Below are 57671 nucleotides of genomic sequence, written 5' to 3'. Positions count from 1 at the left end.
CCTCCCAGTCCCGACGCGGCCATGCTGTTGAGGATCTTGCGCTGGCCGATCACGAACACGATCAGCATCGGCACGGTCGCGATCGCGGAAGCCGCCATCACGAGTCCGTAGTTGATGGATCCCTGCTGGCCCTCGAAGGCGTTCAGGAGGAGCGGCACCGTGAACAGGTCGGGCGAGTTCAGCAGCACGAGCGGGAACAGGAAGGCGTTCCAGACGTCGAGTGCGACGATGATGCTGAGTGCCGCGAGACCGGGCTTGAGGTTCGGGAGCACGACGCTCCAGAAGATGCGCCAGCGGCCGGCGCCGTCGACGATGGCCGCCTCTTCCAGTTCCCGCGGCAGGGCGAGCACGAACTGCCGCATCAGGAACACCGCGAAGGGGTTCGCCATGATGCCTGGCACGATCAGCGCGAGGTGCGAGTCGACCCAGCCGAGGTTCGACATCAGCAGGTAGAACGGGATCAGCGTCACCTGCTTCGGGATCATCTGCGTCGCGAGGAAGACGATGAAGAGCACCTTGCTGCCACGGAACCGGATCCGCGCGAAGGCATATCCCGCCATCGACGCCGTGAGCAGCGTGCCGACCACCACGAGGATCGCGATGTACGCGCTGTTCAGATACGCCTGACCGAACGGGACCGCGTTCCAGGCCTGGGTGTAGTTCTCGAAGGTCCAGGGATCAGGGAGGAACTGCAGCGGGTTCTTCAGCAGCTGCGGCAGGGTCTTGAACGAGGTCAGCAGCATCCAGACGAAGGGGAACACCATGCCGATCCCGGCCACCACGAGCACCACGTGCAGCAGGGTCGACCCGAACCGGCGGCGCGCGCGATCGACGGAGGGGCCTCCCCGCCCGCGCGAGCGGTATCCGGGCGCGGTGATGGCGATGGTGGAGTCGGTCGCCGGAGCGGGGCCGGTCAGCGGAGGAGTCTGAATGCTCATGCGGGGTCATCCTCGTAGTGGACGAACTTCTTCTGCGCGCCGAACTGCACCGCGGTGATGACGAGCGTCAGCAGCAGCAGGATGATGCTCGCGGCACTCGACGGACCGAACTCGAAGCGCCCGAAGCCCAGATCGAAGATGTGATAGACGATCGTGCGGGTCGCGTTGTCGGGGCCGGCGTCCTGCACCAGCACGTAGACCGTGTCGAACGTCTGGAGGGAGGAGATGAAGGCGACCACCGACGAGAAGAACACGATCGGGGAGAGCAGCGGCAGGCGGATGCTCGTGAACAGCCTCCAGGGCCCTGCGCCGTCGATGCGGGCGGCCTCGATCACCGAGGGGGAGATGTTCTGCAGCCCGGCGAGGAAGATCACGACGTTGAGGCCCATCGACGACCAGATGGTGACGATGCAGACGGCGAGGAGGGCGAGCTTCGGGTCCTGCAGCCAATCGGGCGGGGTGACCCCGAAGACCTTCGAGATCGTCGTGGACAGCAGCCCGTCGGAGCGGAACATCTGCTGCCAGATCATCGCCACCGCGACCGTGGAGGTCACGACCGGGGCGAAGAACAGGATCAGGTAGAGCGTGCGCGTCTTGAGCTTCTCGAGCGCGACGGCGACGATCACCGAGAGTCCGAGGCCGATCGGCACCGTGACGATCGCGATGATGAGCGTGTTGAGGATCGCGCGACCGAGGAGCGGGTCGGTCAGCTGATCGGCGAAGTTGGCGAAACCCACCCAGGTGAGGTCGGTCAGACCGTCCCAGTCCGCGAACGCGAGCACCAGGCTGGCGGCGAACGGCAGCACGACGAACAGCCCCATGCCGATCATCTGAGGGCCGACGAAGACGTAGCCCCACAGGCGGTCGCGGCGACGCCAGAGCGCCTCCTTGCGCAGGGGCGGGGCGGATGCCGCAGGGGTGACCTGCGGCATCCGCCCGTTCTCGGTGAGAGTGCTCACTCGTTCTACTCCGACCGTTCCTTGACCAGGTCGGCGATGGTGTCGAGCGTCTCCTGTGCGTCGGCCTTGCCCTGGTAGAGCTTCAGGAACTCATCGGCGATGGCGGTCGGCAGGCCGGGCACGCGTGCCTCGGCGGGGTAGTCCTCGAAACCGATGTCGCGCATGTCGAGGAAGGTCTGGGCGTGTGCGGGATAGTCGCCCTCGAGCACGACCTCGTCGGCGCCCTTGATCGAGGGGACCGCGTTGCCGCCGCCCTGCAGACGGAAGGTCTGCCCCTCGGCGGAGAGGAACTCGGTCCAGAACGTGAAGGCCGCGTCCTTCACCTTGGTCTTGCCGTTGATCGCGAGGAAGCTGGTCGCCACGCCCGTGGGAGCGGCTTCGCCGTCGGGAGTCGGCCACTGCACGATGTCGTAGCTGTCCTGCTCGCCCGTCGCATCGACCGTGCCGATCGTGTAGCGGCCCTGCACGAAGAAGCCGGCCTTGTGCGTGACGAACACGCTGTCGGCGCCGGCGCCGTCAGGGAGCGTGTCGGCGACGACGAAGGTGCCGTCCTCGAACAGGTCGCCGAGCTGCTGCACCGACTCGACGGTGGCGGCATTTTTGTTCGCGACGAAGGCTCCGGAATCGTCATAGGGAGCATCGAGGCCCTGCGACGAGAGCCAGCTCCAGTGCGTCGCCCAGTAGTTCCAGTACATGGTGCCGGTGAGACCCGCGTCGTGGAGCTTCTTGTTCATCTCCAGGAACTTGTCGGTGGTCCACTCGCCGTTCTCGGCCAGGGTCGCGGGGTCCTCGGTGATCCCGGCGGTCGCCAGCGCCTGCTTGTCGTACCAGAACACGTCGGGGTTGGAGTCGTTCGGCGCAGCGTAGACCTCTCCGTCGTTCTCGGCGGCGCCGAAGAGACCCGGGAAGAAGTCATCCTTCTTGGTCTTGCTGTCCTTCGAGTCCATCAGCTCGCTGAGCGGCATCAGACGCTTCGAGTCGACGAACTGACCGATCTTGTCGTCACCGACGTAGAACACGTCGGGCGCGGTGTTGCTGGTGAGCTGCGCGAGCAGCTTGGAGTGGTAGTCGCCGTAGTCGGCGACGGGCTGCAGCTTGACAGTGATGTCGGGGTGGCGCTTCATGAAGTCCTTGTTGAACTCCTCGTAGCGGGTGAGCTCGTCGGCCGTGCCCCAGGTGGACCAGACGACCGTGGCCTTGCCGTCGGCGTCGACACCCCCTCCGCCTCCTCCGCCCCCACCGCTGCACGCGGCGAGTCCGAGTGCCAGAGCGCCGGCGGCACCCAGCGCCAGATACCGCGTCACGTTCGCACGTGCCATCTCGCTACCTCTTTCATCATTGGAAGATCTAGGTCGGGATCACCCCTTCGGGCGTACTGGTATTCTGTATACAGAACGCAATCCTGTCAAGGATCGCCGCTCCCGGATCGCCCCATCGAGACCATCCCGTGACGTGCGCGAGCGACGAGGGCGCAGACTGTCTGCATGACCGATTCCGATCCACACCTGCTCGGCCCCGGACTCCTGCCGACGCCGTTCACCGCCGCCGAGATCCGCGACGCCACCGGAACAGGCACCGTGATCCGGCTTCTGCTGGAAGGCCCCGACGGCCCGATGGCCGAGCACGTCAACCGCTTCCACGACACCGATGACGAGGGGGCGACCCTCGACCGCTGGGCCGCGGAGGACCCCAAGGCCGTCGTCTCGAACCGGGTGACCTGGGCCGAGCTGCAGGGCCATGCCGCCTTCGACGCCGGCACCACGAGCGTGTCGACCGTGAGCCTGTCGACACCGCTCGGCGCGCTCACCTGCCGCCGGTACGACACTGACGACGGCATCTTCTGGTTCTCGATCGACCACCCGGGCATGCCCGTGCAGTACGAGTCCGACGGACTGCGCACGACCGTTCTGAGCATCGAGCGCGACTGACCAGGGCGTCGACCGGAGAAGTTCCCCGGAACGCGGGCGAGACCGCTCGAACGTCGGCCCCCCGGCGTATGGTCGCAGCATGAGCAGCACAGCATCCGCACAACATCACGGAGTGGTCCCCTCCTATCTGCTCGCGCGCCTGGCCGAGTCGGGCCGCTTCCCGAAGGCCGCCGCCGCCGCACGGCAGACGCTCACGGCCGGCCGCCCGCCGTTCCGCGCGCGCATCGACCTCTCGATCGACGAGAACGGCGACCTCGTGGCGCAGCTGTCCGAGGCCCCGAACCGCACGATCAGCGATGCGGGCAACACACAGCAGCTGCCGGGCGCGATCGTGCGCGGCGAAGACGACGGCCCCGTCGAAGACCCCGCGGTCAACGAGGCCTTCGACGGACTCGGCGCCACGTTCGAGATGCTCCTGGCCGCTTTCGATCGCAACTCGCTCGATGACGCCGGGGCGCCGCTCGATGCGACCGTGCACTACGGCGTCGACTACGACAACGCGTTCTGGGACGGCGAGCGCATGGTGTTCGGCGACGGCGACGGCGAGGTGTTCCAGCACTTCACCGGCTCGCTCACCGTCATCGGACACGAACTCGCGCACGGCGTCGTGCAGCACACCGCGAACCTCGAGTATCAGGGCCAGCCCGGCGCACTGAACGAGTCGATCGCCGATGTGTTCGGCGCCCTGACCGAGCAGTACGCCCTCGGCCAGACGGCCGACCAGGCCTCGTGGCTGATCGGGGCCGAGATCTTCACCGACGCCGTCGAGGGCGCGGCTCTGCGTTCGATGATCGCGCCGGGCACCGCCTACGACGACGACGAGCTCGGCAAAGACCCGCAGCCCGACCACATGAGCGGCTTCGTGCGCACCACGGAAGACAACGGCGGAGTGCACATCAACTCCGGCATCCCCAACCGCGCGTTCGCCCTCTTCGCGATCGACCTCGGTGGCAAGGCGTGGGAGCGCGCGGGCACCGTCTGGTATCGCGCGCTCACGGGTGGCCTGTCGAGCACCGCGACCTTCACGCAGTTCGCCGATGCCACCGTCGCCGCGGCCACAGCCGTCGATGCCGCGACAGCCGCAGCGGCTCGACGCGCGTGGACGACCGTGGGAGTCTATGGAGATGAGCGAGTCCCCTCCACCGACTGACGCGCAGGTCGCGATCGCGGTGGTGCGCACCGGCGGCATCGCCGGCATCCGCCGGCAATGGCGGGTGGAGGCCGCGCCCGACGATGCGGTGCACTGGATCGACCTGATCGACCGCTGCCCGTGGGACCAGGAGACGGACGCCGGATCCGGCGCCGACCGGTTCGTGTGGAGCATCCGGGCGCGCACACCGTCGGAGCGCCGCGAACGGGAGCTGCCCGACTCGGCGCTCGACGGCCCCTGGCGCGCGCTCGTCGAAGCCGTGCGTGCGGCCTCCGTCTGAGGCCCCACCGACGTACGCTCGCAGATGAGCCGTCGACCGACGGCGCATCGAAGGGGGATCATGCTGACGACAGACGAAGCCGAACGACTGCTCGGCGCGGCACGCGAGGCACACACCCGCGGCGACCCCCTGCTGCACCTGCACGTCGAGGTCAGCCGTCTCACCGGAGCCCCGTCATCGTGGGGTTCGGCGGCGAACGAGTGCCTCCAGAACGAGAGCGTCGGCTACTTCCTCGGCGAGGTCGAGCGCGTCGGCTGGCGACTCGAGCACACCGGATACGCCTTCGTCGACTCGGGCGCGACCACATCCGATCGGGTGATGAGCACCGGAACGGGCGTGGTGAATCACGGGGCCGTCTCGGGATACTTCACCTTCCGCCGCGCGGCCACGGTCTGACGTCGTCACCCGCGCGGGCCGCATCCGATCAATCCTGTGTGAATCCGGCCTCTTCGCCGCGACGCGGGTTCACAATGGAACCCATGGGACTGTTTCAGCAGAAGCCTGAAGAGCAAGAGAACCAGTGGGTACTGCCCTCGGAGCCGCTCGAGCGCTCCGAGACGGATGTGCTCGACTCGGCACCGGTCGTCGATCCGCTGTCGATCGGCCTCGGCGCGGAGGCCAGCGGCGACCTGAGCTCGGTCCTGTTCCCTGTCGCACCTCCCGTCCCCGAGGCCGCCTCGACCGAGAACGCCGAGCCGCTGAGCGAAGATCCCGAAGACGGCTGACGCCTCGCGGCAGGCATATCGGGATCACCCCCGCGCTTCACCCAGTCGCCAGTATCCCGAGAACGTGATGCGGTCCTTCGACACGCCGCGCTCGACGAGGTGTCGGCGGATCTCCTGCACAGCCAGGCGCTCCCCGCACACCCAGGCGTAGTCGATCACCTCGGGAAGCGTGGCGGCCCGCACCGCCCGCTGCAGCCGCACGCCGGGCAGCTCACCCCGGCGCTCGACCCAGGTGACAGCACCTGCGAGTTCCTGCTTCTCGGCGGGTCCCGAGATCTCGATGAAAACCTGGGTGTCGGCAGCCTCGGTGGTCTCGAGGATGCGGGCGATCGCCGGGATCGCCGACTCGTCGCCGACGATCACCCGCGCGCGCGTCTCGGGAAGCGGCGCGTACAGCGCCGTGCACTCCCGGATGCCGAGGGGGGAGCCCACCCGAGCGCGTCCGGCGAACCTCGTGCCGGGCCCCTCGTCGCCGTGCACGACGAAGTCGACGTCGATCTCCCGAGCATCGGGGCGGTGGCCGCGCAACGTGTACCAACGCAGGTCGGGCCGATCTTCTCCGGGTATCGCTGCCACGGCGGCCCGGATATTCTCGGTGCCGTCGTTCACAGGAAGAACGAGCGGAGCGCTCTCATCCCGAGGCAGCAGCAGCCCGAGGTACTCGTCGGGCCCCGCGGGCGCGTAGTCGGCGAATTCCGCAGCCGAGATCGTGAGCCGACGCATGTGCGGTGTGAGATCGCGCACGGCGGTGACCTCGGCGGCGAAGACGCGTGCTCCGGTGCGACGAGGACGCTGCGGTGGACGGACGCGGTGGACGGTGCGCTCAGCCACGCCGAGCCCCCTCTCTCCAGAGCAGCCACAGGAAGAATGCGCCGCCGACGGTGATGGTGACGACTCCGACGGGGATCGGCGCCGGGAAGATGTTCTGCGCGAGCAGGTCGCTCGCGAGCAGCAGAAGCGCCCCCACGAGTCCCGAGGCGAGAAAGCTGGTCGTGCCGCTCAGACGCCGAGCGATGTGCGGGGCGATCAGCGCGACGAACGAGATCGGGCCGGCGGTGGCCACCGCGACGGCGACCAGGAGCGTGGCGGCGGCGAGGAGAATCCATCGCGCGCGCACGGTCCGGACACCGAGGGCGGTCGAGACGCTATCGCCGAGTGCCATCATCCGCGCGTCCGGAGCCGCCGCGAGCATCAGGGGGACTATCAGGAGCAGCGCGATCAGGGCCGGGAGGAGGTCATCCCATCCACGCCCCTGCAGCGAGCCGACCAGCCACGTCTGCGCTGTGGTCGCGCTTGCGACGAAGACCTGGGTGAGCACATAGTCGACGACGGCCATGGCTGTAGCCGACAGTGCGACCCCGGTGAGGATCAGCTGCACTCCGTGCAGGCCGGAGCGCGCGGTGAAGAGCACGATCACTCCCGCGATCACGAGAGCACCGACCACCGCGCCGAGAGCCGCCTGCGCAAGGGATCCTCCGAGCACGAGCATGACGGTGACGGCGCCGACCGACGCCCCGCTGCTGATGCCGATCACGTCGGGACTGGCGAGCGGGTTGCGGGTCAGACTCTGGAACACGGCGCCGGCGATCGCCAGGCTGGCACCGACCACGATCGCCACCAGGCTGCGCGGCAGGCGGCGTCCGAGCACGAAGAACCCGTCCAGCCGCTCCGGTGGGCGCCCGAGCAGCGTCTCGATCAGTGCTACCGGTGTGACGACGTACTCGCCGATCATGAGCGCGGCGATCAACAGCACCAGCAGGCTGCCCGCGAGGACACCGCACACGACGGTCGTGCGGTGGCTGACTCGGAACGACCAGCGTGCTCCTCTGACTACGCGATCGTCGGCTGTCAGGGCGTCGGTGCGAAGGCTCACGAGATCCCCGCCGTCCGCTTGCCGACGACGAAGGCGATGAGCAGCGGGCCACCGATCAGAGCTGTGACGATGCCGACCTGCACTTCGCCCCCTCCTCCGATCACACGGCCGAGAGTGTCAGCCAGCAGCAGCATCGCCGGTGCGGCGAGCAGCGACAGCGGCAATACCAGGCGCAAGTCCGGCCCCACGAGCCGTCGAAGCAGATGAGGGATGACGAGGCCTACGAACGCGATGGGTCCAGCGATCGCGGTCGCCGTGCCACACAGGAGCGTGACGGCGACGAGCACGAGCGCGCGCACGACACCGGGCCTGACTCCGAGCGCCATGGCGCTGTCGTCGCCGAGCGCCATCAGATTCAGCGCGGGGCCGAGCAGCAGGGCGAGGGCCGCCCCGACGACGATGAAGCCCACGAGCGGCAGAGCCTCCTCCACCGGTCGGGCGGTGAGCGAACCGACCCGCCAGAAGCGGAATGCATCGAGCACGGTCTCGTCGGTGAGCACGATCGCCTGCGAGGCACCGGCCAGGATGGCCGAGAAAGCGACCCCCGCGAGGATCAGTCGCACGGGCGAACCGGAAGCGAAACGGGTGCCGGAGAACCAGAAGATCACCGCGGAGGCGAGTGCGGCTCCGGCGAGCGCGAGCCAGATCGTGCCGTCTACACCGAGAGCTCCGAGCACGCTCATGCCCGCGACGACGCCGAACGAGGCACCCGCACTGACGCCGAGCATGCCCGGATCGGCGATGGGATTCCGGGTGAGCGCCTGAATCAGCACCCCGGCTGCACCGAGAGCGACGCCGCAGATCACGGCGTTGACCGTGCGGGTGACGCGGAGCTCGCCGACGATGTTCAGGACGTTCTGGTCGCCCGTGCCGAACAGCGAGAGCACGACCTCGTCGATAGGTACGAAGCGGGCGCCGACGGCGAGGCTCAGCGCGAGCGAGATGGCCAGCACCACCGACACCAGGATGATCCCGAACCAGGCCGGGAAACGGGATGCCGAGACCGGAGCGCGACGGCGCGCGACGATGGCGGTGTGGGAACTCATATTTGGATAGCCTAACCAAACATCGCTAGTGTCGTTACCCGTGAACAGACCTCTCCACACTCGCTTCCGTCCGCTCGCCACCGCCGCCGCTTCCCTGGCCGCAATCGCCCTGATCGCTACCGGATGCGCGGGCGCCCCCGCGGCCGAGGAGTCCGCTCCCGACGCGAAAGACTCGAGCTACACGGTCGAGCATGCGATGGGCGAGACGGAGTTCGAGACTGTTCCCGAGCGCATCGTCGTGCTCGACTCCCCGCAGATGGACGCGCTGGTGGCCCTGGGCATCACCCCCGTCGGCGCGCCGGAGATCGGTGCGGGTCGCGGTTTCCCCGCGTACCTCGCCGACGACCTCGACGGGACAGAGTCCATCGGTTTCATCGCCGAGCCCGACGTCGACGCGATCGCCAACCTCGCCCCCGACCTCATCATCGGCTCGAAGGTGCGCCACGAAGCTCTCTACGAGGAGCTTTCGGCGATCGCCCCCACCGTCTTCTCCGAGGACACGGGCACCAACTGGACCGAGCAGGCCGTGCTGACCGCCGCCGCCGTGAACCAGAGCGACGCGATGGACCAGCTGATCAAGGGCGTCGAGGATCGTGCCGCCGAGGTCGGCGCAGCGGTCGAGGCCGACGGCGCCACCGCATCGATCGTGCGCTTCCGCGCCGACAACTTCCGCCTCTACGGCCCCGGCACGTTCTCGGGTTCGCTGCTCACCGACATGGGCTTCGACCTCGGCGCCGACCGCGACTGGAACGAGTACTCGATGATGGAGCTCAGCCCCGAGCTCTACGAACAGATCGACGGCGACGTGGTGTTCTACATGAGCCCCGGCGGAGACCCGAGCGCGACCACGCAGGAGCGGATCACGGGCCTCTGGGGCGCGCAGCCCGGCCCCGCAGGAGACAAGGCGTTCGAGGTCGAGGACGACACCTGGATGGTGGGCATCGGCGTGATCGGTGCGAACCTGGTGATCGATCAGGTCGAGGACCTGCTCGGCTGACTGACCGCATCCGAGGAGCGCAGCCGTCGCGGTCGCGACGGCTGCGCTCCTCTCCGGTGAATGAGGAAGACATGACCACGCAGCACCCGACGCTCGAAGCCCGCGGACTCGTCGTCGCCTACGACGGCAAGGTCGTCGTCAACGGGGTCGATCTCGCACTGCCCGAGGGGTCGTTCACGGTGATCCTCGGACCGAACGCCTCGGGCAAGTCGACCGTGCTGCGCGCGCTCGCCCGGGTGCTGAAGCCCGAATCCGGCGACGTGCTGTTCGACGGCCGCGCGCTCTCGGAGTACGGCTCCAAGGAGCTCGCCCGACGGATGGGCCTGTTGCCGCAGGACGCGATCGCCCCCGAGGGGATGCGGGTCGCCGACCTGGTCTCGCGCGGCAGGTACCCGCATCACTCGGCGCTGCAGCGCTGGACCTCCGCCGACGACGCCGCCACCCGCGAGGCCCTGGCGGCGACGAACACCGCCGATCTCGCTGAGCGCTACGTCGACCAGCTCTCCGGTGGTCAGCGGCAGCGGGTCTGGGTGGCGCTCCTGCTCGCCCAGCAGACCCCGGTGATGCTGCTCGACGAACCGACGACCTTCCTCGACATCGCTCACCAGTACGAACTGCTCGACCTGCTGCGAGCGCTCAACCAGCAGGGCAAGACGGTGATCGCCGTGCTGCACGACCTCAACCAGGCCGCGCGATATGCCGACAACCTCGTGCTCATGAAGGAGGGCCGCATTGTCGCCAGCGGCAACCCCTCCGAGCTGATCACGGCGGAGCGGGTCGGCGAGGTCTTCGGCATCGACGCGATCGTGACTCCGGACCCCGTGACCAGGACCCCCATGGTGATTCGTCGGTGACTTCGCCGTCGGCGCCCACCGTTACGGTTGAAGGATGACGATCACCGCCGCCGCAGACGGCTCCGCCCTGGGCAACCCCGGCCCCAACGGCTGGGCCTGGTACATCGACGACGAGAACTGGGCGGCCGGCGGATCCCCGCACGGCACCAACAACCAGGGCGAGCTTCGGGCCGTGCTCGAGCTGCTGCTCGCGACGGCGGGCACCGACGAGAAGCTGCTGATCGAATGCGACAGCCGCTACGTGATCGACTCCGTGACCAAGTGGATGCCGGGGTGGAAGCGCAAGGGCTGGCGTAAGTCCGACGGCGGGCCCGTGCTCAACCGCGACCTGCTGGAGGGCATCGACGAGGCCATCCGGGGCCGGAACGTCGAGTTCTCCTGGGTCAAGGGCCACGCAGGACACCCGCTGAACGAGGCCGCCGACGAGCGCGCGAACGCCGCGGCCAAGGCCTACCAGGCGAAGCAGGAACCGCGACGAGGGCCCGGCTTCACCCGCGCGGCAGACGCCGGAGCCGCCGTCACCGCGTCGGCACCGGTCGCCGCTTCCTCGTCCGCCGCATCGTCATCCGCCGTGCCATCATCCGCATCGTCGAGCACGTCGGCTGCCGCAGCACTCGCGCCCTCCCCCGCGGCCCCCACGTCGGTCGCTGAGCCGCTCTGGGCCGAGGCCGCCGACCTCCTCGACGGGTGGGATGCACCGGCGGACGACCCGATCGAGCTGCGCATCCCCCTCTCCTCCGACGAGCATGCGCGGCTGCGCGACCGCGCCGAGGCTCAGGGCATCTCGCTCGAAGAGGCCCTCCGCCGCCTGATCTGAGCGCAGCGACCGCGGCGTACACTCGCACCATGTCGACTCCCACCCGCACCATCGGCCGTATCTTCCTCGGCGCCTCCCTCGTCTTCGCGGGCGTCTCGCACCTCACGGTGGCGCGCGAGGAGTTCCAGGCGCAGGTCCCCGAGTCGCTGCCGCTGGATCCTGACACCACGGTGCTCGCCTCCGGCGTGGCCGAGATCGCACTCGGATCCGCCCTGCTGCTGGCACGACGCCGTCGGCGCACGGTCGGCACGATCGCCGCTGTGTTCTTCGTCGCCGTGTTCCCCGGCAACGTGGCGCAGTGGATGCACCACCGCGACGGCTTCGGTCTCGACACGGACATGAAGCGCTTCGTGCGACTGTTCTTCCAGCCCGTGCTCGTCGCGCTGGCACTGTGGTCGACCCGCGAACCCCGACGCTGACAGGCCGGGCCCCCGCACGGAGTCACCGCAGCCAGCGACGCGTACCCCCTTGCGGCACCATGGGTCTCCGAGCTGAGGTCCGTAGACTCGGCAGATGAAGGAATGGCGGGTGACGCAGCGGTGAAGGCGCGTACCGTCTTCGGCCTGCTCCGCCTCACCGCCGCCGCCGTCTGTCTCGTGGCGCTCATCCACCGGCTCGCCTGGGGTCTCGCATCGAACACGATCGCGAGCCAGAACTTCTTCGCGTATCTGACGAACCAGTCGAACATCGCTTTCGTGGTGCTGCTCACCGTCGCCGGCATCCTCGCGCTGCGCCGCGCGAAGGACCCTCGCTGGCTCACCGTCGCGCTGGCACTCGTTCTGACCTGGACGATCACGGCCGGACTCGTGTTCGCGATCCTGGTCTGGCAGGCCGGCATCCGCGGCATCCGCATCGACGTGCCCTGGTCGGATCAGGTGCTGCACTTCTGGCTCCCCGCCGTCACCGTGGCGGCGTGGGCACTCGCACCCGGTCACCGCTCCGTGCCCTGGCGGGTGATCCCGGTGTCGCTGGCGTACCCGGTGATCTGGGGTGTCGCCACCATGATCCGCGGCCCGCTGATCGGCTGGTACCCGTACTACTTCCTCGATCCGCGGCAGGTGAGCGGTCCGATGGAGTTCCTCGTCTCATCCGCGATCGCGCTCGGCACGTTCGCCGCCGTCGCCACCGTGCTCGTGCTCATCAGCCGCATGCCGGTGCCGAAACGGCTGCGCGGGAAGGCCGAGGGCGCTGCGCAGTCACCGACGCCGGAGCGTGCGAGAGCCGGTGAACGGGTCGGTCAGACGTAGAGGGCGAGCGAGGCGAGGGCCGCTTCGATCGCCTCGTCTTCGTCGAGCTTCGCGAACTCCGCTGCCGCCGCGCCGCCGACGATCCCGACGAGCACGTTCTCGCCGGTCGCGGGTCGCAGATTGATCCAGGTCGCGATGGCCACGTCGGCGCCGACGGAGTGCCAGATCGCCTCGTCGTTCTCCCAGAACGGCTCGTCCCACCGCAGCCAGACCGTCTCGATCGCGCCCATGCCGAGTGCCGAGATCGCCCCGCGATTGGAGAACGGCAGGGGCGGGTCGAACTCGATGCTGCGGTCTTGGAGCACTCCGAGAGGAACTGTCACGATGACCCGATCGAACGACAGCGCCTCACCGGTGCCGAGGCGCACACTCACCCCGGAATCGTCGTAGGCGAGGCGGGCAACCGGAGAGTTGAGCCCCACCTTGACCCCGTCGAGGGCCTGCTCGATGAACGGTGCGACGTCGCCGGTCGCGGCCTTCGGGTCTCCCGTGGGCAGGGGAGGCGCGAACCAGCTCGACAGTTCGTCGGCGCCGGCACCGGTGCGGGCGGCCAGGATCGCGAGCAGGGCCGCGGTCGCCGGATCACTCGGATCGATGCCCGCGGCGGTCAACGCGTCGGTGACCGAGGAGTCTTCGGGGGCGGCCTGCGCCGCCGTGATCGCCGCGTCGAAAGGCTGGGGGTCGATCGGGTCGAGGTCGCCCTCGGGCCCGTGCCAGAGCTGACCCGCCAGTTCGACGACGCCGACGTCTCCGCTGCTCATCAGGTCGAGCACCTCGCCGTCGTCCGCACCGAAGAGCCAGGCGCCGAGCTGCACCGGCAGGGGCCACGAATCGTCGACGCGGGAGTGCATGCGTCCGCCGACCCGGTCCCTCGCCTCGAAGACGGTGACCTCCATGCCGCCCTCGGCGAGCACAGCGGCAGCGGTGGCACCGGCGAGCCCCGCCCCCACGACCGCGACGCGCTCCCCCGAGGTCGCCGGGATCAGGAGTTCTTCGGCCGCACGCGTGCCCGAGCTGATCGCGCCGCGCAGCGTGCCGGGAGCATCCTCATCCGTCGCCTCGCCCGCGAAGAACAGGCGTGCGTCCACGGGTGCACCCAGCGCGAGGCGGGTGCCGGCGAGCACGCCGACGGGCGTGAAACTGGCGGCGCCGAGGGCGTAGGGATCGGTGGTCCAGGTGCTGCGGATGCTGCCGGCTGCGGCGGGGACGCCGGGCGGCGGCTCCGGCTCGCGGGTGCGAGTGGGCGTCGGCGTGGGTGTCGGTTCCGGGGTGCAGGAGGCGAGAAGAACCGAAGCGACACCGGCTCCGGCGCCGAGGAGCAGAGTGCGGCGCGTGATCCTCATCGTGTCGCCACTTTATCCCGAGCGGCCGGGTTCCGCCTGTCGGCGTCCGCCTGCCGGGTTCACAACTCAGGAAGAGGTGTGCCCGCAGACGGCGAAACCGGCCGGATCCTGGCGGATCCGGCCGGTTCGTCCGGAGTTGTGCGCGCTCAGACGGAGAGCAGCTCCCGCTCCAGGCGGGCGAACGACGACTCCATGCCGTCGGCCATGCCGGTGGCGAGGATCATGTCGCGCGTCTCCTTGTCGGGGTACTCGATGAGCAGCGTGACCAGGGTCGCGCCGTCCTCCTCGTACAGGTTCAGGTCGTTGAGCGTCTCGACAGGCATACCCTGCATCCGCTCGGTGCTGACGGCGCGACGCGGGGCGTCGATCAGGAGCGCCTCCCCCTCAAAGCCGAACGGCTCCCCCTCGGTGTCGCCGACCGGCGCCCACGAGTTGCGGTAGGACTGGCCCACCTCGGTGGCGGCGACGCACTCCGTCATCTCCCAGCCGTCGGGCCCGAGCATCCACTTGCGGATGAGCTCGGGCTCGAAGTGGGCACGCCACACCAGCTCGCGCGGCCCCTCGACCAGACGAGTGATGCGCACGTGCGTGTCGTCGAGAAGCTCGACGCGCGTGCCCTTGCCCTGTGCGTAGTCGCGGAGGTCCTGCAGCACGGTGTCGAGCTGCGCCATCGCCATCTTGAGTCCCTCGACCTGGCCCATCTCGACGACCTGCTCGAGCGCATCGACCGAGTCGAAATGGCTCGTGGTGACCATGCGGGTGCCTTCGGCGGTGGGCTCGAAGACGAACGACATCCGCTGCGCGGGGAAACCGTCGAGCGGCTTGCCGCTCTCATCGACGAACGAGTCGATGACCTCGAAGCTGTTCGGCGCGTCGATCGACACGAACTCCCACGCCCCCGACGACTTCTCCCCGCGCGGACCACTCATCGAGTAGAGGGCACGCCCGCCGACGGTGTGGTCCCAGGCGGTGAAGGTGGCCGGCCATCCGGGAGGACCCCAGAAGCGCTCGAGCTGACGCGGGTCGGAGTACGCGCTCCACACCCGCTCGATCGGGGCTGCGAAGTCGGCGACCACGGTCATGGTCAGGTTCTCGGCATCGGTGGTGACGTCGGTGACAGGCATGTTCAGTCTCCTTGCTCGTTCTTGTCGTTGTCGCTGGTGTCGGATGAGCCGGACCGAGGCGTCTCGGCCAGCAGGTCGTCGAGTCGGGCGATGCGCGACCGCCACAGTTCTTCGTATCGGGCGAGGAGCGCCCTGGCGCGGGCGATCATCTCGGGGTTCGCGCGGACGAGCCGCTCGCGTCCCTCTGCGCGCTTGACGATGAGGTTCGCGGCCTCGAGCACGGCGACGTGCTTCTGCACCGCGGCGAACGACATCTCGTAGTCAGCGGCGAGGGTCGAGACCGACTGCTCGCGCTCGATCGTCCGGCGCAGGATGTCGCGTCGGGTCGACGTCGCCAGTGCGTGGAAGACACGGTCGACCTCCGCTTCGCTCAGTTCTCTTTGTGCAACCATTTGGTTGTACGTTATGCCCGAGCGGGGCCGATGTCAAGCGGTTTCTGCGACACCGACGCTGCCGTCACCGCGCGAGACCGCGTCAGGACACCGAACTCTGCGCCAGCTCGTCCAGGTGTGGCGGGGCAGCACCGGTGCGAGACACTGCGACGGCCGCACTGGTGAGCGCAGTGTCAACGACTCGTTCGAGCGCACTCAGGAGCTCGGCGTCAGGAGCGAAGACCTCGGCGGTGAGCGCCGAGATGAGGCCTCCAGAGACGAGTCCGTAGACGAGGCCGGACATGAAGGCGTCACCGGCACCGATCGTGTCGACCACGCTCACCGGGATCGCCTGCCTCGTCACCGGCCGCCCCCCACCCGCGATCGCGAGGGTGCACCCGATGCCACCCCTCGTGACAACGGCCATCCTGGCACCCCGAGCGAGCAGGTGCGCGAGCACATCATCTACAGCGCGACCGGGGTAGAGCCAGTCGGCATCCTCGTCGCTGAGCTTCACGACGTGCGATGCGGCCATGATCGTCTCGACGCGCGCCACGGCTGCAGCTCGCGGTCGGAGAAGCGCCGGCCGGATGTTCGGGTCGTATGTGCGGAGAGTGCGGCTCGAGACCGTTCGGAGCATCGCGCGGACGGCGGTCGCCCCGGGTTCGAGCGACGCACCGATCGACCCGACGTGGATGACGTCGGCCTCCGCCGCCTCGGTGATCGCGGTCGACTCGGACAAGGTCCATTCGATGTCGAAGTCGTAGATGGCCGCGCCGTCCGCACCGATCACGGCGGTCGCACGAGAGGTGCACTCCCCGCCCCTGAGACTCGCCGCGGTCAGAGCGACGCCCTCACGGACGAGATGCTCGCCCAGCATCCGACCGTGCTCGTCGTCTCCGATCCGGGTGAGAAATCTCGTATCGATTCCCAGCCTGGCGAGGCCGATGGCCACGTTCATGGGCGATCCGCCCGGGTGGGGCACGCCGTCGACGATATCGACGAGAGCTTCACCGACGACGAGGCAGCGGGTGGTCAGCATCCCCGCTCCGCGACATCGGCGCGCGCCCCGTGCAGCGTTCCTCCGATGACTACCACGGTGTACGTGCGCGGCGACGTGACGGGGACCAGCGCGGTGAGCACCCTCTCGCCGTTCTGGGCGAACAGCTCGATGGACGACACCCGCTCGTTCAGATCGTCGATCCAGAGGTCCCATCCGACCTCGCGCGGCCGGTCGAGACGCATCGACGGAGACCTGTGAAAGCCCAACGGCATCTTCTCGCCGGAGCGGACGAGTTCGATGCGTCCGCTCGTGCGGTCCTGACGGATCACGACCCGACCGTCATCCGATGCCGACTCGATGTGCAGCTCGACGCTCTGCGCATCGCCGAACGTCGCGGTGAAGCCGACCCGCGCGGCTCCGGCGACCCCTTCGGCGAGCACGACGCTGCCGGCCACACCGGCGAGGTCGATGCTCTCGCCGGGATCGAGGTCGACCGCCGGGCGCTGCCGCAGGCGTTCGGCCCCCACTTCGTCGCGCGTGAGCGAGAGCCGGCGAGGTAGCGTCATCGCACTGCGGTGTTCGTTGGAGTCCCCACCCGGTATGCGACCGGCATACTCCCAGTTGTCCATCCAGGCGATGAGCGTCCGCTCGTCGCGAGCCAGACCGTCGAACGTGACACCGGCGTAGCAATCGGGTCCGAAATCGATCCAGCCATAGCGTTCGAGCTCGTCGCGGGACTGACCGCCGTCTCTCAGCAGCTCCCGCGGCGGAGCGGGGTGGGGAACGGAGGCGCGGAATGTCGTACCGTCGAAATCGCCCACCACGTAGTGCGTCCCCGAACCGCCTGCGATACCGCCGGGGTTGAGGCTGATCAACAGCACCCAGCGCACATCGTCGTCATCGCCGTCGACCGCGAGCGGAAACATGTCAGGACACTCCCACACACCGCCCACCGGGCCCGCGGGACCGTACGACGAGAGGAAGGTCCAGGTCGTGAGGTCGTCGGAGCGGTGGAACAGCACCTGGCGGTCTTCGGCCTCGACCGCGACCATCACCCAGTACCCGTCCCCTCCGTCGTCGTACCGGAACACCTTCGGATCACGGAAGTCGCTCGTGCCGCGGTCGAGCACCGGATTGCCGTCGTACTTCGTCCAGACGTACCCGCCGTCCGTGCTGTATGCGAGAGCCTGCGCCTGGCGTCCAGGCGCAGCGGCCGTGTAGAGCGCCACCAACGCCGGATCCTGGTCGGTGCCGAAGCCGGAGGTGTTGCCGTGATCGACCACGACGGAGCCGGAGTAGATCTGCGCCGTGTCGTCCCACAGGATCGCAGGGTCGTGCTCGGTCCATCGCAGGAGATCGGCGCTCGTCGCATGCCCCCAGCTGAGGTTGGCGTGTTCGACACCCTGCGGGTTGTACTGGAAGTACAGGTGGTACAGGCCATCGTGGAAGACGAGACCGTTCGGATCGTTCATCCAGTTGTTGCGCGGAGCGAAGTGCATGCGCGGGCTCGTGGTGCGGACCGGGGGAAGGTCAGTGGGGGTCACCGGGGCAGTCGTCTTTCTACTTGATGGGGGCGTGCGTCACTTGCCGACGCCCGCTGTGAGTCCTTCGCGCAGCGGCTTCTGCCCGAAGAAGAACACCAGGAGCGCAGGGATCATCGAGAGGATCACGCCGGCGAGCACCGTCGAGATGCTGCCGGTGCCGAGGTTGCCCTGCAGCGTCACGAGTCCCAACGGCAGGGTGAAGTTCTGATCGCTGATGGTCATGATGAGCGGTCGGAAGAACTCGTTCCAGTGATGGTTGAAGGCGAGGATGCCGACGATCGCGAGAGCTGGCGTCGCCAGCGGCAGGTACACCCCGAAGAACGTGCGCCAGGGGCCGGCACCGTCGAGCTGAGCGGCCTCACCCAGTTCCGTCGGGATGCCCATGAAGTACTGCCGCATCAGGAACGTGCCGAACGCGGTGGGCAAGGCGGGCACGATGAGCGCCAGGAGGGTGTCGGCGAGGCCCATGCCCCTCACCAGCATGAACACGGGCACGATCGTGACCTGCAGCGGGACCATCATGGTCGCGAGGATCAGGGCGAACAGGATCTTCTTGCTGCGGAACTCGAACTTGGCGAAGACGTAGCCCGCCATCGCGGCAGAGAGCATCTGCCCCGCTGCGACGAGCATCACCACGAGCGCGCTGTTCCAGGCATACAGCCAGAGCGGGATCTTGGTGAAGACGTCGGCGAACGCACCGAATCCGACCGCGACCTCTTGTGTGACGCTGTCGGTGGGCGAGAGCGCCGTGACGAGGGTCCACACGACGGGCCCGAGAGTGAGGAAGGCCGCCAACCCGAGGATGACGAACTTGCCACCCGTGCCGAGGCTGTGTGCCCACGAGCGCTTCGTGATGATTGTCGTAGTCATGATGGCCTCACCCGTAGAAGACGAATCGGCGGCTCAGTCGGAACTGGATGGCCGTGACGAGCATGATGAGAAGCGTCAGCACGATTCCGATGGCGGAGGCGCCACCGAAGTCGAGCTCCCGGAAGGCGGACTCGTAGATCACCATCACAGCGGTTCGGGTCTCATCACCGGGCCCGCCGCGAGTGAGCACCCACGGCTGATCGAAGATCTGCAGCGCGTTGATGATGGCCATGACCGATGCGACCAGCAGGGTCGGGCTCACCAGGGGCAGCGTGATCATGCGGAACTGCGTCCACCCGGCCGCGCCGTCGAGCGACGACGCCTCGTAGACCTCGCTCGGGATCGCGGCGAGCCCTCCGATGAAGAGCAGGAACGTGAAGCCGAAGTTCTGCCACACGTAGACCAGCAGCACCATGACCTTCGCCCCGAACCCGGTCGTCAGCCACCCGACGTCGGCGATGCCGATCAGGTTGAGCGTCTGGTTCACGAGCCCGAACTCCTGATTGAACAGGTAGGCCATGATCAGCGAGACGGATGCCGCCGACAGGATCAGCGGGAAGAACAGCGACGACCGGAAGAAGGTGCGCAACCACGTCGGCATCTTCGATTGCACGAGGATGGCGAGCACCAGCGCGACCGTGAGCTGCAGGATGACCGCCACGATGACGAAGCCGATGGTGTTCAGGAACGACACGCGCACCGTCGGGTTCATCGCGAGGTCGACGAAGTTGTCGACACCGACGAACACCGGATCGGAGATGATGTCCCAGCGGAAGAACGCGAGGACGAACGATCCGACGATCGGCACGAGGTTGAACAGCCCCAGGCCGATCAGAGTGGGGGCCAGGAAGATCCACACGATCGCTCGCCCGGATCGAGCTGTGGTGCCGGTCCCGCCGCGTGCTCCCGGCGGGACGGTGAGGGTTGCAGTGCTCTCCGACATCATCGTCCTCCCAGCGCGATCTCGAGATCTCGCTGCATCGTCTCCAGGCCCCGGCGTACACCGGAAGGGCCGTTGGTGATGGTCGACACCACGTTCTTGAGCAGGGCGGACTCGACCGCGGCCTGCTGGGGAGGCGCCGGCATCGGTCCGGTGTCGGGGAACTTGTCGAGGGTTTCGTAGAAGACTTCCCAGTGAGCGGGCCCCACCCCCGCGCCGTACAGCTCGGCATTGAGCGAGCGGCGAGGCAGAGACGAGTCGGGGCGCGGATGGGCGATCTTCATGCCCTCGACCGAGACGCAGTACTTGAGCCACTCCCAGGCCTCGTCCTTGCGCGGAGAGGTCTCCATGATCGCGTAGCCACCCGCGCCGAACTGGTGCCGCTGCCCCGACATCCGTGGGAAGTAGGTGACGTCATACGCGTCGTTCGCGACGCCTGCCTCTTCGAGGCCGCGCACCCAGAATCCTCCTGCGGGTGTCATCCCGACCGAGCCGGTGGAGAACAGCGAGACCAGCTCGTTTCCGCCGCCCTGCGCGGGGTTCGCCGCAAGACCTTCAGAGACCATGCGCTCCAGTACGGAGAAGCTCTCGACGGCATGCTCGTTCAGCGCGTCGGCCTGCTTCCACACGTAGCCTCCGCTGCGAGAGGGCTGGTCGGGGTAGAAGCGTTCCCAGAACCAGTCGCCTCCGCCTGCCTTCTCTTCACGCAGGAAGCTCGTGTTGTTGACGTAGAGCCACGGCACGACGCCGCCCCAGAGCCGGTTGTTCCAGAAGTATGGGAGGAACTGCTCGGGGGCGCTCTTCTTCATCGAGCGGGCCGTGGTGAGGAACTCCTCCAGAGTCCAGTTGTCGGCAGGCCGTTCGAGCCCCGCGCGCTCCATGGCCTGGGTGCTGTAGAAGACGTTCGCCGCATTGAAGTTGTCGGGCATCTGGAACAGGCTGCCCTGGTACATGAACGCCTCGATGAGCGTCGGATTCACGTCGTCGAAGTACTCCTGCATCTCGGCCGCGTCCCTGCGCACGAAGTCATCGAGCGGGTGCGCGAGGCGCGAAGCGAAGAGCTGCGAGCCCTCGGTCGCGACCGTGACGACATCCGGAGGCGTGCCCGCCGCGATCATCGTGAGGATCTTCGCGAAGTACTCGCTCCAGTCCTGACCCTGGATGGCGACGATGCGCACCTCGATGCCAGGATGCTTGCGCTGGAATCCGTCGATCAGCGACTGACGCGCCACCGCGTCCTGCGCAGTGCCGAAGAGGGCGACCGTCAGAGTGTCGGCGCCGCGACCCGGGATGTCGGATCCGGTGAGCCGCGGCCACGAGACCACGGTGCCGACGATGCCCAGTCCGATCGCCCCGAACAGCGCCCTGCGAGTGAGATCAACCACGATGTTCTCTCCTGTTTTCGTGACTCCGCAGGCGGGAACCTCTATCCGCACGGAGATGCTGAATTGATTCAGCACGCCGACATTAGCATCGCGGACCGGGGGCTGCAAGCAGTTTGCTAAATCAATTCAACGCTTGTGGTTCCGCGGGAGCGCCCGCACTGCCTAAGCTGGAGATGTCACGACAGGAGGAAGCCGGTGCCGAAGAACGTCGATCGCAGGCCGACGCTCGCCGATGTCGCCGCGCTCTCGGGCATGTCGAAGACCGCCGTCAGCATGATCCTGAACGACCGGCCGGGTTCGCGCCTCTCCGCCGATGCCGCACGCAGGGTCCGCGCCGCCGCCGAGGAGCTCGGATACCGACCCAATCCCGCAGCTCAGAGCCTGCGGCTCGGCAAGACGAAGACGCTCGGCTTCATCTCCGACCAGATCACGGTGACCCGCTACGCATCCGAGATGATCCGCGGCCTCCTCTCCGCCGCCAAGGAGCACGACTACACCGTTCTGATCGCCGAGACCGAGGGGGACGACGCGAAGATCGCGGATGAGATCCAGGCGATGATCGATCGGCGCGTCGACGGCATCCTGATCGGGTTGCTCGGCGCCCGCATGATCGATGTGCCACAGACGCCGCACGACGTACCTGTCGTGATCGTGAACGGCACCTCGACGACGGAACATGCCTCGGTGCTCCCCGACGAACGCACCGCCGGGCACGCGATGGCGAAGCTGCTCACCGACGCCGGACACCGACGGATCGGCGTCATCGGCAACAACCCCCGCGCGGTCTCGTCACCGCGCCACTCGGTCACCATCGGCCCCCGATTCGACGGGATCCGCGCCGCCTTCGCCGAGGCAGGCATAGAACCGGTCGTCGTCGACGTGTCCGACTGGAACCCCGATGTCGGCTACACGCAGACGATGCGGATACTCGATGCCCACCCCGATCTCACCGCGATCCTGGCCGGAAACGACGGAGTGGCATTCGGGGCGTATCAGGCGATCGCAGAGCGCGGACTCACGGTGCCGCACGACATCTCGGTCGCGTCGTTCGACGACGAAGAGCTGGCGAGCTTCCAACGACCGGGGCTCACGACCGCGCGCCTGCCCTACGACGTGATCGGGCGCACCGCGGTCGAGATGCTGCTCGGCGACCGCCCTCTGAGCGCGATGCTGATCCCCATGCCCGTCATCGTCCGCGCCTCGATCCGCCACCTGAGCTGACGCACGAGGCGCCGACGTGCGGCATCCATTCACGTGAATCCACTCACGCTTTCCAGGCGTAGGGTGGAGAGAAGGACGGACCGTCCGAGAAGATCTCCCGGCACCGTGCCCGCCCGGAAGTGGAGTCACTCGTGGCTCAGTACGACGTCTCGAACCGCTCGGCGATCGTGACGGGAGCAGGAAGCGGAATCGGTCGCTCGACCGCCCTCCTGCTGGCGAAGAACGGCGCATCGGTCGTGGTCAACGACCTGAATGCGGATCACGCGAATGCGGTCGTCGAGGAGATCCGCGCGACCGGGGGCACGGCCGAGGCTTCGGTCGGCGACGCGACGGATGCGGCGTGGATCGCGTCTTCCATCGAACTCGCGAACTCGCTCGCACCCCTGCGCATCGGCGTCAACAACGCCGGCATCGGCGGTGCCACCGCTCCGACGGCCGAGTACGAGGACGAGGCCTGGGACAAGGTCATCGCGATCAACCTCAACGCGGTCTTCCGCAACATGAAGGCACAGATCCCGTCGATCCTCGCGAACGGCGGCGGCTCGGTCGTGAACATCGCCTCGATCCTCGGCAGCGTCGGCTTCGCCGGCTCCCCCGCCTACGTCACGGCCAAGCACGGCGTGGTCGGGATGACCAAGTCGGCGGCACTCGAGTACTCGGCGAAGGGCGTGCGCGTGAACTCGGTGGGCCCCGGCTTCATTGACACCCCGCTGCTGGCGAACATGGGTGACGAGGCGAAGGAGTTCCTCGTGAGCAAGCACCCGATCGGCCGCCTGGGTCAGGCAGACGAGGTCGCGAACCTCATCGCGTTCCTCGCGAGCGACGCCGCGAGCTTCATCACCGGCAGCTACCACCTGGTCGACGGCGGATACACCGCCCTCTGAGGGCATGACACTCGGTCACCGGGACCCGATTTCCCGATGACCGAGTGTCAGCAACGGCGACGCGAACCCCCCGGTTGCGCGGCCGCGCGCCTCTCTCTGCTCGCGTCGCTGCTTTGCCCAAGAGCGCAGCGGCAGGGGAGGCGAGTTTGCGCGTCAGGCGACTGCGTGCATCACCGACGCGGGCGAGACGAGTCGGGCGAAGTCCGCGCTTGCGAGATTGAGCCCACCGGCGCCGCTGGCCGCGCTCATCATCTTCACCAGCATCGGCCGCTGCAGTTCCACCTCGTCGACCTCGACCGTGAAGCGCATCGGGATCGACGCGTGCATCCACAGCGTTTCCGTGCCCCCATCCGCCAGCGGCAGCGTGAGGGGGAAGGACTCAGCGCGGCGCAGCTTGGTCACCGTCACGAGCCGCAGGTGAGAGAGCACGCGATCATCGACATCGACCACAACCGAGCCCCCCGCGTAGCTGAACTGGCCCATTATCTCCTCCGAATCATCTTCGAAGGATAGTTTACTAGTTTAACTAGTTAAATGAAAGCCGCTTCATGCGAGGTCGGAGATCTCCTCGGTGAGACGCCGGAGAAAACGTGCGATCACGGCGAGCTGTTCCGGCGTGAACTCGCTCTCGATACCCTCGACCCGCCGGGAGACCTCGTCCGCCGGCGAATGCAGGTCCTGCAGGGAGGGGCGCACCATCTTCGATCGTGCATCGTCGGGATGCGTTGAGACGACGATCTGCCCGCGCTCCGCGAGACGGCGGATCACCGACGTGATCGCCGCCGTGCTCACACCGAGGTGCGCGGCGAGATCGGTGGGAGTAACCGGCCGATCCGCAGGCGCCTCGGCGATCAGTCGCATGGCGGCGCGATCTGTCTCGTTCGGTTGACGCCCTGCGGCAAGGCGTCGCGCCAGTCGCGCGTCGGCACGGCGAAGCGCATCAACTTCTCGCGCGAGTTCCGGTGCCGCGATCTCCAGCTTCTGCCCCATGTCACCCCTGCTCATCGTCGCCGCCCCATGTTACCTCGACTGGCTGATTACTGGCTTGTCTAGCGAAATCGGCGATCATCAGGCGCTTCTAGCGGTGAGAGGATGGAAGCACGACGAGAAGGGACGTCATGGTCGAACCCACAGACCTCCGAGATGAGAGATACATCGGCTACGACGAGTTGCTCGACCAGCTGCACCGACGTTTCCCCGCGGTCCCCCGTGAGCGGATCGCGCGCATCATCGTGGCGGAGAACGACGCCATAACTGGTGGCCTCCTGCTCGTCGTGCCGGTTGAAGTCGCAACGGGAGCGATCGAGATGCTCGAGCGCGACAGCGGAGAGGTGGTGGCGTGATGGACGACCGCCAGGAGTACGCGCGCTCGGGCTACTGGTACCCCGACGGGGAGAGCACTAGCACCGTCGATGTTCTCAACATGCTGCGCCGATACCGTGCAGCAGAGACAGCCATGCGCGCTCGCACGCGCTCCTCGATGGGGATGAACGAGACCGACCTGATGGCGTTGCGCTTCCTGCTCAGGGAACAGCGCGCGGGCCGGATCGTGCGCCCGATCGACATCGCCAGGATGCTGAACATCTCGACGGCATCCACGACCACCCTCATCGATCGCCTCGAGAAAGGCGGGCATGTCCGCCGCGAAGCGCACCCGACCGACCGTCGCGCCGGCGTCGTGGTGCCCACGGTGAGCAGTGACGAAGAGGTGCGCGCCACGCTCGGCGCCATGCACCGCCGCATGCTCACTCTGGTCGACGAACTCACCGATCAAGAGCGCGCCGTCGTGACGCGCTTCCTCGCCGGGATGACGGCAGCGATCGAGGAAGCCTCCGACCTCGACCAAGAGCTCCGCGACGTGATCCGCGACCAGGAAGGGTCCGAAGCCGCCGAGTGACGGTTTTTCGAANGTTCGCCCGGTCGACGAGCCGCGCGAGCCGTCGCCCGCCAGTCGACGCGGCGCAGCTCGTCGCCGGGGACGAACGGATGGATGTCGCGGACTCGTGCGCAAGGCGGTCTACTCCGCGATCGACACGAAGAAGCTCCTCGAGTCGATCTGGGGCGACTACGGCACGCTGATCGGGTCGATGGTGCCGCCGACGGACCCAAAATACGTTCGAAAAGGGGACGGCCGTTCCCGCCGCTCAGCTCCGCGATGTTCAGCCCCGCGGTCGACGCCCTTCCAGGAATCCCGCCAACAGCACGGCCACGAGGGCGGCGATCGGGGCGATGAAGAGCCCCACCCGCAGGCTCTCGTTCTCGGCGACGAATCCCACGAACGGCGGAGACAGCAGCATGCCGACCCGCAGCAGCCACGACACGATCGTGAGTCCGATCCCGGGCCGAAGCCCGGGCAATTCGTCCACCGCATGCATGGCCGCCGGGATCAGGGTCGCGATGCCGAAGCCGACAGCAGCGAATCCCAGGATCGTGCCGGGAACAGTGGGGAACAGGAGAGCGAGGCTCATCCCGACCGCCGCGATGAGGCCCCCGACCCTCGCAACCCACCGCTGCCCGAAGCGGTCGGTGAGGGGATCCCCGATGATCCGGCCGACGAACTGCGCCCCGACCAAGGCGATGAAGCCGAGCGGAGCGATCGCTCCCGCTGCCCCGAGCGAGTCTGCGAGGTAGAGCGTCGCCCACGAATTGCCCGCATCCTCGGCGACGGCGCCCGCCGTTGCGATGAGCGTCAGCGCGATGAGCGCGATGACGGTACGCGGGGACACCCTCCGTCGAGGCGGTCCGGCAGCTCTGGCACGCTCGACGGTCGTCTCGGTGTCGGGCGCATCGTCGTGACCGGGGAGACAGAAGCGCAAGCTGATGAGAGCGACCGCCGCGAAGGCAGCCGTCGATACGCCCAGATGCACTCCCAGTGGCAGTCGCACAGCGATCGCCACGGCGGCCATCACTCCTCCCAGAACCGCACCCATCGACCAGATCGCGTGAAACCCGTTGATGATCGAGCGCCCGTAACGACGCTGCACCCGCAGACCATGGACGTTCTGCGCCACATCGGTGATGGCATCGGATGCTCCGCCCAGGAACAGACCGGCGGCGAACAGGGCACCTGTGGGCGCGAACGCCGCCGACAACAGCCCAAGGCTCGTGAGCACGGTGCCGATCACAGCGACGCGCGCGGAACCGAACTGCCGGATCACCACGGCGGCAAGGAGCCCGGCGGCAATCGCTCCGGCGGGGAAGGCAGCGATCGCGAATCCGTAGCCGAGGTTGTCCAGACCGAGCGCGGTCTTGATCTCCGGGTAGCGGGGAAGGATATTCGCGAAGAGTGCCCCGTTCGTCAGGAACAGTGCGGAGACGGCGATGCGAGCGCGCTGTGAAGCGCGGTCCGGCACAGCTCGTCGAATCGTTTCGACAGGCGGCATGTCCACGATCGTACGATGCTTCGGATGCCGCCGTCCACACGAGTCCGCCCCCGGCGGTGCCGCATCCCTACCGATCGCCGTCACACCTCGCAACCCCGTTCCTCTCGGCGTCCTCCCGGCCTACGCTCGTGGCATGCCCGAACTCACCCAGCCCACCGGCCGCGAAGAGACTCTGCGCGCCGTCCCCCGCGACGACGGATCCGCACCGCGCGCGCTCGTGCTCGGCGCGACCGGATACATCGGCGGTCGGCTGACGCCGCGCCTGCTGAACGCGGGGTACCGGGTGCGGGTGCTGGCACGCGATGCCGCGCGTGCGGCGTCGTTCCCCTGGGGGGCGGACTGCGAGATCGTCGAGGGCTCGGCGGACGATGCGGATGCCGTCGCCGAAGCCATGGACGACGTCGACGTCGTGTACTACCTGATCCACTCGATGTCGGCCGGCAAGGGCTTCGAGGAGAGCGATGAGCGTGCGGCGCAGACGGTCGCCGCCGCCGCGGCGGATGCGGGCGTGCATCGCATCGTCTACCTCGGTGGGCTGCATCCGAACGACGCGAAGCTCTCGCCGCACCTGCGATCACGTGTGCACGTGGGTGAGATCTTCCTGCGGTCGGGCGTGCCGACCCTCGTGCTGCAGGCCGGAGTCGTGATCGGATCGGGGTCGGCGTCTTTCGAGATGATCCGCCACCTCACCGACGTGCTGCCCTACATGCCGGCGCCGAAATGGGTGCGCAATCGCATCCAGCCGATCGCCGTGCGCGATGTGCTGCACTACCTGCTCGGCGCGGCACGGGTCGACGCCGATGTGAACCGCGCCGTCGACATCGGGGGGCCCGACGTGCTGCGTTACGGCCAGATGATGAACGGCTACGCGGTCGAGGCGGGACTCCGCCAGCGCGCGATCGCCGCCCTCCCGGTGCTGACGCCCGGGCTCGCCTCGCACTGGGTCAACCTGGTGACCCCGGTGCCGCGCTCGATCGCGCGCCCTCTCGTGGCGTCGCTGCAGAACGAGTGCATCATGAAGGACCATGAGGTCGACGAGCTCATCCCCCGCCCCGAGAACGGCCTGACACCCTACCGACGCGCCGTGGACCTCGCTCTCGGTCGAGTGCGCGGCGACACCATCGAGACCAGCTGGCAGGATTCCGAGGTCTCCGGAGCGCCCAGCGACCCGTTGCCGAGCGACCCGGAGTGGGCCGGACGCACGGTGTTCACCGACTCCCGTTCCGTGACCACCAGCGCCTCACCCGCCGAGCTGTGGCGCGTGATCCTCGGCATCGGCGGGGAGAACGGCTGGTACTCCTCGCCGTTGCTCTGGGCCGTGCGCGGGTGGATGGACCGCATCGTCGGCGGTGTCGGCCTCCGCCGCGGCCGCCGCAATCGCACCGCCGCACGCGTCGGCGATGCGATCGACTTCTGGCGCGTCGAGGCCGTGGAGACGGCGGAGGCCGGGTCGCTGCTGCGCCTGCGCGCCGAGATGAAGGTGCCGGGCGAGGCATGGCTCGAACTGCGCGCCCTTCCCGATGAAGAAGGCGCCCGCTACGAGCAGCGCGCGATCTTCTTCCCCCGCGGGCTGACCGGACGGCTGTACTGGCTCGCTGTGCTCCCGTTCCACGGGGCGATCTTCGCCGGCATGGCCGCGCGCATCACCGCCACCGCGGAAGCGGCGAAGACGAAGTAGCGCTCAGTCGGCCCGAGGACGCTCCGGAGCATCTGCCGCATCCGGTGCGACGGGGCCGTCCTCCAGGGCCGCATCGGCCACCGCATCCACGTCGGTCGGCGGGATGATGTCGATCGCCTCGGTCGCCGCCTCGTACACCTCGGCGAGCGAGTCATCGACGGTCGACTCGTCGATCCAGTCGAGGTCGTCCTCGGAGTGGTCGTACTCGACCGCCACGAGGGCGAAGTCATCGCCGTACTCCTCGAGCCCTGCCATGACGCTGTGCCGCACCGCGGCCTTGGCGTAGCGCTCGCGAAGGATCAGCGGATCACGCCGCAGGTCCTTCATGAAGGCGACCATCATGAACGCCATGATGATCGCGAACGGGAGCGCGGCGATGATGGTCACGTTCTGCAGAGACTTCAGCCCGCTCCCCTCCTCGCCGGTGACGAGCAGCACGGCGGCGATCACCCCGACGAGCGATCCCCAGACGATCGTCACCCAGCGGGTCGGCTCGGGTCGCCCCTGCTGCGACAGGGTGCCCATGACGAGGGACGACGAATCCGCACCGGTGATGAAGAAGATCGAGATAAGCAGGATGAGCAGCACGCTCGTGATCAGCGGGAACGGCAGGTTCTCCAGCACACCGAAGAGCACTTCCTCCGGGGGGTCCACCGTGAGCCCCGCTCCGTCCATCTGCTGCTGGATGGCTGTCGAGCCGAAGATGGCGAACCAGACGAGGGAGATGGCCGAGGGGACGAGAATCACGACCGACACGAACTGACGGAGCGTACGTCCGCGTGAGATCTTCGCGATGAACATGCCCACGAACGGAGACCACGAGATCCACCAGGCCCAGTAGAAGATGGTCCAGCTCGACAGGAAGGCCTGAGCTTCCTCGCCCTGTGATGCCGAGCGTGCGATCATCTGCGGCAGATCGCCGACGAACTGCACCGCGATGGAGGGGATGACGTTGAGGATGAGCATCGTCGGACCGACGAAGAACACGAAGAAGGCGAGCACGAGCGCCATCACCGCATTGATGTTCGACAGCGCGCGGATGCCCTTGGAGACTCCCGAGACCGCCGACGCGATGAAGCACGCCGTGAGCAACGCGATGACGGCGATCAGCACACCGTTCCCGAGCTCGCCGATCCCACTGACCAGCTCGACGCCGTGCCCGATCTGCAGAGCGCCGAGACCGAGCGAGGCGGCGGTGCCGAACAGGGTGACGATGATCGCGAACACGTCGATCGTGCGACCGAGAGGCCCGGCCGTGCGCCCCTCGCCGAGCAACGGCGCGAAGATCGAGGAGATGAGCGGGGTGCGACCGCGGCGGAATGCCCCATACGCGATGGCGCCGCCGACCAGGGCATAGAACGCCCATGCCTGCGGACCCCAGTGGTACAGCACCTGCGCCTGAGCCGTGTGCATGGCCTCGAGGGTGTTCGCCTCGACGGTGCCGGGGGGCGGATTCTCGAAGAACGTCAGCGGCTCAGCCGCGCCCCAGAACACGAGCCCGATGCCCATGCCCGCGGCGAAGAGCATCGAGATCCAGGAGAACATCGAGAACTCGGGCTCTTCGTCGTCGCGGCCGAGGGGGATGCGACCGTATCGGCTGAAGCCGACGAAGAGCATGAACACCAACACGATCGTGGCGATGGTGGTGAAGAAGAAACCGAAGTACTCCACGACCCAGCCGAGCACCGCAGTGGTGGTGCCGGAGAGGTTGTCGCCGGCGAAGATACCCCAGGCGATGAAGGAGACGACGAGGGTGACCGCGACTCCGAACACGAGCGGGTCGGTGCGGTAGGTGCGTCCGGTCTCTTCGACCGAGACGCCGGGCACGAGGGCCGGGTGCACGCTGCGCGGGGGGACGGCGGCAATGTCGCGGACGATCTTCCGCGCCGTCGCAGTGGCCTTGGTCGGGAGGCGGTTCGCTCCCGTGCCGACGGCATCCGTGCGCGGACGCGGAGGTGTGTGTCCTGCGGAGCGATCGTCGGGCTTCTCGTCAGGGGTCTCCATGGCATCCCATCCTGTCATGCGAGCCGTGGGCCCGCGAAAGCGGAGGACCGGGATCATCGGCCCGATCCGCCGCGTATCGGGGGACGGCGCGGCGGTCCGATGCCGTGTGGTGCAGGTTTCCCCGGGCGCGCCGCGGTCAGCGCGGGCCGCGGCGGCCGAACCCTGCGAACAGGGCGTGCAGCAGCGGGAGCGCCGAGACGCAGATCAGCGTGATGCCCAGGGGCGCGATCGACGGGACCAGCAGCGCACCGCCGATGAGCAGGGCCGCGAACAGCACTCCCGAGGCGATGCGACGGGCGATGCCTTCGAGGCGATCGAGGCGACGTTCCAGACGCGAGGTGTCGAAGGAGATGTTGCCGTCGTCGATGCGGGTGATGATCTTGTCGATGCGGCCGGGCAGGCTCCAGGTCGTGCTCATCGTGTCCATCGCCTGATTCGCGAAGGCCTGCACGATGTTGCCGCTCTCGTCGCGCAGCAGGCGCCCCGCGTAGGGTTCGGCCGCGTCCCACACGTTGAAGGCCGGGTCGAGCCCGCTGCACATGCCCGAGGTGAGCGAGACGGCGCGGATGAGCAGCAGCATGTTCTCGGGCAGCTGGAGCGGGAGAGAGCGCACCATGTCGCCGAACTCCTCGGCGAAATCGCGGAACTCACGCGGATCGACCTTGCTCAGCTCGGCGAAGCCCATGCCGCCGAAGCGGGCGAACAACGCCGTCAGCGCACGTTCGAGCTCGGCGGTGTCGGCGGAGGGCAGCAGCACGCCGATCTCCTGCGCCGCCGCGACGAGGCCGCGGCTGTCGCGCCCGGCGACGGCGATCAGGAGCATGCGCAGCCCGTCGCGAAGGCTCGCGGGGATCTCGGCCATCATGCCGAAGTCGATGAAGGTGAGCCGGAAGCCCCGACCAGGTCCCTGCTCGAGCGCGCCCTCCGCAGACGGCGACGGCGTGACGAAGATGTTGCCGGGGTGGGGGTCGGCGTGCACGAAGCTGTGCGTGAAGACCTGATCGAACATGACCTCGGCGAACACGGCGGCGACCTCGGTCGGATCGATGCCGGCCGCGCGAAGAGCGTCGGTGTCGTTGATCTTGATGGCGGTGACGTCCGACAGCGTCAGCACCCGACGCGTCGAGCGCTCCCACACGATCTCGGGGGTGCCCACGCGAGGGTCACCGGCGAAGTTCTCGCGGAACCGTTCGGCGCTGGCAGCCTCATGAAGGTAGTCGATCTCTTCCAGACTGGTCTCGGCGAACTCCTCCACGAGCGCCGGGGTGTCGACGCGGTCGGCGACCAGACGCACACGGGTCAGCCACCGCGCGACGCGTCGAAGCGCCGCCAGGTCGACCGCGACGATCTCATCGATGCCCGGACGTTGCACCTTCACCACGACGCCGTCGAGGCCGGTGTCGGCGGCGTCGAGCTCCGAGAGACGGGCACGGTGCACCTGGCCGAGGGACGCCGCAGCCACCGGTGTCTCGTCGAACCAGGCATATGCCTGCGCGAGCGGTCGACCCAGCTCTGCCTCGGCAGCGCGGCGGATGTCGGCGAAGGGCACGGCAGGCACCTCGTCCTGCAGCCCCTCCAGCTCGGCGGTGATCTCCGGAGGCAGCACGTCCAGGCGCGACGACATGAACTGCCCGACCTTGATCATGAGGCCGCCGAGCTCGATCGCGAGCGCGTGGAAGCGCCGTGCGAACTTCTGCATGCGCGGTCCACGCGTGCGCTCCGCGACCGCACTCATCCCGAACCGCGGGAGGACGAGCTCGAACCACCAGATCTTGACGAGTTCTCGCGCCGCGAACGAGAGGATGCGGCGGTAGCGGGCACGATGGGCGCCCTGCGCCGCGGCATCCTTCATCGCGTCATCCTCTTTTCGCCGCTCCTCACCGGATGCCGCACTGCGCGATCAGTCCTGGGCGAGGATCGAGTACAGCCTACGGCGCGCCTCGTCGAGGATCTCGATGGTCGCCTGCACCTGCTCCGGGCTTCCGCTGCGACCGACCTGGGCGGCCGCGGCTGCGAGGTCTACGCCCGCCTTGGGCAGCGCGTGGAAGCGGGCGCTGTCACGGTTCCCGTCCTTGCTGGAGGACGACTCCCACGGAGCCGGGGTCTCGGAGTTCTCGTCGGCGATCGCTCGCCCTGCCTCGGTGAGCGAGTAGGTCTTGCGACCGTTCTGCTCCTCGGCCTCGATGAGTCCTTCATCGGCGAGCAGCTGCAGCGTCGGGTACACGGAGCCGGCGCTCGGCTTCCAGGTGCCGCCACTGCGCTCGGCGATCTCGTTGATGATCTGGTAGCCGTGCATGGGCTTCTCGGCGAGGAGCGAGAGCACGGCGGTGCGGACATCGCCGCGGGCCATGCGCGAGCCTCCGGAGGGGCGGGATTCGAAGGACTTGCGGAGCTGGTCCATCGCCTCGAAGATCGCGGAGGCCGGACCACCGGGGCCCGTTCCGAAGCCGGAGCCGCCGAAGAGTCCGCCGGGGCCGCCGTTGCCGCCGAACGGGTTGGAGGGGAATGCGTTGTTCATGATGACCTCCTGCTGTGGTGAACGATACTCAACGATATATCGTTCATGCTGTGTGTGGGGTGGGAATCTCCGAGCCCGGAGTGCACACGCCCGGGCGTCGCGCAACCCCGGTGACGCACACAGGAAGTCGTGGTTAGCTCGGTGACTTGTCGACTTGGGGGAGTGAGACGTTTGTCACAGAGTGATCGACCGGAGAACAGCACCGACGCTGGAGACAGCATCCGCGTGAGCGTGGTCGTCCCGGTGTTCCGCCCCGGGCCCTCCTTCGACGACCTCATCGCGTCGCTCGATCGCCAGACCTTGGGCACCTCGGCCTTCGAGGTGCTCTTGTGCGACGACGGCTCCGGCGAGCCCACCGGCGCACGTCTGGCGGCCATCGCCCGCGACCGCCCCCATGTGCGGGTGCTGTCGCTGGAGCACTCCGGCTGGCCCGGCATGCCTCGCAACCACGGCGTCGACGCTGCTCGCGGAACGTATGTGCAGTTCGTCGACCAGGACGATTACCTGTTCGACGGTGCGCTCGAGAAGCTGTGCGATTATGCCGACCAGCACTCGTCCGATGTGATCGTGGGCAAGGAGGTCGGCATCGGCCGTCGCCTCCCGAGCCGGATCTTCAGCCACGACGTCCCCGACGCGGTCCTCGGAACCGACCCGCTCCTGGAGATGCTCACCCCGCACAAGATGTTCCGCACCTCCTTCCTTCGGGCGAACGGCATCCGCTTCCCCGAAGGAAAGGTGCGCCTCGAGGATCACCTGTTCGTGATGCAGGCCTACTTCGCGGCGTCGACGATCTCGATCCTGGCGAGCGAACCCTGCTACGCCTGGGTGAAGGAGCCCGGCAGCGCGAGCTCGTCGCGCATCGACCCCGACTCGTACTTCCCCCACCTCGAGACAGTGCTCGATCTCGTCGAGGCGCACACCGAACCAGGGAAGCTGCGTGACCGCCTGCTGCGGCACTGGTTCCGCGGCAAGATCCTGAAACGGCTCTCCGGACGGCAGATGGTCCGGTATCCCGACGACTACCGCGACCGCCTCCTCGACGTCGTGACCCCGTTGGTGCAGGAGAAGTTCGGCCCGGGAGTCGATGCCGGCCTCGGCTTCCCCCACCGGATCCGCGCGGCCCTGCTCCGCGCCGGCCGTCGCGATGACCTGCTCGGCCTCGCGCGGTTCGAGGCCGAGACCGCGTGCCGGGCCGTCGTGACCGAGGCGCGCTGGTCTCGTGGCGGCGGCCTTCACCTGACCCTCCGCGTGACGCTCACGAGAGACGGCCACGACGGCTTCGTCTTCGAGACGTCGCGCTCCGAGGTGACGCCATCAGCACCCACCGACGACGGCGGCTCAGATTCCGCACACCAGGACGCCGCGGCGAAGAGCGTCGGTGCGGCGGATGCCGGATCCACGCCCACGCGTTCGAAGAAGATCACCCGCCTCATCTCCCTCCCCGTCTCCACGACCGAGGGCCTTCCGGACAACCTGCTGGTCGCCGGCCGCGAGCTGCGCAACGACCGGGTCGACCTGTTCCTCCGAGATGGAGAGACCGGCGCCGAACGTCGCATCGGAGGCCGGCACCCCCGCAATCTCGACGCCGCCCGCGTCGCGATCGATCCGTTGAAGGTGTTCGGCCCGAGCGACGAGTCGCGCGGAGGCGCGCTGACCGTAAAGGTCCGCCGCGCTGGTTGGACATTCGAGACCCCGCTCGTGGCCACCCCCGCCGTGCTCGCCCGCGCCGGGCGGTCGCCTCTGCTGGCCGGACGCTCATGCGCTCTCGTGGCCACGGATGACGGCGGCGTCGAGCTTCGTCGCGAATGGCCGGGTGGACGTGTGAAGGACTTCGCCGGACGAACCGCCCGCAGACTCCGCGCTCTCCTGCGGAAGCACTGAGCCCCCTCCCGCCGCTTCGCGGCTCGCACCAGCGCCACCGCCCTCACCACAGAGCTGCGCCCGCGACGGCGCGCATCGCTGGAGTGATCGATGCGAATGCTCCGGGTGACGAGAGGGCGCACAGGCTCTCGACCACCCGCCGCACCGCATATCGATCTCCGGATCCGCGCTCCGCGTCGCCCTCCCGATGCGATCGCAGTGACCACTCGGATAACCTCCCGCCGGGGCCTCGCCCCTCGTCGACCGCATCCTCACCGCGCGCGACGGTTTCGGGAAGCTCGTCGAACGTCATGACCGACCCGTCGGCGACGGCCAGCAATGCGAGGGTGACGGCGCGCAGCTGCCCATGCGGGAACAGCCGCTCCTTGCCGTGCGCTCTCACGACGCCGACGATCCGGAGGAAGCCGCGCGCTTCACCGTTCGCCAGCGCGTGCCCGAGGTGCGTGACCACGATGCGACCGCGCAGCCTGCGCACCGCCTTCGTCTGCCGCGCCAGCAATGCCAGGGCATCGACGGGGTCTGGCACGTCGGACGCCCCCGCGTCGTGCCATCCGAGGTCTTCGACGGCCTCGGCGACGGTCGTGCGGGGCAGCCACCCGGCCACCGGGTCCTGCTCGACGCCGTCGGGACCGATACGCGCGACGAGACCCCGCAGTCCCGCGGTCGCCGATTCCACGGTCGCCGAGTCCGCAGCCACCTGGCCGGGCGGAGCGGCGTCGATGAGCCCCGTGCCTTCGAGGTGTGCGAGTAGCGCCAGTCGACGGACGGGCGTCAACGACTCGCACAGCGTCACCAGCGAGGAGGAGGCGCGCAGACCGTCGCCCCGCTCACTCACAGCGATCGGGTCGAGTCGCGGCTGCACCAGACCGAAGCGCTGCGCGAGTTCGAACCCCACATGCTCCGCCCGGAACGGTGGTCGCTGCACCTGCCAGCCCGCGGCCCCCGTCTGCTCTTCCGCCTGAACGCGACCCGCATCGACGACGGTGACGCGCGGCTCCCCCATCGTGGTCTCGAACGGTCCGCTGATCGTCACGTCGACCACGTCTGCGACACCGGGGATCGACACCCGCTGCGTCTTGCCCCTCCAGGACACGAGATCGATGAGGGGCGAGTGGGCGGGTCCGTCCGCAGAATCGGGTGTCTCGGGCTCGAGCCCGAGGCTCAGCCGGTAGGCCTCCACGATCCAATAGGAGGGCGCGTCGCGCGGCACACCGATGACCCGGGTGAGGTCAGGCCGATCGGTCACCGACATCTCGACGTGAAGAGCCCAGGTGACGTGGACGTGCTCGGAGAGGTTCATCCGCGCAACGCTAGACCTCTCCCGGCCCTGCTCCCCGCCACGAAAGCACGAACTGTCGAGAACTTTTCGAACGTTCTGATCGTGCAGAAGAACTGGCCGCAGGTCCCCACCCGGGAGCATCCGCGGCCGTACGAGCGAGTCAACGTCCCGCGAGCAGCTCCTCGAGGCGCGCGGCCTCTTCTCGCGGCATGGAGTACCCGTGCTCGACCGCCGGGTAGGCGCCGGAGCGCACCTCGGCCGCATACGCCTCGACACCCGCGATCGCCGCTGCGCGCAGGTCGGCGTAGCGCTTGACGAACTTGGCGGCTCCGCCGTCGTAGAGCCCGAGCAGATCGTGGAACACGAGCACCTGTCCGTCGGCATCCGCGCCGGCTCCGATGCCGATCACCGGGATGTGGAGCAGCGGCACGAGGGCGGCCGTCACCTCGGCGGGCACCGCCTCGACCACGAGCATCGAGCACCCGGCATCCTGCAACGCCAGCGCATCGTCGATCACGGCGAGCGCGGCCTGGGCGGTGCGCCCCTGCGCGCGGTAGCCGCCGAGCGCGACGGCCGTCTGCGGGGTGAGCCCGACGTGCCCGACGACGGGGATGCCCGCCTGCACGAGCGCTCGCGCGCGATGGACGGTGGCGCCGCCGCGCTCGATCTTCACCAGGTCGCACCCGGCTTCCTTCACGAAGCGCTGCGCGGTCGCGATGGCCACCTCGTCGGAGGCTTCGTACGAGCCGAACGGCAGGTCGCCGACGAGCAATGGGGCCGCGAGGCCGCGTCGAACAGCCTTGGTCAGCATGAGCATCTCGTCGACCGTGACGGGCACCGTGCTGTCGTAGCCGAGCACGGTCATCGCGGCCGAGTCACCCACGAGGACGACATCGACGCCGGCGGCCTCCGCGATCTGCGCGCTCGGATGGTCGTACGCGGTCACCATGACGATCGGCTCTCCAGCCGCCTTCTTCGCGGCGAGGCCGGCGAGTGTGACCCGCGTGCGGGGAGCGGCATGAGCGCTCATGCGCCGGCCTCCGTCTCTGTGTCGTTCGGAGCTTCCGCCACGCGCAGGACGTGGTTGTCGATCAGTCGTGCGGCCCCGACGTGCGCGGCGACGGCGAGCAGGGCGTCGCGGTCGACCCGTGCGAGGGGGCGCAGCGTCTCGGCGTCGCGAAGCTCGAGGTATTCGGGGTCGATCCCGGCGCCGCCGAGCACGTCGCGCGCGGCGGAGAGGATGCTCCCGGCGGCGGCGTCACCCGCCTCGAACACCGCGGCGCCCGCGTCGAGGGCACGGTTGAGCGCGGTCGCCTGCACACGGGCGGCGGGGTCGAGGTACACGTTGCGCGAGCTCATGGCGAGCCCGTCGGCTTCCCGCACGATCGGGCAGACGACGATCCGCACGTCGAGGTCGAGGTCCCGTACGACACGGCGGACCACGAGCACCTGCTGCGCGTCCTTCTGCCCGAAGTAGGCGGTGTCGGGCCGGACGATGCCGAACAGCTTCGTGACGACCGTGGCGACCCCGTCGAAGTGGTGCGCCCCACGGCTCGCACCGTCGAGCACGTCGGAGAGCCCCGCGACGTGGATGTTCGTCGCGAACCCCTCGGGGTAGATCTCCGACGGTGCGGGAGCGAAGAGGATGTCGACGCCTGCGGCTTCGGCGAGCGCGGCATCGCGCGCCTCATCACGCGGGTAGGCGGTGAGGTCTTCGTTCGCGCCGAACTGGGTCGGATTGACGAAGAGCGAGACGACGACCAGGTCGGATCCCGCGCGCGCGGCCCGCATCAGTGACAGGTGCCCATCGTGGAAGGCACCCATCGTGGGCACGAGACCGATCATCGCTCCCCCGCCCCTGGCTTCGCGGATCGCGGCTCGGACCTCGGGGATCGTGCGGAGGATTCTCATGCGGAGGGCTCCTCGGTTGCAGGGGCGGGGCGGGCGGCGATCGTGCGCGTGACGGCGGCGAGGGCGTCGAACAGGTCGGACAGTTCGACCTCCGCCGCGGCAGCACGTTGGCGCGCGACGGTCGCCTCATCGCCCCGGGCGATGGGTCCGGTCAGAACCGCAGGAGCGCCGCTCGCCTCCCAGTTCTCGACCGTCCGCCGCACGAGCGGTGCCAGGAGCGCCCGGGCATCGTCGCCGGGAACACCCGCGGCGGAGGCGAGCCTCTCCGCGGAGTCGAGGACGGTGAGAAGGAAGTTCGAGGCGAAGGACGCGGCCGCGTGGTAGCTCGCGCGGTAGGCGTCGTCGACCGGGAACGGACGAGCGCCGAGGGCGACAGCGAGCTGTTCTGCGACCTCGCGCGCAGCGGGCGTACGGCCGGCGACAGCGGCCCCGATGCCGTGGAACACCTCGGCCGACTCCGTGCCGGTGAAGGTCTGCAAAGGGTGAAGGCTGAAATCCACGTCGTCGAGAGGCGTCGCACCGGAGACGTGTCCGAGCACACCGGCATGCGGGCGGGCCACGAGGGCGGCCTCGGCGATCGCGGCATCAGGCACGCAGAGCACGACGATGTCCGCATCCGGGATTTGCTCCGCGCGGCCGAAAGGGCCGAGCACGTCGAGCCGCACCGCGCGCAGCGCCCGCGCGAGTACGCGTCCGAGACGACCGGCGCCGACGATGGCGATGGTCGTTCCTGGTGCGAGAGATGAGGGTGTCTGCATGGCGATGCCCCGGGTCCGGATCACGCGGTTCGGGTGCCAGAAGTATCCGCCCTTCTCGGCGCCTGCTCCAAATCCGAGAGCAGAACGACAATTTGCAAAGGCATGTTGCTTCACATCTTGATCGACAGATGCCCCGGAGAGTGACCATAGAGCATCACGGCTCCTTCGTGGCGCGCCTCAGCGCACGACCAGTTCCGGCGTGATCAGCGCATGGGCAGAGCCCGCCTCCAAGGTGCGCGGGGCGACGATCTCGCCCGTCGGACCCATGAGCAGTTCGAGGACCGCCGTGGCCACATCCTCCGGCCGCTGCTCGACGCTCGTGAAGCCCAGAGCCTCCGCGGTCGGCGTGTTGTCGAAGCCGGTCACGGGCAGGGAGAGTCCCGCCGCGGCGACGGCCAGCAACGCACCGACGGCGAGCGAGTCGCTGGCGCACACGAGGGCATCCGGCACCGGCCCCACGGCGAGCGCCGCCTCCACGCAGGCCCGCGCGAGCGGAACATCCTCCACGACAGTCAGCCGGTCACCGTGCGCTCCAGCCGCGGTCATCGCCTCACGCCAGCCGCGCTCACGGTCGTCGCCGGTCCCCGAGCCCGCCGGCCATCCGAGGAACATGACATCGCTGCCGCGGGCCAGCACGTGCTCGGTCGCGGCGCGCGTGCCCGCGGCACCGTCGACGTCGACCCAGAGGTGATGCGGATCGGCGATGTCGTCCTCGCCCCACGGCCGGCCGAACGAGATGAACGGCAGGCCGTCCCGATCCAGGCTGCGCACACGCGGGTCGTCGCGCGAGGTGCCGGTGATGATCGCAGCGTCGATCTCCGACCCCTCCCAGAGCTCCGACAGCCGCTGGATCTCCTCTTCGCGCGTACGAGCGGCGTAGACCAGCATGCGCATGCCGCGCTCGCTCGCGCGCTCGGTGATCGCATGCACGAATCGATCGAGGACGACGCCGGAGATCCCGCCGAGATACGGATCGAGGCGGATGCCGATCGTGGAGCTCCGCCGCAGCCGCAGCCGCCGCGCGGCCGCATGACGTCGGTAGCCGAGCTCATGGATCGCCGCGATCACGCGTTCCCTGGTCGCCGGTCGGACGATGTCCGGGGTGTTGAGCACGTTCGAGACCGTCTGTCGCGAGACGCCGGCGCGCTCGGCGACGTCTTCGACGGTCGGCGCCTTCACCATCGAACCTCCTCGCTCGCGCACGGGTTGACACTTCCCGCGACTCGCCCTTAGCCTATTCCACGCAGAGTTTGATCGTTCAAATTTCTGCGCACGATCCCGCACGGTCCTCCCGAGACCGTCGCCCGCAGTGACTCATCAAAGGAGAGAGACCATGACACGGCACACCACTCGCGCAGTCTTCGGCACCGGGGCGGTGCTCCTCACCGGCGCGCTCGTGCTCACCGGCTGCGGATCCGGTTTCGCAGGAGACGACACGAAGGCGGACGCCGAGGGCCTCACCTCCTCCGACGACGCGCTCACGGTCCTGATCGGCTCGTCCGGAGACGCCGAGACCGCCGCCGTGCAGTCCGCCGTCGACGCGTGGTCGGCCGATTCCGGGACGAAGGTCACGGTGCAGGTGGCCAGCAACCTCGACCAGGAGCTGTCGCAGGGCTTCGCCGCCGGCGACCCGGCCGATCTCTTCTACCTCTCGACCGACCAGGCCTCCGGCTACGCGGCCAACGGATCGCTCGAGGCCTATGGCGACCAGCTCGCCAACAAGGACGACTTCTATCCCTCGCTCGTGGAGAACTTCACGGTCGACGGCACGTTCTACTGCGCGCCCAAGGACTTCTCGACGCTGTCCCTCATCATCAACACGCAGATGTGGACCGAGGCCGGCCTCACCGACGCCGACCTCCCGAAGACGTGGGACGACCTCGCCGCCGTCGCGCAGAAGCTCACGACCGCCGAGCACGTCGGTCTCGCCTTCGGCGCCGAGTATCAGCGCGTGGGCGTCTTCATGGCACAGGCAGGGGGCGGTCTCGTCAGCGACGGCACGGTCATCGCGGATGACGCCGCCAACGTCGAGGCGCTCGAATACGTGAAGTCGCACCTCGTCGACGGCACGTTCGCGTATGCCAAGGACGTCGGGGCGGGCTGGGGCGGCGAAGCCCTCGGCAAGCAGTCCGCGGCCATGGTGATCGAGGGCAACTGGATCACCGGAGCACTCTCGAACGACTACAGCACCCTGGAGTACACCGTCGCCGAGCTCCCCGAGGGCGCCGGCGGCAAGGGCACGCTCCAGTTCACGAACTGCTGGGGAATGGCCGCCGACAGCCCGAACCAGCAGGCAGCCCTCGACCTGGTGGAGTACCTCACGAGCGCCGACAGCCAGCTCGCCTTCTCGAAGGCCTTCGGCCCGATGCCGTCGATCAAGTCCGCCGCCGAGGACTGGACGTCGGCGAACCCGACCCTGGAGGCCTTCCTCGCCGGCGCGGACTACGCGCAGTTCCCGCCGAACCAGGCCGGAACCGCCGATGTCATCGCGGACTTCAACTCGCAGCTCGAGTCGCTGAAGACCACCGACCCGAAGACGATCCTCGACGCGGTGCAGTCGAACCTCGAAGCGGTCGTCGAGTAACCATGGCGGTCAAGGCAACGCCTCGTCGCGGCAGGGCCTCCGGGCTCCGCCGCGGCGAGGCGGCAGCCGGATGGCTGTTCACGGCCCCGGTGATCGTGATCCTCGGCGTCTTCCTCCTCATCCCCGTCGTGATGGCGCTCTGGGTGAGCGTCTCGGACTGGGCCGGACGCGGCAGCCCCCTCTCCGGATCGGTGTCGTTCGTCGGTGCAGACAACTTCGCCGCCGTGCTCACCGACGGCGGTCTCGCCACGAAGGACCTCGGCACGGCCCTGCGCAACAACGCGTGGTACGTCCTGCTGGTCGTCCCGCTGCAGACCGCCCTCGCGCTGTTCCTCGCCATCCTCGTCAACCGCGCCATGCTCCGCGGCCGCGGGTTCTTCCGCACGGCCTACTACTTCCCGTCCGTAACCAGCTCCGTCGCGATCACCGTGCTGTGGATGTTCCTCTTCACCGCGAGCGGAGCCGTGAACGACGTGCTCTCGTGGTTCGGCATCAACGGCCCCAACTGGTTCAACGATCCGCGCGGCATCCTCCGCCTCGCACTCGGCACGGTCGGCGTCGATGCCGGCCCCGCAGCCCTCACGCAGGGCGGCACGCTCGGGGTGTCGTGGTGGGAGTGGCTCGCGGGCCCCTCCGTCGCGATGAGCGCCTACATCCTGATGGCGATCTTCACGACCTCGGGCACGTTCATGCTCATCTTCCTCGCCGGCCTCCAGAACCTCGGCGCCGACGTCGACGAGGCCGCCATGATGGACGGCGCCAACGGTTGGCAGCGCTTCTGGCGCATCACCCTCCCTCAGCTGCGTCCGACGCTCTTCACCGTGCTCACCCTCGGTCTCATCGGCTGCTGGCAGGTGTTCGACCAGATCTACACGGGCACACGAGGAGCGCCCAGCAAGACGACGCTCACCCCGGCCTATCTGTCGTATCAGACCGCATTCCAGAACCAGGAGTGGGGGCAGGGGGCGGCGATCGCATTCATGCTCTTCGTGATCATCGTGATCTTCACGCTCCTGCAACGGTGGGTGCTGCGCGATCGGCCGGTCTCGAAGCGTCGCATCCGCGCCTACCAGTCCTCCTCGAAGGGAGCATCGTCATGAAACGGCTCTCCCCCAAGCAGTTGACCTGGCAGATCGCGCTCTACGCCCTGCTGATCGTCCTCGCGATCATCTACATCTACCCGTTCCTCATCCAGGTGGCGACGAGCTTCAAGACCGACGAGGATGCCGCCTCCAGCGGAGTCACGCTCATCCCCGAGGTCTGGACGTTCGCGGCGTACGAGCGGCTGTTCCGCAACTCCGACTTCCCGTCGTGGTTCGTCAACAGCGCGATCGTGACGATCTTCGTCACGATCGGCCGCGTGTTCTTCAACTCCCTCGCCGGGTACGCTCTCGCCCGGCTGCGCTTCCGCGGACGCGGTGTCGTCTTCGCGGCGCTGATCGCCGTGATGTCGGTGCCGGCCGTGGTGCTGCTGATCCCCAAGTTCCTCGTGATCAACCAGCTCGGCATCTTCAACTCCTATGCCGGGATGATCCTGCCGCTGCTCGTCGATGCGGCCGGGGTGTTCATCATGAAGAACTTCTTCGAGTCGATCCCCGAGTCGGTCGAGGAGCAGGCGCGGATCGACGGCGCCGGCACGTTCCGGCTGTTCTGGTCCGTGGTCCTGCCGATGGCGACGCCCGCCCTCGTGACGATCGTCATCCTGTCGTTCCAGGGCTCGTGGAACGAGCTCAGCCACTTCATCGTGTCGACCAACGACCCCGCGCTGACCACCCTCACCAAGGGCGTCGCGTCGCTGGCCAGCGGCGGACTCAGCCAGGGCACGCAGTACCCGCTCAAGCTGGCGGCGGCGCTCATCATGACGATCCCCGTCGCCGTGATGTTCTTCGTCTTCCAGCGCCGCATCATGAACTCCACAGAAGGAGCCGTCAAGGAATGACCCCCTCCCCGCCCCTCCAGCCGCTGCTGGACGACGCCATGATCATGCTCGAGGCGCCGACCCAGGCATGGTCTGACGACGTCGGCCGCATGGGCACCGCGCCGATCCACGGCATCTATCACGGCGACGTGCGACACATCCGGAGCATCGAGATCACGGTCGACGGCACCGCACTCGAGTCCATCGGCTGCGCTTCGCCGGTGCCGCAGCAGACGATCCTGACGGATCTGCTCCGAGGGCTCGACGACGGATCGGCCGATCCGAAGGTGCGGATGGACCGCGACCGGCGGATCGCCGCGGGCTCGTTCACCGAGCGGATCACGGTCGCCTCCCACCTGCTCACCGAGATCCCGGTGGCCATCACGGTGCGCGTCGTCCCCGACTTCGCGCCGATGCAGCAGGTCAAGGCCGGACTCGGCGCCGATGAAACGTGGAGTTGGGACGGATCCGTCTGCCGCGCGGGAGAGGCATCCTTCACGCTCACCGCCCCCGCGGCCACCGTGACGCACGACGCGGACGCGCTGGTGCTGCGGTGGGACGTGGTGGTGCCCCCGCGGGGATCCGTCGCCGTGGGCTGGTCGGCAGACCTCGATGACCCGAGCCTCGTGGTCACGGCCGCGCGGCCATCGCGTGCCCCGAGGCCCGAGACTCCCGCCGACTCACGTGCCGCGCGCTGGATGGAGCAGGCGATCGCCGACCTCTCCGCCCTGCGTCTCGCTCTTCCCGCACATCCGGAAGACGCTTTCTATGCCGCCGGTGCGCCGTGGTTCTTCACCCTCTTCGGGCGGGATTCGCTCTGGGCCGCGCGGCTCGCCCTCGCCGTCGACCCCGACATCGCGGCCTCGACACTGCGGGTGCTGGCCCGGCTCCAGGGCACCGCGCACGACGCATCGGCCGCCGAGGCGCCGGGCAAGATCGCCCATGAGCTGCGCAGCGGTGTGCTGTCGCTTCCCCACGAGGACGTGCATCTTCCCCCGCTGTACTACGGCACGGTGGATGCGACCCCGCTCTGGATCTGTCTGCTCGCCGATGCTCACGCGGGGGGGATGTCCGAACGCGAGGTGCGGGCACTGCTTCCCGCGCTGCGTGCGGCATTGACCTGGATGACGGTGCACGGCGACGCTTCGGGCAGCGGATTCATCGACTACGCAGATGAGTCGGGCCACGGGCTCGCGAACCAGGGGTGGAAGGACTCCGGCGACTCGATCCAGTGGCGCGACGGCCGCCTGGCCGAGGGGCCGATCGCCCTGAGCGAGGTACAGGGCTATGCGTACGAGGCGGCGATCCGCGGCGCAGACCTGCTCGACACCTTCGGCGAACCCGGTGCCGCCGAGCTCCGGGTCTGGGCCGCAGACCTCCGCGAACGCTTCCGCGCCGCGTACTGGGTGACCACGCCCGAGGGTCGCTACCCGGCGATCGCCCTCGATGCGCACGGCGCCCCGGTCGACACGCTCACGAGCAACATCGGCCACCTCATCGGCACCGGCATCCTCGATCCCGAAGAGGAGCAGGCGTGTGCTGCGCTCCTGACGGCACCGACCATGTCCAGCGGCTACGGCATCCGCACCATGTCGACCGGAGCCGCCGGCTATTGGCCGCTGAGCTATCACGGCGGCAGCGTGTGGGCGCATGACACCGCCATCGCCGTGCACGGCATGATGCGAGCCGGACTCGACGCCGAGGCGAAGATGATCGCGGGGCAGCTGCTCGACGTCGCAGAAGGCTTCGACTACCGCGTGCCCGAGCTGCATTCCGGCGATGCCCTGGTGCCCGGTGGCTCGCCGCTGCCCTACCCCGCGGCCTGCCGCCCGCAGGCGTGGTCGGCCGCCGCAGCCGTCGTCGTCACGCAGGCGCTCGGGTGATCCGGAGCGATCGGCTGAGCGTCCCGTGGCCTCAGCCGATCGCTCGCCCGTCCTTCCAGACCGCCCGCACGAGCGGAACGCCGGGTCGGTAGGCGAGGTGGATGCGGGTCGGCGCGTCGAGCAGCACGAGGTCGGCTCTGGCGCCGGGTGCGATCACGCCCACGTCGTCGCGGCGGAGCGCCTTCGCGCCCCCGGCGGTCGCCGCCCAGACCGCCTCGGCCGGGGTCATCCCCATGTCGCGCACGGCCACGGCGACGCAGAACGGCATCGACGAGGTGAAGCTCGACCCCGGGTTCGTGTCGCAGGCCAGGGCCACGGTCACTCCCGCATCGATCAGGCGGCGGGCGTCAGGATACGGTTGCCGCGTCGAGAACTCGACCCCCGGCAGCAGCGTGAGCACGGTGTCGGAGCCGGCGAGCGCGTCGACGTCGGCATCCGTCAGATAGGTGCCGTGGTCGATGGATGCCGCACCGAGCTCGACCGCCAGACGCACGCCCTCCCCCGGGCCGAGCTGGCTCGCATGCACCCGGGGCACGAGGCAGCGCGTGATGCCGGCTTCCAGCACCCGGCGTGACTGCGCCACCGTGAAGGCGCCGGTCTCGCAGAACACGTCGACCCACTTCGCGTGCGGTGCGCAGGCATCGAGCATGGGTCCGGTGACCAGATCGACGTACTCATCCGGCCGGTCGGCATACTCGGCGGGCACGACGTGTGCTCCGAGGAAGGTCACCTCGGGTGTCACCTCTGCGGCCAGGCGCACGAGACGCTCCTCGTCGGCGACGCTCAGCCCGTAGCCGCTCTTGATCTCGACGGTCGTCGTGCCCTGCGCGAGCATCTCGTCGAGGAAGCCGCGCAGGCGTGCGCGCAGCTCGTCATCAGTGGCGGCCCGGGTCGCGGCGACGGTCGAGCGGATGCCGCCGGCGGCGTACTTCTGCCCTGCCATTCGGGCCTCGAACTCGGCCGCGCGGTCGCCCGCGAAGACCAGGTGGCTGTGGCTGTCGACGAACCCGGGGATCACCGCACGCCCACCGGCGTCAACGACCTCATCGGCCTCCGGCGCGTCCGCGACGGCGCCCACCCAGGCGATCCGCTCGCCATCGATCAGCACCGCGGCATCGAGAACGGTCCCGGTGCGGTCGCCGCCGGTGGAGACGTTGGTGGTCAGTTCCGCGATGTTCGTGATGAGCGTCGACATGCCCTCACCCTCTCAGAGCATCGGCACGTTGAGGCCGCGCTCGCGCGCCACCTCACGGGCGTGCTCGTATCCGGCGTCGACGTGCCGCATCACTCCGGTGCCCGGATCGTTCGTCAGCACGCGCTCGAGCTTCTCCGCCGCGAGGGCGCTGCCGTCGGCGACCGTGACCTGACCGGCGTGGATGGAGCGGCCGATGCCGACGCCGCCACCATGGTGCAGCGATACCCAGGAGGCACCGGATGCCGTGTTGAGCAGGGCGTTCAGCAGGGGCCAGTCGGCGATCGCGTCGGAGCCGTCCTTCATGGCCTCGGTCTCGCGGTACGGCGATGCCACGGAGCCCGCGTCGAGGTGGTCGCGACCGATCACGATCGGGGCCGACAGCTCGCCCGAGGCGACCATCTCGTTGAACTTGAGCCCGGCGAGGTGGCGCTCCTTGTAGCCGAGCCAGCAGATGCGGGCGGGCAGCCCCTCGAAGTGCACCTTCTCCCCGGCCTTCTCGAGCCAGCGGTGCAGGGCGGCGTCCTCGGGGAAGAGCTCGGCGATGGCCCGGTCGGTCTTGTAGATGTCTTCCGGGTCGCCGGAGAGGGCAGCCCAGCGGAACGGCCCGCGTCCTTCCTCGAACTGCGGGCGGATGTACGCGGGCACGAACCCGGGGAACTCGAACGCCCGGTCGAACCCGCCCAGCTGCGCTTCGGCCCTGATCGAGTTGCCGTAGTCGAACACCGCGGCCCCCGCGTCCTGGAAGGCCACCATGGCCGCGACGTGTGCGGCCATCGATTCGCGCGAGCGGCGCGTGAACTCCTCCGGGTCGCGCGCGGCCTCGGCCTTCCAGTCCGCGACCGTGATGCCGAGCGGCAGGTAGGCGAGCGGGTCGTGGGCGCTGGTCTGATCGGTCACGATGTCGATCGGCACGCCGCGGCGCCGCAGCTCGGGGAAGACCTCGGCCGCGTTGCCGACCACGCCGACCGAGAGGGCTTCGCCCGCCTCCTTGGCGGCGACGACCCGGGCGACGGCCGCATCGAGGTCGGTCGTGTACTCGTCGAGGTAGCCGTGCTCCACGCGACGGGCGAGACGCGACTCATCCACGTCGACGATCAGCACCGCTCCGTCGTTCAGAGTCACGGCGAGCGGCTGGGCGCCGCCCATGCCACCGGCTCCACCGGTGAGGGTGAGGGTGCCGCGGAGCGAGTCACGGCCGAGCGAGCGGGCGACGGCGGCGAACGTCTCGTACGTGCCCTGCAGGATTCCCTGCGTGCCGATGTAGATCCAGGATCCGGCGGTCATCTGCCCGTACATGATGAGGCCGAGCTCTTCGAGCTTGCGGAACTCGGGCCAGTTCGCCCAGTCCCCCACCAGGTTGGAGTTGGCGATCAGCACACGCGGCGCCCACTCGTGGGTGCGGAACACTCCGACCGGCTTGCCCGACTGCACCAGCAGGGTCTCATCCGGTTCCAGCTCGTCGAGAGTGCGCACGATCGCGTCGTACGCCTCCCAGCTGCGCGCGGCCTTGCCGGTACCGCCGTAGACGACCAGGTCTTCGGGGTGCTCGGCGACCTCGGGATCGAGGTTGTTCATCAGCATGCGCTTGGCGGCTTCGGCGCCCCAGCTCTTCGCGGTGCGCTGGTTGCCGCGGGCGGCGCGGACGACGCGGGGTCCGGATGCGGTGGACTCAGCCATGGGTGTGCTCCTTTGCGATGCGGGCGACGGCGCCCGACTGGACGAGTGCGGTGACGGCTTCCATCTCGGGCGAGAGGAAGCGGTCGGGGCCGGGACCGGCGGCGACGGTGCGCACCAGGTCGCGCACGGCACCGGTCGCGGGTCCGGCCTGCAGCGGGGCGCGCAGGTCGAGGGCGCGCGCACCGGTGAGGATCTCGATCGCGAGCACGCGTCCGAGTCCGTCGATCGCGCGTCGCAGCTTGCGCGCGGCGGCCCATCCCATCGACACGTGGTCCTCCTGCATGGCGGACGACGGGATCGAGTCGACGGATGCCGGCACCGCGAGGCGCTTGAGCTCGGAGACGATTCCGGCGGCCGCGTACTGCGCGATCATGAGACCGGAGTCGACGCCGACCTCGTCGGCGAGGAACGGCGGGAGTCCGTGGCTGCGGGCCGGATCCAGCGCGCGGTCCGTACGACGCTCGGAAACCGAGGCGACGTCGGCGACCGAGATCGCGAGGAAGTCGAGGACGGCCGCGACGGGAGCGCCGTGGAAGTTGCCGTTGGACTCGATGCGACCGTCGAGGGTGATGACGGGGTTATCGATCACGCTGGCGAGCTCGCGCCCGGCGATCAGCGTCGCATGGGCGAGGGTGTCGCGCGCGGCGCCATGCACCTGGGGCGAGCAGCGCAGCGAATAGGCATCCTGCACCCGGCCGTCGTCCGGCCCCTTGTGGCTCGCGACCATGGGGGAGTCGCCGAGGAACGCGCGCAGGTTCGCCGCCGACGCGGACTGTCCCGTCTGGGCGCGCAGCGCCATCAGGTCGGCGGCGAACACGGCGTCGGTGCCGAGCTGCGACTCCACCGACATCGCCGCGGCGATGTCGGCGGTGAGCAGAAGGGTCTCCAGATCGTGGAGTGCCAGCACCAGCATGCCGAGCATGCCATCGGTGCCGTTGATGAGTGCCAGCCCCTCCTTCTCGACGAGGGTGAGCGGCTCGATGCCCGCGGCGGCGAGGGCATCGGATGCGGGAACCAGGGCGCCGGAGGCATCGCGCACGTCGCCTTCGCCCATCGTGGCCAGGGCGATGTGGGCGAGAGGGGCGAGGTCGCCCGAGCAGCCGAGCGAGCCGTACTCGCGCACCACGGGCGTGATGCCGGAGTTGAGCAGGGCCGCGTAGGTCTCGACGACGACCGGGCGGACGCCCGTGCGCCCGGAGGCGAGCGTCTGCAGGCGCAGGAGCTGAAGACCGCGGACGACCTCGCGCTCGACCTCGGCGCCCGTGCCGGCGGCGTGCGAGCGGATCAGGCTGGCCTGCAGCTGCAGGCGGCGGTCGGGAGCGATGAACGTGGTCGCGAGGGCCCCGAAGCCGGTGGAGACGCCGTAGTGCGGGTTCGGATCAGCCGCGAGGCCGTCGATCACGCGGCGGGTGTCGGCGACGCGTGCGAGCGCCTCCGCGTCGATCTGCACGGGCACATCGTGGCGGACGACGGCGACGACATCGGCGGGAGACAGCGGAGCCGCTCCGACCAGCACGGGGGCAAGTTCGGTCATGTTCTGATTCCACACCCGCGGTGTCGACGGGGATACCCGTTCGTGCGATGCTGTGTCTGTGATCCCAGACAGGAGTGCGGCCTCTCGCGCAGCCGAACCGCAGGTCCCGGCGGCCGAGAACACCCTCCGCATCCTCAGCTACCTCGCCGGACGCCCGGCTCCTGTAGCGGCTTCCGCGATCGCGCGCGAGCTCGACCTGCCGCGCTCCACGGTCTATCACCTGCTCACCACGCTGGCCGCGCACGGCTTCGTGCTGCATCTCCGCGAGGAGCAGAGATGGGGTCTGGGCACCTCGGCGTTCGAGCTGGCCGGCGGCTACACCCGCCAGCAGCCGCTCGCCCGACTCGGCCGACCACTGATCGCCGCGCTTTCCGACCGCCTGGGCGAGAGCGCCCACCTCGCCGTGATGAGCGGCGGCGACGTTCTCTACATCGTCGAGGAGCGCGCACCCCGCCGTCCCGCCCTCGTGACGGATGTCGGCGTACGCCTTCCTGCGCACCTCACCGCGAGCGGGCGGGCGATGCTGGCCGCCCTGCCCCGGGAACAGGTGCGCGCGCTGTATCCGAGCGCGTCGGCGTTCCCCGACCGCACGGGGCTGGGGCCGCGTCGCCCCGCAGAGCTGCGCGAGCTCCTGCGGGAAGTGCGGGCGCGCGGCTATGCGGTCGAGGACAGCGAGGTGGCAGACGGGCTCCGATCGGTCGGAGCCGTCGTGCGCGACCACACCGGCTGGCCGGTCGCCGCGGTGGCTGTCACCTGGGGCGGCGAGGGGCTCGACGAGCGGGCGCTCGCGGATGCCGTCATCGACACCGCGGGGGTCCTGGAGTCGCGGATCAAGCGGTGAACAGACGTGTCGCAGGCTTGCGACAACTCCGCGACAGTATCGCCACACCGGCTGGATACGCTCGATCCATGACCACCGCCGCACGCATCGCCTCGTCTGCCTCCCGCCGTCGCCGCCAGGGCGTCGCACTCGGACTCCTGGCCTCCCTCGTCGTCACCGGGTGTGCCGCGACGCCGCCGAGCGCCCCGAAGCCGAGCGGCGCCCCGACGTCGCCCGATGCCCCGACTTCCGCCGTCGCCACCGTTCCCGGATACGACGTGGGCCAGTTCCCGCCCGTGCCGCTGTTCGTCCTGCCCGACCTCTCGCTGCTGGACTCGTCGGCATCCGCCTTCGCGATCGAGGTCAACGATGCGCTCGCCGACATCCCCGGGGTCACGGCGACACCGGCGCACTGCGATGCCACCGGGAATGTGATCTCCGGCAACGGCACCGCGCTGCTGTACGGCGACGGATCCGGCACCTTCACGGGGCCGGACGGAACCGTGCAGAACTTCGGTGATGGATCGGGCACCTCCACGATCAACGGCGTCACGATCCAGAACTTCGGCGACGGGTCGGGCAACTACACCGACGGCGCGGTCACGATCCAGAACTTCGGCGACGGATCCGGCAACTACACCGATGCGACCAAGACCGTGCAGATCTTCGGCGACGGCTCCGGCAACTACTCCGACGGCGACGTGACCATCCAGAACTTCGGCGACGGATCCGGCAACTACGAAGCCGGGGCCGTGACCATCCAGAACTTCGGCGACGGATCGGGCAACTACACCAGCCGCGACATCACCATCCAGAACTTCGGCGACGGCACGGCACAGGTGAACGGCGAGCGGGTGAAGGCCGACCCGTTGCCGGTCGTCCCCACGCTCGGGGTGTTCCCGCCGTTGGGTACGCTCGCCCCGTTGGAGTCCTGCGGCACGACCCTCACATTCGAGGACGGGGTGCTGTTCGACTTCGACAAGAGCGACATCCGCGCCGATGCGGCCGCCACGCTGGATGCCGTGGCCGACGTTCTCGCCACGCTCGAGGTCGCGCAGGCCTCGGTGTCGGGCCACACGGACGCCATCGGATCGGATGCCGAGAACCAGACGCTGTCGGAGGATCGCGCGGATGCGGTGGTCGACGGCCTCCAGGACCGCGGGGTCGGCACGGCGCTCAGCGCCGAGGGCTTCGGGGAGTCCCGCCCTGTCGCCGCGAACGAGATCGACGGCGTCGACAACCCCGCGGGGCGCCAGCTCAACCGACGCGTCGAGATCTTCATCCCGGCGACCTTCTGACACGAGAAGATGGATGCCATGCGCGCTGCACGCCGGCACATCGCCGCGATCACTCCCGTGGTGATCGCGGCGCTGCTGCTCACCGGATGCACGGTCCGCATCATCGATCCCTCCGCAGACGAGGCCCGCTCGCCGGCGCCGCAGGAGGCCGGCCCCGCACCGCAGGACGAGACCACGCCGCGCGCGACCTCGTCACCGGGCGAGGGGACAGAGGCGGCGCCACCGGCGCTCTCCGCACCGAACGCGGCCGAACGCGAGCGGCTGATCGCTGCGGCCACGATCACGATGACCTGCCCGAGCGGCCCGCTGGACCACGACGGCGCCGTGGTGCGCGTCGAGGGGTCGTGCGCGAGTCTGGTGATCGACATCGATGCGGGCGTCGTGATCGCCGACGACGTCGATGAACTCCTGCTCCGCGGTTCCGGCACCGTCGTCTATGCCGGGACGATAGGCACAGCGACCGTGTCGGGGAGCGCCAACGAGGTGTACTGGACGGGGCCGACACCGACGCTGCAAGACGACGGCAGCGCGAACTCCCTCGGGCGGGGCTGATGATCACCGAACAGACCGAGCGCCCCCGCATCCTGCTCGTCGACGACGACGAGGCGATCACCGGGGCACTGGCCGCGTTCCTGGGGAGGAGCGGCTTCGACGTGCGCGTCGCCGAAGACGGGCGCGCGGGTCTGGCCGAGGTGGAGCGCAAGGTGCCCGACCTGGTGGTGTGCGACGTGATCATGCCCCACGTCGACGGACGCGAGTTCGTCCGTCGCATCCGGGGCCGACAGCTCTGGCTCCCCATCATCCTGCTCACCCAGGTCGGCGAGTCGTGGGAGCGCAGCGCGGCTCTCGACGAGGGCGCCGACGACTATCTGAACAAGCCCTTCGATCCGCACGAGCTGATCTCGCGCATCCGCGCCGTGCTGCGTCGAAGCTCGCAGGGCGCCGGCTCCCTCCGGGGCTCGCAACGGCTGCAGGCCCTGGACATCACGCTGGATCGCACCGCGCGTCGCGTGTGGAGGGGAGACACCGAGCTCACCCTCACCCCGAAAGCACTCACGCTGCTGGAGTACCTGATGCTGCATCCGCAAGAGGTGCACACGCGAGAGCGGCTCCTGTCGGCACTGTGGGGCTTCGACTTCGCCTCGTCGAGCCGCGCCGTCGACCACCGCATCGCCGAGCTGCGCCGGGTGCTCGGCGACTCCGCAGGAGACGCGCGCCTCATCGAGACCGCGCAGAGCATGGGCTACCTGTTCATTCCACGGGTGGTGGGCGCATGACCGACCGCAGGGGCGTGGCACTCGGGGTGGCCTCCGCCGTGCCGGTCGGGGTGTGCGCCCTCGCCGCGGGGGTGATGACTGCAGCCGGCGACCAGCGCCTTCTCGCGATCGACCTCGCGCTGCCAGGTGCCGTGGTGCTCGCGGGTGCCCTCGTCTCCGCCGTTCCGGCGATCATGCTGGTCATTCACCGCACGCGGCGTCGTGAGCGCGCCAGGATGCAGAAGGCCGTGGCCGATGCCGCCGCGCAGGCCGCACAGACCGAGCACGCGAATCACCAACGGTTCCTTGCGCGGCTCGATCATGAGTTGAAGAACCCACTGACCGCGATCCGGGCGACGGCGGCCGCAGCTGCCGCGCAGGATGGATCCTCACTCGATGAGTGGCGGGTGGTGGACACACAGGCGACCAAGCTGAGCGCTCTGGTGCGGGACCTGCGCAAACTCGCGGAGCTGGAGACGCGCCCCTTGGAGCTCGAGATGGTCGATCTCGAGCAGGTGCTCAGCGAGGCCGTCGCGGCGTTGGCTGCCCACAACCCTGCGGCAGGCGCACGGATCGCGTTGACGGTCACCCGAGTGCCGTGGCCCGTGCCACCGCTCCAGGCAGACCTCGATCTGCTGTCGCTAGCGATCGACAACGTGCTGTCGAACGCTGCCAAGTACTCGGCGCAGGGTCCGATCGAGGTGCGGCTGCGCGAACAAGACGGCTGGGCTGTCATCGACGTCGCGGATGCCGGCCGGGGAATCCCCGCGGGGGATCTGCCGACGGTCTTCGATGAGCTCGCGCGGGCCCAGAACGCACGAGACGTCACGGGCTCAGGCATCGGGCTCACGCTCGTCGCCGCGGTGATGCGGCATCACGGCGGGGATGTGTCGATCCGCTCCGCCGAGGGCGCCGGCACGGTCCTCACGCTGCGTCTTCCGATCCGCCGTTGAGCTGAACGCTCCCTCGACGTGCGACGTTGACGAAAAAGAGCCACCCCCTGCGGGATGGCTCTTGCTTCTGTTTCGTACGCACTCGCGTGTAAACGCAAAATGGCCACCCAACGATGGGTGGCCATTTTGACTAAAAGGAGTCCGGCGGTGTCCTACTCTCCCACAGGGTCCCCCCTGCAGTACCATCGGCGCTGTGAGGCTTAGCTTCCGGGTTCGGAATGTAACCGGGCGTTTCCCTCNCGTGTAAACGCAAAATGGCCACCCAACGATGGGTGGCCATTTTGACTAAAAGGAGTCCGGCGGTGTCCTACTCTCCCACAGGGTCCCCCCTGCAGTACCATCGGCGCTGTGAGGCTTAGCTTCCGGGTTCGGAATGTAACCGGGCGTTTCCCTCACGCTATGGCCGCCGAAACACTATTGATGTTTCAATCAAACACATAACAAAGTCATTGTTGTTATGCGGTTCTCGACCGTACATCGAGAACCACTCAGTGGACGCGTAGCACCAACAAACGGTGTGTTATCAAGTCATCGGCTTATTAGTACCAGTCAGCTGCATGCATTACTGCACTTCCACATCTGGCCTATCAACCCAGTAGTCTGGCTGGGAGCCTCTCACCCGAAGGTATGGAAATCTCATCTTGAGGCCGGCTTCCCGCTTAGATGCTTTCAGCGGTTATCCATCCCGAACGTAGCTAATCAGCGGTGCTCCTGGCGGAACAACTGACACACCAGAGGTTCGTCCAACCCGGTCCTCTCGTACTAGGGTCAGATCCTCTCAAATTTCCTACGCGCGCAGCGGATAGGGACCGAACTGTCTCACGACGTTCTAAACCCAGCTCGCGTACCGCTTTAATGGGCGAACAGCCCAACCCTTGGGACCTACTCCAGCCCCAGGATGCGACGAGCCGACATCGAGGTGCCAAACCATGCCGTCGATATGGACTCTTGGGCAAGATCAGCCTGTTATCCCCGAGGTACCTTTTATCCGTTGAGCGACAGCGCTTCCACAAGCCACTGCCGGATCACTAGTCCCGACTTTCGTCCCTGCTCGACCTGTCAGTCTCACAGTCAAGCTCCCTTGTGCACTTACACTCGACACCTGATTGCCAACCAGGTTGAGGGAACCTTTGGGCGCCTCCGTTACTTTTTGGGAGGCAACCGCCCCAGTTAAACTACCCACCAGGCACTGTCCCTGAACCGGATTACGGTTCGAAGTTAGATATCCAGAGTGACCAGAGTGGTATTTCAACAATGACTCCACACGAACTAGCGTCCATGCTTCAAAGTCTCCCACCTATCCTACACAAGCCACACCGAACACCAATACCAAGCTGTAGTAAAGGTCACGGGGTCTTTCCGTCCTGCTGCGCGTAACGAGCATCTTTACTCGTAATGCAATTTCGCCGAGTTCGCGGTTGAGACAGTTGGGAAGTCGTTACGCCATTCGTGCAGGTCGGAACTTACCCGACAAGGAATTTCGCTACCTTAGGATGGTTATAGTTACCACCGCCGTTTACTGGGGCTTAAATTCTCAGCTTCGCCTTGCGGCTAACCGGTCCTCTTAACCTTCCAGCACCGGGCAGGCGTCAGTCCGTATACATCGTCTTGCGACTTGGCACGGACCTGTGTTTTTAGTAAACAGTCGCTACCCACTAGTCTCTGCGGCCTCCAAACGCTTTCGGGAGTAAATCCCTATACGCCGAAGGCCCCCCTTCTCCCGAAGTTACGGGGGCATTTTGCCGAGTTCCTTAACCACGATTCTCTCGATCTCCTTGGTATTCTCTACCTGACCACCTGAGTCGGTTTGGGGTACGGGCGGCTAGAACCTCGCGTCGATGCTTTTCTTGGCAGCATAGGATCACCCACTTTTTATCCGCATCGTGTCTCAGCCTATGTGAATCGCGGATTTGCCTACGACTCGGCCTACGCACTTGCACCAGGACAACCATCGCCTGGCTTGGGCTACCTTCCTGCGTCACACCTGTTAATACGCTAACCGCACCAGAATGGGGTCGTGCGCTAGGCCCAGAGCGTCACCCCGAAGGGATCAGTCACTGGGATTCAGACACTTAGCACTACTGGATTAGCTTGGGCGGTTCTTCGCCGGTACGGGAATATCAACCCGTTGTCCATCGACTACGCCTGTCGGCCTCGCCTTAGGTCCCGACTTACCCAGGGAAGATTAGCTTGACCCTGGAACCCTTGGTCTTTCGGAGGACGTGTTTCTCACACGTCATTCGCTACTCATGCCTGCATTCTCACTCGTGTAGCCTCCACGGCTGGTTTACACCGCCGCTTCGCTGGCCACACGACGCTCTCCTACCCATCAACACGGCTGGACCACGAAGGCCTACCAATAATGTCAATGCCACAACTTCGGTGGCGTGCTTGAGCCCCGTTACATTGTCGGCGCGGAATCACTTGACCAGTGAGCTATTACGCACTCTTTCAAGGGTGGCTGCTTCTAAGCCAACCTCCTGGTTGTCAAGGCAACTCCACATCCTTTCCCACTTAGCACGCGCTTTGGGACCTTAGTTGGTGGTCTGGGTTGTTTCCCTCTCGACTATGAAGCTTATCCCCCACAGTCTCACTGCTGCGCTCTCACTTACCGGCATTCGGAGTTTGGCTGACGTCAGTAACCTTGTAGGGCCCATCGGCCATCCAGTAGCTCTACCTCCGGCAAGAAACACGCAACGCTGCACCTAAATGCATTTCGGAGAGAACCAGCTATCACGAAGTTTGATTGGCCTTTCACCCCTATCCACAGCTCATCCCCTCAGTTTTCAACCTAAGTGGGTTCGGTCCTCCACGACGTCTTACCGTCGCTTCAACCTGGCCATGGATAGATCACTTCGCTTCGGGTCTAGGACATGCGACTGAATCGCCCTATTCAGACTCGCTTTCGCTACGGCTACCCCACACGGGTTAACCTCGCCACATATCGCTAACTCGCAGGCTCATTCTTCAAAAGGCACGCTGTCACCCCTACTAAGGAGGCTCCAACGGTTTGTAAGCAAACGGTTTCAGGTACTATTTCACTCCCCTCCCGGGGTACTTTTCACCTTTCCCTCACGGTACTTGTCCGCTATCGGTCATCTGGGAGTATTTAGGCTTATCAGGTGGTCCTGACAGATTCACACGGGATTTCACGGGCCCCGTGCTACTTGGGATACTCTTCGCGCCAAGAGAGGCATTTCGACTACGGGGTTGGCACCCTCTATGACCGGCCTTTCAAGACCGTTCGTCTATACCTTCTTGTAACGCCGCCACCTCGGCAGAGATGACTGAAAAGTCCCACAACCCCCAACGTGCAACGCCTGCCGGCTATCACACACGCTAGGTTTAGCCTGTTCCGGTTTCGCTCGCCACTACTAACGGAATCGCGGTTGCTTTCTCTTCCTGTGGGTACTGAGATGTTTCACTTCCCCACGTTCCCTCTACCCGCCCTATATATTCAGGCGGGAGTCACTAGGTCGGCACGCCGCCCAGCGGGGTTTCCCCATTCGGACACCCTCGGATCAAAACTTGCTTATCAGTTCCCCGAGGCTTATCGCAGATTGCTACGTCCTTCTTCGGCTCCAGATGCCAAGGCATCCACCGTTTGCTCTTAAAGACTTGAAATCACATGAGTTTGAATCA

General features: G+C 67.9%; 53 protein-coding genes and 3 rRNA genes (1 of these 56 running past the window's edge). 25 read left to right on the top strand and 31 right to left on the bottom strand.

Translation table 11 applies throughout. The features are described 5' to 3' along the window. The 3 genes in view from D514_RS35670 to D514_RS35660 are tightly spaced (at most 5 nt apart) and all read right to left on the bottom strand, a layout consistent with a single transcriptional unit that may run on beyond the window. Positions 1-938: the 5' portion of a carbohydrate ABC transporter permease gene (locus D514_RS35670; RefSeq protein ID WP_017831192.1), read on the bottom strand. 7 nt of this gene lie to the left of the window's left edge; only the first 938 of its 945 coding nucleotides appear in the window; its start codon is at positions 936-938; its stop codon lies off the left edge, out of view. Beyond that, complete coding sequence (locus D514_RS35665; RefSeq protein WP_017831191.1) at positions 935-1897, bottom strand: carbohydrate ABC transporter permease; 963 nt, start codon at positions 1895-1897, stop codon at positions 935-937. Before D514_RS35665 ends, D514_RS35670 begins: the two co-directional genes overlap by 4 nt. 5 nt (positions 1898-1902) lie before the next feature. Continuing rightward, on the bottom strand, positions 1903-3216 hold the full coding sequence (locus tag D514_RS35660; protein WP_017831190.1) for a sugar ABC transporter substrate-binding protein: 1314 nt from the start codon (positions 3214-3216) through the stop codon (positions 1903-1905). Between the two features lie 165 nt (positions 3217-3381). On the opposite strand from D514_RS35660, the gene D514_RS35655 reads away from it, so the two are divergent. From D514_RS35655 to D514_RS35635, 5 genes are all read left to right on the top strand, one after another. Further along, the gene (locus D514_RS35655; protein ID WP_017831189.1) at positions 3382-3825 is read left to right on the top strand and encodes a hypothetical protein; all 444 of its coding nucleotides are present in this window, start codon (positions 3382-3384) and stop codon (positions 3823-3825) included. A 79-nt stretch (positions 3826-3904) separates the two neighbouring features. Beyond that, on the top strand, positions 3905-4975 hold the full coding sequence (locus D514_RS35650) for a M4 family metallopeptidase (RefSeq protein WP_031206362.1): 1071 nt from the start codon (positions 3905-3907) through the stop codon (positions 4973-4975). After that, positions 4950-5255 (top strand): protealysin inhibitor emfourin, encoded by a 306-nt coding sequence (locus D514_RS35645; protein ID WP_017831187.1) that lies wholly within the window; start codon positions 4950-4952, stop codon positions 5253-5255. Before D514_RS35650 ends, D514_RS35645 begins: the two co-directional genes overlap by 26 nt. Before the next feature lie 60 nt (positions 5256-5315). Further along, complete coding sequence (locus D514_RS35640; protein WP_017831186.1) at positions 5316-5651, top strand: hypothetical protein; 336 nt, start codon at positions 5316-5318, stop codon at positions 5649-5651. 83 nt (positions 5652-5734) lie between these two features. Then, on the top strand, positions 5735-5980 hold the full coding sequence (locus D514_RS35635) for a hypothetical protein (protein ID WP_017831185.1): 246 nt from the start codon (positions 5735-5737) through the stop codon (positions 5978-5980). Between the two features lie 24 nt (positions 5981-6004). Here the strand turns inward: D514_RS35635 and D514_RS35630 are convergent, their stop codons facing one another. The 3 genes from D514_RS35630 to D514_RS35620 are packed head-to-tail and all read right to left on the bottom strand — an operon-like array spanning position 6005 to position 8899. After that, positions 6005-6811 (bottom strand): siderophore-interacting protein, encoded by an 807-nt coding sequence (locus tag D514_RS35630; RefSeq protein ID WP_017831184.1) that lies wholly within the window; start codon positions 6809-6811, stop codon positions 6005-6007. Beyond that, entirely contained in the window at positions 6804-7853 is a 1050-nt protein-coding gene (locus tag D514_RS35625; protein ID WP_017831183.1) for an iron chelate uptake ABC transporter family permease subunit, read from the bottom strand. The genes D514_RS35630 and D514_RS35625 overlap by 8 nt, the downstream gene beginning before the upstream one ends. Further along, on the bottom strand, positions 7850-8899 hold the full coding sequence (locus D514_RS35620) for an iron ABC transporter permease (RefSeq protein ID WP_017831182.1): 1050 nt from the start codon (positions 8897-8899) through the stop codon (positions 7850-7852). Before D514_RS35620 ends, D514_RS35625 begins: the two co-directional genes overlap by 4 nt. Positions 8900-8939: 40 nt before the next feature. On the opposite strand from D514_RS35620, the gene D514_RS35615 reads away from it, so the two are divergent. From D514_RS35615 to D514_RS35595, 5 genes are all read left to right on the top strand, one after another. After that, a complete protein-coding gene (locus D514_RS35615) occupies positions 8940-9896 on the top strand; it encodes an ABC transporter substrate-binding protein (protein WP_017831181.1) in 957 nt (318 codons plus the stop codon). A 71-nt stretch (positions 9897-9967) separates the two neighbouring features. Next, positions 9968-10750, top strand: a complete 783-nt coding sequence (locus tag D514_RS35610; protein ID WP_017831180.1) for an ABC transporter ATP-binding protein — start codon at positions 9968-9970, stop codon at positions 10748-10750. A 34-nt stretch (positions 10751-10784) separates the two neighbouring features. Then, complete coding sequence (locus D514_RS39300) at positions 10785-11567, top strand: ribonuclease H (protein WP_017831179.1); 783 nt, start codon at positions 10785-10787, stop codon at positions 11565-11567. Positions 11568-11596: 29 nt separating this feature from the next. Beyond that, positions 11597-11986, top strand: a complete 390-nt coding sequence (locus D514_RS35600; protein ID WP_017831178.1) for a MauE/DoxX family redox-associated membrane protein — start codon at positions 11597-11599, stop codon at positions 11984-11986. Positions 11987-12088: 102 nt separating this feature from the next. Continuing rightward, positions 12089-12814 (top strand): Pr6Pr family membrane protein, encoded by a 726-nt coding sequence (locus D514_RS35595; RefSeq protein WP_017831177.1) that lies wholly within the window; start codon positions 12089-12091, stop codon positions 12812-12814. On the opposite strand, the gene D514_RS35590 is transcribed toward D514_RS35595, so the two are convergent. From D514_RS35590 to D514_RS35555, 8 genes are all read right to left on the bottom strand, one after another. Next, entirely contained in the window at positions 12805-14157 is a 1353-nt protein-coding gene (locus tag D514_RS35590; RefSeq protein ID WP_017831176.1) for an FAD-dependent oxidoreductase, read from the bottom strand. The two genes, D514_RS35595 and D514_RS35590, sit on opposite strands and share 10 nt — an antisense overlap. Positions 14158-14303: 146 nt before the next feature. Then, on the bottom strand, positions 14304-15281 hold the full coding sequence (locus D514_RS35585) for an SRPBCC family protein (RefSeq protein WP_017831175.1): 978 nt from the start codon (positions 15279-15281) through the stop codon (positions 14304-14306). 2 nt (positions 15282-15283) lie between these two features. Continuing rightward, positions 15284-15673, bottom strand: a complete 390-nt coding sequence (locus D514_RS35580; RefSeq protein ID WP_017831174.1) for a helix-turn-helix transcriptional regulator — start codon at positions 15671-15673, stop codon at positions 15284-15286. An 82-nt stretch (positions 15674-15755) separates the two neighbouring features. Further along, a complete protein-coding gene (locus D514_RS35575; RefSeq protein WP_017831173.1) occupies positions 15756-16694 on the bottom strand; it encodes a carbohydrate kinase in 939 nt (312 codons plus the stop codon). Then, entirely contained in the window at positions 16688-18199 is a 1512-nt protein-coding gene (locus D514_RS35570; protein WP_144053089.1) for a glycoside hydrolase family 32 protein, read from the bottom strand. The genes D514_RS35575 and D514_RS35570 overlap by 7 nt, the downstream gene beginning before the upstream one ends. 36 nt (positions 18200-18235) lie before the next feature. Continuing rightward, the gene (locus D514_RS35565; RefSeq protein ID WP_017831171.1) at positions 18236-19069 is read right to left on the bottom strand and encodes a carbohydrate ABC transporter permease; all 834 of its coding nucleotides are present in this window, start codon (positions 19067-19069) and stop codon (positions 18236-18238) included. Between the two features lie 7 nt (positions 19070-19076). After that, entirely contained in the window at positions 19077-20012 is a 936-nt protein-coding gene (locus tag D514_RS35560; protein WP_017831170.1) for a carbohydrate ABC transporter permease, read from the bottom strand. Next, on the bottom strand, positions 20012-21394 hold the full coding sequence (locus D514_RS35555; RefSeq protein WP_017831169.1) for an extracellular solute-binding protein: 1383 nt from the start codon (positions 21392-21394) through the stop codon (positions 20012-20014). Before D514_RS35555 ends, D514_RS35560 begins: the two co-directional genes overlap by 1 nt. 195 nt (positions 21395-21589) lie before the next feature. Between D514_RS35555 and D514_RS35550 the strand changes: the two genes are divergently transcribed. Both D514_RS35550 and D514_RS35545 read left to right on the top strand, forming a co-directional pair. Further along, a complete protein-coding gene (locus tag D514_RS35550; RefSeq protein WP_017831168.1) occupies positions 21590-22615 on the top strand; it encodes a LacI family DNA-binding transcriptional regulator in 1026 nt (341 codons plus the stop codon). A 131-nt stretch (positions 22616-22746) separates the two neighbouring features. Next, complete coding sequence (locus D514_RS35545; protein ID WP_017831167.1) at positions 22747-23499, top strand: SDR family NAD(P)-dependent oxidoreductase; 753 nt, start codon at positions 22747-22749, stop codon at positions 23497-23499. Between the two features lie 153 nt (positions 23500-23652). On the opposite strand, the gene D514_RS35540 is transcribed toward D514_RS35545, so the two are convergent. Beyond that, positions 23653-23982: a hypothetical protein gene (locus D514_RS35540; protein WP_017831166.1), complete on the bottom strand. Its 330-nt coding sequence runs from the start codon at positions 23980-23982 to the stop codon at positions 23653-23655. A gap of 63 nt (positions 23983-24045) precedes the next feature. Beyond that, positions 24046-24504, bottom strand: a complete 459-nt coding sequence (locus D514_RS35535; RefSeq protein WP_236610995.1) for a MarR family winged helix-turn-helix transcriptional regulator — start codon at positions 24502-24504, stop codon at positions 24046-24048. A 113-nt stretch (positions 24505-24617) separates the two neighbouring features. Between D514_RS35535 and D514_RS35530 the strand changes: the two genes are divergently transcribed. After that, positions 24618-24842 (top strand): hypothetical protein, encoded by a 225-nt coding sequence (locus tag D514_RS35530; protein WP_017831164.1) that lies wholly within the window; start codon positions 24618-24620, stop codon positions 24840-24842. Next, positions 24842-25396: a MarR family winged helix-turn-helix transcriptional regulator gene (locus D514_RS35525; RefSeq protein ID WP_017831163.1), complete on the top strand. Its 555-nt coding sequence runs from the start codon at positions 24842-24844 to the stop codon at positions 25394-25396. Before D514_RS35530 ends, D514_RS35525 begins: the two co-directional genes overlap by 1 nt. A gap of 262 nt (positions 25397-25658) precedes the next feature. On the opposite strand, the gene D514_RS35520 is transcribed toward D514_RS35525, so the two are convergent. Further along, positions 25659-26882: an MFS transporter gene (locus D514_RS35520; RefSeq protein WP_031206356.1), complete on the bottom strand. Its 1224-nt coding sequence runs from the start codon at positions 26880-26882 to the stop codon at positions 25659-25661. A 133-nt stretch (positions 26883-27015) separates the two neighbouring features. Here D514_RS35520 and D514_RS35515 point away from each other — a divergent pair, with 133 nt between their 5' ends. Further along, on the top strand, positions 27016-28560 hold the full coding sequence (locus tag D514_RS35515) for an SDR family oxidoreductase (RefSeq protein ID WP_031206354.1): 1545 nt from the start codon (positions 27016-27018) through the stop codon (positions 28558-28560). A gap of 3 nt (positions 28561-28563) precedes the next feature. On the opposite strand, the gene D514_RS35510 is transcribed toward D514_RS35515, so the two are convergent. From D514_RS35510 to D514_RS35500, 3 genes are all read right to left on the bottom strand, one after another. Beyond that, the gene (locus D514_RS35510; protein WP_017831160.1) at positions 28564-30564 is read right to left on the bottom strand and encodes a BCCT family transporter; all 2001 of its coding nucleotides are present in this window, start codon (positions 30562-30564) and stop codon (positions 28564-28566) included. Between the two features lie 136 nt (positions 30565-30700). Further along, positions 30701-32416, bottom strand: a complete 1716-nt coding sequence (locus tag D514_RS35505) for an AarF/ABC1/UbiB kinase family protein (protein ID WP_017831159.1) — start codon at positions 32414-32416, stop codon at positions 30701-30703. Between the two features lie 48 nt (positions 32417-32464). After that, positions 32465-33082: a PadR family transcriptional regulator gene (locus D514_RS35500; RefSeq protein ID WP_017831158.1), complete on the bottom strand. Its 618-nt coding sequence runs from the start codon at positions 33080-33082 to the stop codon at positions 32465-32467. 225 nt (positions 33083-33307) lie between these two features. Between D514_RS35500 and D514_RS38205 the strand changes: the two genes are divergently transcribed. Continuing rightward, the gene (locus D514_RS38205) at positions 33308-34963 is read left to right on the top strand and encodes a glycosyltransferase family A protein (protein ID WP_051056631.1); all 1656 of its coding nucleotides are present in this window, start codon (positions 33308-33310) and stop codon (positions 34961-34963) included. 43 nt (positions 34964-35006) lie between these two features. Here the strand turns inward: D514_RS38205 and D514_RS35490 are convergent, their stop codons facing one another. From D514_RS35490 to D514_RS35470, 5 genes are all read right to left on the bottom strand, one after another. Continuing rightward, on the bottom strand, positions 35007-36263 hold the full coding sequence (locus tag D514_RS35490; RefSeq protein WP_017831157.1) for a hypothetical protein: 1257 nt from the start codon (positions 36261-36263) through the stop codon (positions 35007-35009). A 139-nt stretch (positions 36264-36402) separates the two neighbouring features. Beyond that, the gene (gene panB, locus D514_RS35485) at positions 36403-37272 is read right to left on the bottom strand and encodes a 3-methyl-2-oxobutanoate hydroxymethyltransferase (RefSeq protein ID WP_017831156.1); all 870 of its coding nucleotides are present in this window, start codon (positions 37270-37272) and stop codon (positions 36403-36405) included. Then, positions 37269-38153 (bottom strand): pantoate--beta-alanine ligase, encoded by an 885-nt coding sequence (gene panC, locus D514_RS35480; RefSeq protein ID WP_017831155.1) that lies wholly within the window; start codon positions 38151-38153, stop codon positions 37269-37271. The genes panB and panC overlap by 4 nt, the downstream gene beginning before the upstream one ends. Continuing rightward, positions 38150-38935, bottom strand: coding sequence for a Rossmann-like and DUF2520 domain-containing protein (locus tag D514_RS35475; RefSeq protein ID WP_017831154.1), 786 nt, complete (start codon positions 38933-38935; stop codon positions 38150-38152). The genes panC and D514_RS35475 overlap by 4 nt, the downstream gene beginning before the upstream one ends. Positions 38936-39088: 153 nt before the next feature. Next, the gene (locus D514_RS35470; RefSeq protein ID WP_017831153.1) at positions 39089-40093 is read right to left on the bottom strand and encodes a LacI family DNA-binding transcriptional regulator; all 1005 of its coding nucleotides are present in this window, start codon (positions 40091-40093) and stop codon (positions 39089-39091) included. A gap of 151 nt (positions 40094-40244) precedes the next feature. Here D514_RS35470 and D514_RS35465 point away from each other — a divergent pair, with 151 nt between their 5' ends. The 4 genes from D514_RS35465 to D514_RS35450 are packed head-to-tail and all read left to right on the top strand — an operon-like array spanning position 40245 to position 45296. After that, entirely contained in the window at positions 40245-41495 is a 1251-nt protein-coding gene (locus tag D514_RS35465; protein WP_017831152.1) for an extracellular solute-binding protein, read from the top strand. A 2-nt stretch (positions 41496-41497) separates the two neighbouring features. After that, positions 41498-42595 carry a carbohydrate ABC transporter permease gene (locus D514_RS35460; RefSeq protein ID WP_017831151.1) on the top strand — a complete coding sequence of 366 codons (1098 nt, stop codon included), beginning with the start codon at positions 41498-41500 and terminating at the stop codon, positions 42593-42595. After that, positions 42592-43434: a carbohydrate ABC transporter permease gene (locus D514_RS35455; protein ID WP_017831150.1), complete on the top strand. Its 843-nt coding sequence runs from the start codon at positions 42592-42594 to the stop codon at positions 43432-43434. Before D514_RS35460 ends, D514_RS35455 begins: the two co-directional genes overlap by 4 nt. Then, positions 43431-45296: a glycogen debranching N-terminal domain-containing protein gene (locus tag D514_RS35450; RefSeq protein ID WP_017831149.1), complete on the top strand. Its 1866-nt coding sequence runs from the start codon at positions 43431-43433 to the stop codon at positions 45294-45296. Before D514_RS35455 ends, D514_RS35450 begins: the two co-directional genes overlap by 4 nt. A 31-nt stretch (positions 45297-45327) precedes the next feature. On the opposite strand, the gene hutI is transcribed toward D514_RS35450, so the two are convergent. The 3 genes from hutI to hutH are packed head-to-tail and all read right to left on the bottom strand — an operon-like array spanning position 45328 to position 49702. Then, positions 45328-46491, bottom strand: coding sequence for an imidazolonepropionase (hutI, locus tag D514_RS35445; protein WP_017831148.1), 1164 nt, complete (start codon positions 46489-46491; stop codon positions 45328-45330). Between the two features lie 12 nt (positions 46492-46503). After that, positions 46504-48168: a urocanate hydratase gene (gene hutU / locus D514_RS35440; protein ID WP_017831147.1), complete on the bottom strand. Its 1665-nt coding sequence runs from the start codon at positions 48166-48168 to the stop codon at positions 46504-46506. Then, entirely contained in the window at positions 48161-49702 is a 1542-nt protein-coding gene (gene hutH / locus D514_RS35435) for a histidine ammonia-lyase (protein WP_017831146.1), read from the bottom strand. The genes hutU and hutH overlap by 8 nt, the downstream gene beginning before the upstream one ends. A gap of 52 nt (positions 49703-49754) precedes the next feature. On the opposite strand from hutH, the gene D514_RS35430 reads away from it, so the two are divergent. The 5 genes from D514_RS35430 (at position 49755) to D514_RS35410 (ending at position 54029) form a co-directional block, all read left to right on the top strand. After that, positions 49755-50543, top strand: coding sequence for an IclR family transcriptional regulator (locus tag D514_RS35430; RefSeq protein WP_144053088.1), 789 nt, complete (start codon positions 49755-49757; stop codon positions 50541-50543). Between the two features lie 68 nt (positions 50544-50611). After that, positions 50612-51820, top strand: a complete 1209-nt coding sequence (locus D514_RS39290) for an OmpA family protein (protein ID WP_017831144.1) — start codon at positions 50612-50614, stop codon at positions 51818-51820. Between the two features lie 18 nt (positions 51821-51838). Beyond that, on the top strand, positions 51839-52372 hold the full coding sequence (locus D514_RS35420) for a DUF3060 domain-containing protein (protein WP_144053087.1): 534 nt from the start codon (positions 51839-51841) through the stop codon (positions 52370-52372). After that, positions 52372-53097, top strand: a complete 726-nt coding sequence (locus D514_RS35415) for a response regulator transcription factor (RefSeq protein WP_017831142.1) — start codon at positions 52372-52374, stop codon at positions 53095-53097. Before D514_RS35420 ends, D514_RS35415 begins: the two co-directional genes overlap by 1 nt. Continuing rightward, entirely contained in the window at positions 53094-54029 is a 936-nt protein-coding gene (locus D514_RS35410) for a sensor histidine kinase KdpD (protein WP_017831141.1), read from the top strand. Before D514_RS35415 ends, D514_RS35410 begins: the two co-directional genes overlap by 4 nt. Before the next feature lie 139 nt (positions 54030-54168). On the opposite strand, the gene rrf (D514_RS35405) is transcribed toward D514_RS35410, so the two are convergent. The 3 genes from rrf (D514_RS35405) to D514_RS35395 form a co-directional block, all read right to left on the bottom strand. Next, a 5S ribosomal RNA gene (gene rrf / locus D514_RS35405) occupies positions 54169-54284 on the bottom strand. Between the two features lie 39 nt (positions 54285-54323). Beyond that, a 5S ribosomal RNA gene (rrf, locus tag D514_RS35400) occupies positions 54324-54440 on the bottom strand. Between the two features lie 108 nt (positions 54441-54548). Next, positions 54549-57653: ribosomal RNA gene (locus D514_RS35395) — 23S ribosomal RNA — on the bottom strand. Between the last annotated feature and the right edge of the window lie 18 nt (positions 57654-57671).

The organism is Microbacterium sp. UCD-TDU (genome assembly GCF_000340625.1).
GTDB classification, from domain to species: domain Bacteria; phylum Actinomycetota; class Actinomycetes; order Actinomycetales; family Microbacteriaceae; genus Microbacterium; species Microbacterium maritypicum.
The sequence above is the reverse complement of the archived record's forward strand: the minus strand, read 5'-3'. Positions and strand labels throughout refer to the sequence as shown.

Coding starts and splice junctions, on each gene's coding strand:
- D514_RS35660 (WP_017831190.1), bottom strand. CDS start 3,216: ATGGCACGTGCGAACGTGACGCGGTATCTGGCGCTGGGTGCCGCCGGC.
- D514_RS35655 (WP_017831189.1), top strand. CDS start 3,382: ATGACCGATTCCGATCCACACCTGCTCGGCCCCGGACTCCTGCCGACG.
- D514_RS35650 (WP_031206362.1), top strand. CDS start 3,905: ATGAGCAGCACAGCATCCGCACAACATCACGGAGTGGTCCCCTCCTAT.
- D514_RS35645 (WP_017831187.1), top strand. CDS start 4,950: ATGAGCGAGTCCCCTCCACCGACTGACGCGCAGGTCGCGATCGCGGTG.
- D514_RS35640 (WP_017831186.1), top strand. CDS start 5,316: ATGCTGACGACAGACGAAGCCGAACGACTGCTCGGCGCGGCACGCGAG.
- D514_RS35635 (WP_017831185.1), top strand. CDS start 5,735: ATGGGACTGTTTCAGCAGAAGCCTGAAGAGCAAGAGAACCAGTGGGTA.
- D514_RS35620 (WP_017831182.1), bottom strand. CDS start 8,899: ATGAGTTCCCACACCGCCATCGTCGCGCGCCGTCGCGCTCCGGTCTCG.
- D514_RS35610 (WP_017831180.1), top strand. CDS start 9,968: ATGACCACGCAGCACCCGACGCTCGAAGCCCGCGGACTCGTCGTCGCC.
- D514_RS39300 (WP_017831179.1), top strand. CDS start 10,785: ATGACGATCACCGCCGCCGCAGACGGCTCCGCCCTGGGCAACCCCGGC.
- D514_RS35600 (WP_017831178.1), top strand. CDS start 11,597: ATGTCGACTCCCACCCGCACCATCGGCCGTATCTTCCTCGGCGCCTCC.
- D514_RS35595 (WP_017831177.1), top strand. CDS start 12,089: ATGGCGGGTGACGCAGCGGTGAAGGCGCGTACCGTCTTCGGCCTGCTC.
- D514_RS35590 (WP_017831176.1), bottom strand. CDS start 14,157: ATGAGGATCACGCGCCGCACTCTGCTCCTCGGCGCCGGAGCCGGTGTC.
- D514_RS35585 (WP_017831175.1), bottom strand. CDS start 15,281: ATGCCTGTCACCGACGTCACCACCGATGCCGAGAACCTGACCATGACC.
- D514_RS35580 (WP_017831174.1), bottom strand. CDS start 15,673: ATGGTTGCACAAAGAGAACTGAGCGAAGCGGAGGTCGACCGTGTCTTC.
- D514_RS35575 (WP_017831173.1), bottom strand. CDS start 16,694: ATGCTGACCACCCGCTGCCTCGTCGTCGGTGAAGCTCTCGTCGATATC.
- D514_RS35565 (WP_017831171.1), bottom strand. CDS start 19,069: ATGACTACGACAATCATCACGAAGCGCTCGTGGGCACACAGCCTCGGC.
- D514_RS35560 (WP_017831170.1), bottom strand. CDS start 20,012: ATGTCGGAGAGCACTGCAACCCTCACCGTCCCGCCGGGAGCACGCGGC.
- D514_RS35540 (WP_017831166.1), bottom strand. CDS start 23,982: ATGGGCCAGTTCAGCTACGCGGGGGGCTCGGTTGTGGTCGATGTCGAT.
- D514_RS35535 (WP_236610995.1), bottom strand. CDS start 24,504: ATGAGCAGGGGTGACATGGGGCAGAAGCTGGAGATCGCGGCACCGGAA.
- D514_RS35530 (WP_017831164.1), top strand. CDS start 24,618: ATGGTCGAACCCACAGACCTCCGAGATGAGAGATACATCGGCTACGAC.
- D514_RS35525 (WP_017831163.1), top strand. CDS start 24,842: ATGGACGACCGCCAGGAGTACGCGCGCTCGGGCTACTGGTACCCCGAC.
- D514_RS35520 (WP_031206356.1), bottom strand. CDS start 26,882: ATGCCGCCTGTCGAAACGATTCGACGAGCTGTGCCGGACCGCGCTTCA.
- D514_RS35515 (WP_031206354.1), top strand. CDS start 27,016: ATGCCCGAACTCACCCAGCCCACCGGCCGCGAAGAGACTCTGCGCGCC.
- D514_RS35510 (WP_017831160.1), bottom strand. CDS start 30,564: ATGGAGACCCCTGACGAGAAGCCCGACGATCGCTCCGCAGGACACACA.
- D514_RS35505 (WP_017831159.1), bottom strand. CDS start 32,416: ATGAAGGATGCCGCGGCGCAGGGCGCCCATCGTGCCCGCTACCGCCGC.
- D514_RS35500 (WP_017831158.1), bottom strand. CDS start 33,082: ATGAACAACGCATTCCCCTCCAACCCGTTCGGCGGCAACGGCGGCCCC.
- D514_RS35490 (WP_017831157.1), bottom strand. CDS start 36,263: ATGAACCTCTCCGAGCACGTCCACGTCACCTGGGCTCTTCACGTCGAG.
- panB (WP_017831156.1), bottom strand. CDS start 37,272: ATGAGCGCTCATGCCGCTCCCCGCACGCGGGTCACACTCGCCGGCCTC.
- panC (WP_017831155.1), bottom strand. CDS start 38,153: ATGAGAATCCTCCGCACGATCCCCGAGGTCCGAGCCGCGATCCGCGAA.
- D514_RS35470 (WP_017831153.1), bottom strand. CDS start 40,093: ATGGTGAAGGCGCCGACCGTCGAAGACGTCGCCGAGCGCGCCGGCGTC.
- D514_RS35465 (WP_017831152.1), top strand. CDS start 40,245: ATGACACGGCACACCACTCGCGCAGTCTTCGGCACCGGGGCGGTGCTC.
- D514_RS35460 (WP_017831151.1), top strand. CDS start 41,498: ATGGCGGTCAAGGCAACGCCTCGTCGCGGCAGGGCCTCCGGGCTCCGC.
- D514_RS35455 (WP_017831150.1), top strand. CDS start 42,592: ATGAAACGGCTCTCCCCCAAGCAGTTGACCTGGCAGATCGCGCTCTAC.
- D514_RS35450 (WP_017831149.1), top strand. CDS start 43,431: ATGACCCCCTCCCCGCCCCTCCAGCCGCTGCTGGACGACGCCATGATC.
- hutI (WP_017831148.1), bottom strand. CDS start 46,491: ATGTCGACGCTCATCACGAACATCGCGGAACTGACCACCAACGTCTCC.
- hutU (WP_017831147.1), bottom strand. CDS start 48,168: ATGGCTGAGTCCACCGCATCCGGACCCCGCGTCGTCCGCGCCGCCCGC.
- hutH (WP_017831146.1), bottom strand. CDS start 49,702: ATGACCGAACTTGCCCCCGTGCTGGTCGGAGCGGCTCCGCTGTCTCCC.
- D514_RS39290 (WP_017831144.1), top strand. CDS start 50,612: ATGACCACCGCCGCACGCATCGCCTCGTCTGCCTCCCGCCGTCGCCGC.
- D514_RS35420 (WP_144053087.1), top strand. CDS start 51,839: ATGCGCGCTGCACGCCGGCACATCGCCGCGATCACTCCCGTGGTGATC.
- D514_RS35415 (WP_017831142.1), top strand. CDS start 52,372: ATGATCACCGAACAGACCGAGCGCCCCCGCATCCTGCTCGTCGACGAC.
- D514_RS35410 (WP_017831141.1), top strand. CDS start 53,094: ATGACCGACCGCAGGGGCGTGGCACTCGGGGTGGCCTCCGCCGTGCCG.